Annotated in this window: 51 protein-coding genes and 1 riboswitch (1 of these 52 running past the window's edge); of the genes, 15 read left to right on the top strand and 36 right to left on the bottom strand. The window is 72.0% G+C overall.

Translation table 11 applies throughout. The features are described 5' to 3' along the window. From pknB to ACZ5NJ_RS33080, 3 genes are all read left to right on the top strand, one after another. Positions 1 to 820, top strand: the 3' end of a protein-coding gene (gene pknB / locus ACZ5NJ_RS33090) for a Stk1 family PASTA domain-containing Ser/Thr kinase (protein ID WP_468769839.1). It extends 1,094 nt beyond the left edge of the window; the window shows 820 of its 1,914 coding nt (coding positions 1,095-1,914); the start codon falls outside the window, past its left edge; its stop codon occupies positions 818 to 820. Positions 821 to 826: 6 nt separating this feature from the next. Further along, positions 827 to 1,687, top strand: a complete 861-nt coding sequence (locus ACZ5NJ_RS33085; protein WP_468769837.1) for a deoxyribonuclease IV — start codon at positions 827 to 829, stop codon at positions 1,685 to 1,687. Positions 1,688 to 1,788: 101 nt separating this feature from the next. After that, the gene (locus ACZ5NJ_RS33080; protein ID WP_468769834.1) at positions 1,789 to 2,349 is read left to right on the top strand and encodes a DUF4396 domain-containing protein; all 561 of its coding nucleotides are present in this window, start codon (positions 1,789 to 1,791) and stop codon (positions 2,347 to 2,349) included. Between the two features lie 7 nt (positions 2,350 to 2,356). Here the strand turns inward: ACZ5NJ_RS33080 and ACZ5NJ_RS33075 are convergent, their stop codons facing one another. After that, a complete protein-coding gene (locus tag ACZ5NJ_RS33075) occupies positions 2,357 to 2,989 on the bottom strand; it encodes a sulfite oxidase-like oxidoreductase (protein WP_468769832.1) in 633 nt (210 codons plus the stop codon). A 172-nt stretch (positions 2,990 to 3,161) separates the two neighbouring features. On the opposite strand from ACZ5NJ_RS33075, the gene bfr reads away from it, so the two are divergent. Beyond that, complete coding sequence (gene bfr, locus ACZ5NJ_RS33070) at positions 3,162 to 3,638, top strand: bacterioferritin (RefSeq protein WP_468769831.1); 477 nt, start codon at positions 3,162 to 3,164, stop codon at positions 3,636 to 3,638. A gap of 17 nt (positions 3,639 to 3,655) precedes the next feature. On the opposite strand, the gene ACZ5NJ_RS33065 is transcribed toward bfr, so the two are convergent. After that, positions 3,656 to 3,910, bottom strand: a complete 255-nt coding sequence (locus ACZ5NJ_RS33065) for a (2Fe-2S)-binding protein (protein WP_468769830.1) — start codon at positions 3,908 to 3,910, stop codon at positions 3,656 to 3,658. Positions 3,911 to 4,063: 153 nt separating this feature from the next. After that, positions 4,064 to 5,419 (bottom strand): class II 3-deoxy-7-phosphoheptulonate synthase, encoded by a 1,356-nt coding sequence (locus tag ACZ5NJ_RS33060; RefSeq protein ID WP_468769828.1) that lies wholly within the window; start codon positions 5,417 to 5,419, stop codon positions 4,064 to 4,066. A 340-nt stretch (positions 5,420 to 5,759) separates the two neighbouring features. Between ACZ5NJ_RS33060 and ACZ5NJ_RS33055 the strand changes: the two genes are divergently transcribed. Further along, positions 5,760 to 7,721 carry an anthranilate synthase family protein gene (locus tag ACZ5NJ_RS33055; protein WP_468769826.1) on the top strand — a complete coding sequence of 654 codons (1,962 nt, stop codon included), beginning with the start codon at positions 5,760 to 5,762 and terminating at the stop codon, positions 7,719 to 7,721. 103 nt (positions 7,722 to 7,824) lie between these two features. On the opposite strand, the gene ACZ5NJ_RS33050 is transcribed toward ACZ5NJ_RS33055, so the two are convergent. From ACZ5NJ_RS33050 to ACZ5NJ_RS33035, 4 genes are all read right to left on the bottom strand, one after another. Then, complete coding sequence (locus ACZ5NJ_RS33050; RefSeq protein ID WP_468769851.1) at positions 7,825 to 8,856, bottom strand: 6-phosphofructokinase; 1,032 nt, start codon at positions 8,854 to 8,856, stop codon at positions 7,825 to 7,827. A 156-nt stretch (positions 8,857 to 9,012) separates the two neighbouring features. Beyond that, on the bottom strand, positions 9,013 to 9,657 hold the full coding sequence (locus ACZ5NJ_RS33045) for a response regulator (RefSeq protein ID WP_468769850.1): 645 nt from the start codon (positions 9,655 to 9,657) through the stop codon (positions 9,013 to 9,015). 77 nt (positions 9,658 to 9,734) lie between these two features. Next, the gene (gene macS, locus ACZ5NJ_RS33040; protein ID WP_468769824.1) at positions 9,735 to 10,949 is read right to left on the bottom strand and encodes a MacS family sensor histidine kinase; all 1,215 of its coding nucleotides are present in this window, start codon (positions 10,947 to 10,949) and stop codon (positions 9,735 to 9,737) included. Positions 10,950 to 10,997: 48 nt separating this feature from the next. Further along, complete coding sequence (locus ACZ5NJ_RS33035) at positions 10,998 to 11,756, bottom strand: lysophospholipid acyltransferase family protein (RefSeq protein WP_468769823.1); 759 nt, start codon at positions 11,754 to 11,756, stop codon at positions 10,998 to 11,000. A 201-nt stretch (positions 11,757 to 11,957) separates the two neighbouring features. Here ACZ5NJ_RS33035 and ACZ5NJ_RS33030 point away from each other — a divergent pair, with 201 nt between their 5' ends. Next, a complete protein-coding gene (locus tag ACZ5NJ_RS33030; RefSeq protein WP_468769821.1) occupies positions 11,958 to 12,737 on the top strand; it encodes an alpha/beta hydrolase in 780 nt (259 codons plus the stop codon). Next, entirely contained in the window at positions 12,730 to 13,299 is a 570-nt protein-coding gene (locus tag ACZ5NJ_RS33025) for a hypothetical protein (protein ID WP_468769819.1), read from the top strand. The genes ACZ5NJ_RS33030 and ACZ5NJ_RS33025 overlap by 8 nt, the downstream gene beginning before the upstream one ends. Before the next feature lie 1,274 nt (positions 13,300 to 14,573). On the opposite strand, the gene ACZ5NJ_RS33020 is transcribed toward ACZ5NJ_RS33025, so the two are convergent. The 6 genes from ACZ5NJ_RS33020 to ACZ5NJ_RS32995 form a co-directional block, all read right to left on the bottom strand. Next, a complete protein-coding gene (locus tag ACZ5NJ_RS33020) occupies positions 14,574 to 15,362 on the bottom strand; it encodes an endonuclease/exonuclease/phosphatase family protein (RefSeq protein ID WP_468769817.1) in 789 nt (262 codons plus the stop codon). 75 nt (positions 15,363 to 15,437) lie between these two features. After that, entirely contained in the window at positions 15,438 to 16,379 is a 942-nt protein-coding gene (locus ACZ5NJ_RS33015) for an ROK family glucokinase (protein WP_468769816.1), read from the bottom strand. A gap of 61 nt (positions 16,380 to 16,440) precedes the next feature. Continuing rightward, positions 16,441 to 16,905 carry a DUF5304 family protein gene (locus ACZ5NJ_RS33010; RefSeq protein ID WP_468769815.1) on the bottom strand — a complete coding sequence of 155 codons (465 nt, stop codon included), beginning with the start codon at positions 16,903 to 16,905 and terminating at the stop codon, positions 16,441 to 16,443. A 79-nt stretch (positions 16,906 to 16,984) separates the two neighbouring features. After that, a complete protein-coding gene (locus ACZ5NJ_RS33005; protein WP_468769814.1) occupies positions 16,985 to 18,136 on the bottom strand; it encodes an ArsA family ATPase in 1,152 nt (383 codons plus the stop codon). A gap of 214 nt (positions 18,137 to 18,350) precedes the next feature. Continuing rightward, the gene (locus ACZ5NJ_RS33000) at positions 18,351 to 18,794 is read right to left on the bottom strand and encodes an SRPBCC family protein (protein WP_468769813.1); all 444 of its coding nucleotides are present in this window, start codon (positions 18,792 to 18,794) and stop codon (positions 18,351 to 18,353) included. A gap of 119 nt (positions 18,795 to 18,913) precedes the next feature. Then, a complete protein-coding gene (locus ACZ5NJ_RS32995; RefSeq protein ID WP_468769811.1) occupies positions 18,914 to 19,696 on the bottom strand; it encodes a metallophosphoesterase family protein in 783 nt (260 codons plus the stop codon). A 253-nt stretch (positions 19,697 to 19,949) separates the two neighbouring features. On the opposite strand from ACZ5NJ_RS32995, the gene ACZ5NJ_RS32990 reads away from it, so the two are divergent. Further along, positions 19,950 to 21,746: an AMP-dependent synthetase/ligase gene (locus ACZ5NJ_RS32990; RefSeq protein WP_468769809.1), complete on the top strand. Its 1,797-nt coding sequence runs from the start codon at positions 19,950 to 19,952 to the stop codon at positions 21,744 to 21,746. A 6-nt stretch (positions 21,747 to 21,752) separates the two neighbouring features. On the opposite strand, the gene ACZ5NJ_RS32985 is transcribed toward ACZ5NJ_RS32990, so the two are convergent. The 7 genes from ACZ5NJ_RS32985 to ACZ5NJ_RS32955 form a co-directional block, all read right to left on the bottom strand. Continuing rightward, entirely contained in the window at positions 21,753 to 23,369 is a 1,617-nt protein-coding gene (locus ACZ5NJ_RS32985; protein ID WP_468769807.1) for a GMC oxidoreductase, read from the bottom strand. 89 nt (positions 23,370 to 23,458) lie between these two features. Continuing rightward, positions 23,459 to 24,601: a glycosyltransferase family 4 protein gene (locus ACZ5NJ_RS32980; RefSeq protein ID WP_468769806.1), complete on the bottom strand. Its 1,143-nt coding sequence runs from the start codon at positions 24,599 to 24,601 to the stop codon at positions 23,459 to 23,461. 21 nt (positions 24,602 to 24,622) lie between these two features. Beyond that, positions 24,623 to 25,756, bottom strand: a complete 1,134-nt coding sequence (locus ACZ5NJ_RS32975; protein ID WP_468769805.1) for a hypothetical protein — start codon at positions 25,754 to 25,756, stop codon at positions 24,623 to 24,625. A gap of 25 nt (positions 25,757 to 25,781) precedes the next feature. Continuing rightward, the gene (locus ACZ5NJ_RS32970; RefSeq protein WP_468769804.1) at positions 25,782 to 26,837 is read right to left on the bottom strand and encodes a C40 family peptidase; all 1,056 of its coding nucleotides are present in this window, start codon (positions 26,835 to 26,837) and stop codon (positions 25,782 to 25,784) included. Between the two features lie 239 nt (positions 26,838 to 27,076). Then, positions 27,077 to 28,129, bottom strand: coding sequence for a C40 family peptidase (locus ACZ5NJ_RS32965; RefSeq protein WP_468769803.1), 1,053 nt, complete (start codon positions 28,127 to 28,129; stop codon positions 27,077 to 27,079). 254 nt (positions 28,130 to 28,383) lie between these two features. Next, a complete protein-coding gene (locus ACZ5NJ_RS32960) occupies positions 28,384 to 29,748 on the bottom strand; it encodes an NYN domain-containing protein (RefSeq protein WP_468769848.1) in 1,365 nt (454 codons plus the stop codon). A 39-nt stretch (positions 29,749 to 29,787) separates the two neighbouring features. After that, positions 29,788 to 30,030 carry a hypothetical protein gene (locus ACZ5NJ_RS32955; protein WP_042813634.1) on the bottom strand — a complete coding sequence of 81 codons (243 nt, stop codon included), beginning with the start codon at positions 30,028 to 30,030 and terminating at the stop codon, positions 29,788 to 29,790. A gap of 113 nt (positions 30,031 to 30,143) precedes the next feature. Here ACZ5NJ_RS32955 and ACZ5NJ_RS32950 point away from each other — a divergent pair, with 113 nt between their 5' ends. Continuing rightward, positions 30,144 to 30,878, top strand: a complete 735-nt coding sequence (locus ACZ5NJ_RS32950; RefSeq protein ID WP_468769801.1) for a rhomboid family intramembrane serine protease — start codon at positions 30,144 to 30,146, stop codon at positions 30,876 to 30,878. Then, positions 30,875 to 31,156, top strand: coding sequence for an Lrp/AsnC family transcriptional regulator (locus ACZ5NJ_RS32945; RefSeq protein WP_344153804.1), 282 nt, complete (start codon positions 30,875 to 30,877; stop codon positions 31,154 to 31,156). Before ACZ5NJ_RS32950 ends, ACZ5NJ_RS32945 begins: the two co-directional genes overlap by 4 nt. A 45-nt stretch (positions 31,157 to 31,201) precedes the next feature. Here ACZ5NJ_RS32945 and ACZ5NJ_RS32940 read toward each other — a convergent pair whose 3' ends face one another. The 6 genes from ACZ5NJ_RS32940 to ctaE form a co-directional block, all read right to left on the bottom strand. Beyond that, positions 31,202 to 32,635 carry an aminotransferase class V-fold PLP-dependent enzyme gene (locus tag ACZ5NJ_RS32940; RefSeq protein ID WP_468769799.1) on the bottom strand — a complete coding sequence of 478 codons (1,434 nt, stop codon included), beginning with the start codon at positions 32,633 to 32,635 and terminating at the stop codon, positions 31,202 to 31,204. A 231-nt stretch (positions 32,636 to 32,866) separates the two neighbouring features. Next, a riboswitch (SAM riboswitch) is annotated at positions 32,867 to 32,983 on the bottom strand. A gap of 78 nt (positions 32,984 to 33,061) precedes the next feature. Further along, on the bottom strand, positions 33,062 to 34,126 hold the full coding sequence (gene trpD / locus ACZ5NJ_RS32935; RefSeq protein ID WP_468769797.1) for an anthranilate phosphoribosyltransferase: 1,065 nt from the start codon (positions 34,124 to 34,126) through the stop codon (positions 33,062 to 33,064). Positions 34,127 to 34,294: 168 nt separating this feature from the next. Beyond that, positions 34,295 to 35,920 carry a cytochrome bc1 complex cytochrome b subunit gene (qcrB, locus tag ACZ5NJ_RS32930; RefSeq protein WP_468769796.1) on the bottom strand — a complete coding sequence of 542 codons (1,626 nt, stop codon included), beginning with the start codon at positions 35,918 to 35,920 and terminating at the stop codon, positions 34,295 to 34,297. Beyond that, a complete protein-coding gene (gene qcrA, locus ACZ5NJ_RS32925; RefSeq protein WP_468769794.1) occupies positions 35,917 to 36,975 on the bottom strand; it encodes a cytochrome bc1 complex Rieske iron-sulfur subunit in 1,059 nt (352 codons plus the stop codon). The genes qcrB and qcrA overlap by 4 nt, the downstream gene beginning before the upstream one ends. Continuing rightward, positions 36,972 to 37,781, bottom strand: a complete 810-nt coding sequence (qcrC, locus tag ACZ5NJ_RS32920; protein ID WP_468769793.1) for a cytochrome bc1 complex diheme cytochrome c subunit — start codon at positions 37,779 to 37,781, stop codon at positions 36,972 to 36,974. The genes qcrA and qcrC overlap by 4 nt, the downstream gene beginning before the upstream one ends. 74 nt (positions 37,782 to 37,855) lie before the next feature. Next, positions 37,856 to 38,476, bottom strand: a complete 621-nt coding sequence (ctaE, locus tag ACZ5NJ_RS32915; RefSeq protein ID WP_079426271.1) for an aa3-type cytochrome oxidase subunit III — start codon at positions 38,474 to 38,476, stop codon at positions 37,856 to 37,858. Between the two features lie 200 nt (positions 38,477 to 38,676). On the opposite strand from ctaE, the gene ACZ5NJ_RS32910 reads away from it, so the two are divergent. Beyond that, positions 38,677 to 39,081: a hypothetical protein gene (locus tag ACZ5NJ_RS32910; protein ID WP_468769792.1), complete on the top strand. Its 405-nt coding sequence runs from the start codon at positions 38,677 to 38,679 to the stop codon at positions 39,079 to 39,081. A gap of 72 nt (positions 39,082 to 39,153) precedes the next feature. Here the strand turns inward: ACZ5NJ_RS32910 and ACZ5NJ_RS32905 are convergent, their stop codons facing one another. The 4 genes from ACZ5NJ_RS32905 to ctaC all read right to left on the bottom strand — a co-directional run bounded on the left by ACZ5NJ_RS32905 (position 39,154) and on the right by ctaC (position 43,623). Next, entirely contained in the window at positions 39,154 to 40,404 is a 1,251-nt protein-coding gene (locus tag ACZ5NJ_RS32905; protein ID WP_468769790.1) for a L,D-transpeptidase, read from the bottom strand. A 125-nt stretch (positions 40,405 to 40,529) separates the two neighbouring features. Continuing rightward, positions 40,530 to 40,928, bottom strand: a complete 399-nt coding sequence (locus ACZ5NJ_RS32900; protein WP_344153779.1) for a cytochrome c oxidase subunit 4 — start codon at positions 40,926 to 40,928, stop codon at positions 40,530 to 40,532. Then, positions 40,925 to 42,652 (bottom strand): aa3-type cytochrome oxidase subunit I, encoded by a 1,728-nt coding sequence (gene ctaD / locus ACZ5NJ_RS32895; protein ID WP_042813652.1) that lies wholly within the window; start codon positions 42,650 to 42,652, stop codon positions 40,925 to 40,927. Before ctaD ends, ACZ5NJ_RS32900 begins: the two co-directional genes overlap by 4 nt. Further along, positions 42,649 to 43,623 carry an aa3-type cytochrome oxidase subunit II gene (gene ctaC, locus ACZ5NJ_RS32890; protein ID WP_468769788.1) on the bottom strand — a complete coding sequence of 325 codons (975 nt, stop codon included), beginning with the start codon at positions 43,621 to 43,623 and terminating at the stop codon, positions 42,649 to 42,651. Before ctaC ends, ctaD begins: the two co-directional genes overlap by 4 nt. 350 nt (positions 43,624 to 43,973) lie before the next feature. Between ctaC and ACZ5NJ_RS32885 the strand changes: the two genes are divergently transcribed. Beyond that, entirely contained in the window at positions 43,974 to 45,356 is a 1,383-nt protein-coding gene (locus tag ACZ5NJ_RS32885) for an aminotransferase class V-fold PLP-dependent enzyme (RefSeq protein WP_468769786.1), read from the top strand. Positions 45,357 to 45,550: 194 nt separating this feature from the next. On the opposite strand, the gene ACZ5NJ_RS32880 is transcribed toward ACZ5NJ_RS32885, so the two are convergent. Then, the gene (locus tag ACZ5NJ_RS32880; protein WP_468769784.1) at positions 45,551 to 46,528 is read right to left on the bottom strand and encodes a carbohydrate kinase family protein; all 978 of its coding nucleotides are present in this window, start codon (positions 46,526 to 46,528) and stop codon (positions 45,551 to 45,553) included. A 140-nt stretch (positions 46,529 to 46,668) separates the two neighbouring features. Next, entirely contained in the window at positions 46,669 to 47,016 is a 348-nt protein-coding gene (locus ACZ5NJ_RS32875; RefSeq protein WP_468769783.1) for a hypothetical protein, read from the bottom strand. A 215-nt stretch (positions 47,017 to 47,231) separates the two neighbouring features. Here ACZ5NJ_RS32875 and ACZ5NJ_RS32870 point away from each other — a divergent pair, with 215 nt between their 5' ends. Beyond that, positions 47,232 to 47,447 carry a hypothetical protein gene (locus ACZ5NJ_RS32870; protein ID WP_468769781.1) on the top strand — a complete coding sequence of 72 codons (216 nt, stop codon included), beginning with the start codon at positions 47,232 to 47,234 and terminating at the stop codon, positions 47,445 to 47,447. An 85-nt stretch (positions 47,448 to 47,532) separates the two neighbouring features. Further along, positions 47,533 to 49,002 carry a hypothetical protein gene (locus ACZ5NJ_RS32865; RefSeq protein WP_468769780.1) on the top strand — a complete coding sequence of 490 codons (1,470 nt, stop codon included), beginning with the start codon at positions 47,533 to 47,535 and terminating at the stop codon, positions 49,000 to 49,002. 75 nt (positions 49,003 to 49,077) lie between these two features. Here the strand turns inward: ACZ5NJ_RS32865 and ACZ5NJ_RS32860 are convergent, their stop codons facing one another. Further along, positions 49,078 to 49,434: a HesB/IscA family protein gene (locus ACZ5NJ_RS32860; protein ID WP_030029080.1), complete on the bottom strand. Its 357-nt coding sequence runs from the start codon at positions 49,432 to 49,434 to the stop codon at positions 49,078 to 49,080. Between the two features lie 336 nt (positions 49,435 to 49,770). Between ACZ5NJ_RS32860 and nadA the strand changes: the two genes are divergently transcribed. Then, positions 49,771 to 50,958, top strand: a complete 1,188-nt coding sequence (gene nadA / locus ACZ5NJ_RS32855; RefSeq protein WP_468769778.1) for a quinolinate synthase NadA — start codon at positions 49,771 to 49,773, stop codon at positions 50,956 to 50,958. 62 nt (positions 50,959 to 51,020) lie between these two features. Here the strand turns inward: nadA and ACZ5NJ_RS32850 are convergent, their stop codons facing one another. From ACZ5NJ_RS32850 to ACZ5NJ_RS32840, 3 genes are all read right to left on the bottom strand, one after another. Next, on the bottom strand, positions 51,021 to 54,152 hold the full coding sequence (locus ACZ5NJ_RS32850) for an efflux RND transporter permease subunit (RefSeq protein WP_468769777.1): 3,132 nt from the start codon (positions 54,150 to 54,152) through the stop codon (positions 51,021 to 51,023). Between the two features lie 157 nt (positions 54,153 to 54,309). Beyond that, positions 54,310 to 55,029 carry a response regulator gene (locus ACZ5NJ_RS32845; RefSeq protein WP_468769775.1) on the bottom strand — a complete coding sequence of 240 codons (720 nt, stop codon included), beginning with the start codon at positions 55,027 to 55,029 and terminating at the stop codon, positions 54,310 to 54,312. Positions 55,030 to 55,062: 33 nt separating this feature from the next. Next, a complete protein-coding gene (locus tag ACZ5NJ_RS32840; protein ID WP_468769774.1) occupies positions 55,063 to 55,884 on the bottom strand; it encodes an adenosylcobinamide-GDP ribazoletransferase in 822 nt (273 codons plus the stop codon). Positions 55,885 to 55,954 lie beyond the last annotated feature (70 nt).

Genomic DNA, 55,954 nt, shown 5'->3' with positions numbered 1-55,954 from the left:
GTACGTCAACTCCGGGCAGTTCACCAAGGTCCCCAACCTCCTCGGCAAGACGGAGGAGCAGGCCAGGGCGGAGCTGTCCGCCGCCGGGCTCGGCGTCAAGAAGGTCGACCGGAAGTTCAGCGAGGCCTTCGACCGCGGGACGGTGATGAACTCCGACCCCGTCGGCGGCAAGAGGATCAAGGGCAACGGCGCGGTGACCCTCACCGTCTCCCGCGGCCCCGAGCTGGTCAGCGTGCCCGACCTCAAGGGCCGTCCGCTGGAGGAGGCCAAGGCCGAGCTGACCAGGGCCGGGCTGGCGCCCGGGATCGTCAACCAGGCCTTCAGCCAGGACGTGGCCCAGGGCTCGGTGATCTCCACCGACCCGGCCGGCGGCCAGAAGCGGGCCCCCGACACGGCCGTCGCCCTCCAGGTCAGCAAGGGCCGCCCGGTCCAGGTCCCCACCGTCACCGGCCAGCCCGCCGACCAGGCGCGCGCCGCGCTGGAGGCCCTCGGCCTGAAGGTGGAGACGGCTCCCGACCAGGTCAACTCCCCCACCCCCGCCGGTACGGTCGCCAACCAGTCGATCGGCGCGGGCACCCAGGCGGCCGCCGGGGACACCGTCACGCTGACCCTCTCCAAGGGGCCGCGTCCGGTCCAGGTCCCGAACGTGGCAGGCCAGGAGGTGGAGACGGCCCGCAAGACGCTGGAGGCCCTGGGGTTCAAGGTGAAGGTGGAACGCCCCTTCCTCTCCTTCAGCAGCACGGTGGACACCCAGTCGGTGCCCGCCGGGCAGACCGCCCCCGAGGGCAGCACGATCACCATCAAGACCAAGGGGCTCTGAGCAGCGTTGCTTCGCAATCCCGTGGGCGGGCACGTGCCCGTCGCCGGCGGGCTCGCCTCCGTGGGCCTGGCCTACGCCCGTGAGATGGGTGCCGAGGCCGTCCAGGTCTTCGTCGCCAACCCGCGCGGCTGGGCCACCCCGACCGGGAACCCGGCGCAGGACGAGTCGTTCCGCGCCCGGTGCGCCGAGGAGTCGGTCCCGGCGTACGTGCACGCCCCGTACCTGATCAACTTCGGCTCCCACACCGAGGCCACCGTCGAGAAGTCGGTGGAGTCGCTGCGGCACTCCCTGCGCCGGGCACGGGAGATCGGCGCGCTCGGGGTGGTCGTGCACACCGGGTCGGCGACCGGGGGCCGCCCGCGCGAGGCGGCGTACGCGCAGGTCAGGGAGCACATGCTGCCGCTGCTGGACGAGCTGACGCACGAGGACGACCCGTTCCTGCTGCTGGAGTCCACGGCGGGCCAGGGCTCCTCGCTCTGCTCGCGGACCTGGGACTTCGGCCCGTACTTCGAGGCCCTCGACCACCACGAGAAGCTCGGCATCTGCCTGGACACCTGCCACATCTTCGCGGCGGGCCACGACCTGGCCGAGCCGGGCGGCACCAAGCAGACGCTGGACCTGCTGGTGGACACGGTCGGCGCGGGCCGGCTGAAGCTGATCCACGCCAACGACTCCAAGGAGGGCGTGGGCGCGCACAAGGACCGGCACGCCAACATCGGGCAGGGCCACATCGGCCGGGACGCCTTCGCCGAGCTGTTCTCGCACCCGGAGACGGACGGCGTCCCGCTGATCATCGAGACTCCGGGCGGCAAGGAGGGGCACGCGGCGGACGTGGCCCTGCTGAAGGAGCTCCGCGACCTGCACTGACCCCGGCGAAAATCCTTGAGGGAATACCCCTGGGGGGTATACGGTTCCACCAGTCGGCGGGACCGCCACCCGGCGTTCCGCCAGACCTTCAGGGGGTTGTCATGGAAGAGGCGCACGCGCACCACGAGCACCACGAGCACCACGAGCACGAGGGCCACCAGGAGCACGCCGGCCACGAGGGCCACCACGCCCACCACGCCCACGCCCACGCCCACCACGCCGGCCCCGTCGGCTGGGCGATGGCCGCCAAGGCGACCCTGCACTGCCTCACCGGGTGCGCCATCGGCGAGGTCCTCGGCATGATCGTCGGCACCGCCTTCGGCTGGGGGAACCTCCCGACGATGGTCCTGGCGATCGTCCTCGCGTTCTTCTTCGGCTACGCCCTGACCCTGCGCGGGATCCTCGCCGCCGGCGTGGACTTCCGTTCGGCCGTCCGGGTGGCGCTCGCCGCGGACACCCTGTCGATCGCCGTCATGGAGCTGATCGACAACGGCGTCATCGCCGTCTGGCCCGGCGCCATGGACGCCCACCTCTCCGAGGCCCTGTTCTGGAGCGCCCTGGCGATCTCGCTGGCGCTCGCCTTCGTCGTGACCACCCCGGTCAACAAGTGGATGATCGGCCGCGGCAAGGGCCACGCCGTCGTCCACCAGTACCACCACTAGGCGGCGGTCACAGCTCCGGACCGTCGCCCGGCCCCTCCTGGTACGAGTACCGCTGCTCGCGCCAGGGGTCGCCGATGTTGTGGTAGCCGCGCTCCTCCCAGAAGCCGCGGCGGTCGGCCGTCATGTACTCGATGCCCCGGACCCACTTGGGGCCCTTCCAGGCGTACAGGTGCGGGACCACGAGGCGCAGCGGGAAGCCGTGTTCGGCCGTCAGCGGTTCGCCACCCATGTGGGTGGCGAAGACGGTCCGGTCGGAGGCGAAGTCCGCCAGTCTCAGATTGGAGCTGAAGCCGTACTCGGCCCACACCATCACGTGCGTGACCTGCGGGGCCGGCGGCGCCAGGGCGAGGACGTCCCGGGCCAGCACCCCGCCCCACTCGGCGCCCTGCATGCTGAACTTGGTCACGCAGTGGAGGTCGGCCACCACCGAGTTGAACGGCAGGGCCGTGAACTCCTCGTGGCTCCAGCAGCGCTTCTCACCGTCGGCCGTCGCACCGAAGACGCGGAACTCCCAGCGGTCCGGCTTGAACTTGGGCACGGGACCGTAGTGGGTGACGGGCCAGCCCCTCTGCAACCGCTGCCCCGGAGGGAGCTCGACCTGCTCTGCTCCCGGAAATTCCCGGCTGTCCGGCTGACCCATGTCTCCATGGTGACAGACGTGGCGGGGTGGTCACGACCAGGTACGAACCGAAACGGGCAAGTCCTGGTAACTCCCACTAAGGAGGCACTTACTGGACGGTCCCCTACGGCGGTGCAAAGATGCGCGCACTGCCCAGTCACCTAGCTGACATTGCCTGGAAGGAGCCTCTGCGATGCAGGGCGACCCCGAGGTCCTCGAATTCCTGAACGAGCAGCTGACCGGCGAGCTCACGGCCATCAACCAGTACTGGCTGCACTACCGCATCCAGGACAACAAGGGATGGACGAAGCTCGCCAAGTACACGCGTGAAGAGTCCATCGACGAGATGAAGCACGCGGACAAACTCACCGAGCGCATCCTCATGCTCGACGGTCTGCCCAATTACCAGCGCCTCTTCCACGTCCGCGTCGGGCAGACGATCACCGAGATGTTCCAGGCCGACCGGCAGGTCGAGGTGGAGGCGATCGACCGCCTCAAGCGCGGGATCGAGGTCATGCGTGGGAAGGGCGACGTCACCTCCGCCCGCCTCTTCGAGGAGATCCTGGCGGACGAGGAGCACCACATCGACTACCTCGACACCCAGCTGGAGCTGATCGAGTCCCTCGGTGAGGCGCTGTACATCGCGCAGCTGATCGAGCAGCCGAGCTGAGGGGCCGGATGGCGGATCTAGGCGGCTTCGGCCAGCTGCGGAGCCGGGCCGGCGGCGAGGACGGCCGCCGCGTCGCCCTTCTCCAGCAGTTCCCGGCGCGGGCACGCGCCGCGGCCCAGAAGGCCCTGGATGGTCCGCACGCAGGAGCCGCAGTCGGTGCCCGCCTTGGTGGCGGAGGCTATCTGGCGGGGGGTGCAGGCCCCGGCGGCCGCGTGTTCCTTGACCTGCTGGTCGGTGATCCCGAAGCACGAGCAGACGTACACGCGGTTCACCTCCCTGAGCGGAATGGTCCTGCAGCCATCCCCGGTGCGGTGAGGCTTACCTAACCGTACCCAAAGTGAGGGTTGCCTAAAAGGCCCGGAGACGAGGATGGGGCGCGGATCACATCGATCCGCGCCCCGTCCTCACTCAGAGGTCGCAGGACCTCACTGGTCGCGGTACATCTCCGCCACCAGGAACGCCAGGTCCAGGGACTGGCTGCGGTTGAGGCGCGGGTCGCAGGCCGTCTCGTAGCGCTGGTGCAGGTCGTCGACGAAGATCTCGTCGCCGCCGCCCACGCACTCGGTGACGTCGTCACCGGTGAGCTCGACGTGGATGCCGCCCGGGTGGGTGCCCAGCGCCTTGTGGACCTCGAAGAAGCCCTTGACCTCGTCCAGGACGTCGTCGAAGCGGCGCGTCTTGTGGCCGGAGGCCGCCTCGAAGGTGTTGCCGTGCATCGGGTCGGTGACCCAGGCGACGGTCGCACCGGACGCCGTGACCTTCTCGACCAGCTCGGGGAGCTTGTCGCGGACCTTGTCGGCGCCCATGCGGACGACGAAGGTCAGCCGGCCCGGCTCGCGCTCGGGGTCCAGGCGGTCGATGTACGTCAGCGCCTCGTCGACCGTGGTGGTCGGGCCGAGCTTGATGCCGACCGGGTTGGCGATCCGCGAACAGAACTCGATGTGCGCGTGGTCCAGCTGACGGGTGCGCTCACCGATCCAGACCATGTGGCCGGAGGTGTCGTACAGCTTGCCGGTACGGGAGTCCGTGCGCGTGAGGGCGCCCTCGTAGTCCAGCAGCAGGGCCTCGTGCGAGGAGTAGAACTCCACCGCCTTGAACTCGGCCGGGTCGGTGCCGCAGGCCTTCATGAAGTTCAGGGCGTTGTCGATCTCCCGCGCGAGCTGCTCGTAGCGCTGCCCGGACGGGGAGGACTTCACGAAGTCCTGGTTCCAGGCGTGCACCTGGCGCAGGTCGGCGTAACCGCCGGTGGTGAAGGCGCGCACCAGGTTCAGCGTGGAGGCCGACGCGTGGTACATGCGCTTGAGGCGCTCCGGGTCCGGGACGCGGGCCTCTTCGGTGAAGGCGAAGCCGTTGACCGAGTCGCCGCGGTAGGTCGGCAGGGTCACGCCGTCGCGGGTCTCGGTGTCCTTGGAGCGGGGCTTGGAGTACTGGCCCGCGATGCGGCCGACCTTGACGACGGGCACGGAGGCCGCGTACGTCAGGACGGCGCTCATCTGGAGCAGCGTCTTCAGCTTGGCGCGGATGTGGTCGGCGGAGACGGCGTCGAAGGCCTCCGCGCAGTCGCCGCCCTGCAGCAGGAACGCCTCGCCCTTGGCGACGGCTCCCAGGCGGGCGCGCAGCTGGTCGCACTCGCCCGCGAAGACGAGCGGAGGATACGATTCGAGGTCCGCGACGACAGCGCGCAGGGCCTCGGCATCGGGGTACGAAGGCTGCTGCGCCGCGGGAAGGTCTCGCCAGGTCGCCTTGGCGGCGAGGGCGTGGGTTTCAGCGTTCACGGTCACCCCGTACACATTACGGCGTCAAACGCCGTGTTCGGCCGGACGCCCACCAGGTGAGACGATCTCGTTCGAAGGTCCACATGGCCCCAGATGAACGGAATGCAAGGTTCAGTCGACGGAAAAGCCGGGATGCGGCGGTACGGGGGCCCGGTGGGCTAGGGTGCCTCCCATGTACGCGCTCTCCAGCCAGACCTGGTGGTGGTCCGCTCCCGGCGGCCCGCCCCTCGTGCGTACCCACTGACACGAGCGAAACGAAGGCCGCCCCGAGGGGCGGCCTTCTGCGTGCACCCGCAGGTACCGGCCGTCCCTCCTCCCGACACCCCACCGGAAGGACGCCCGCCCCATGCACCAGTCCGACGCCGCCCCGTCCGTCGTCTCCCCCTCCGTCGTCTCCCCGTCCGACGCCGCCCCGTCCGGCTTCTCCCTCTCCCGGCTCCTCGACGACACCGCCCCGCCCTTCGCCCTGCTGCGCCGGCGCACCCCCGGCCGGGACCACGACACCGTCGAGGTGCTCCTCGGCCCCGTCCACCAGGCCGGACTCCTCGCCGACCTGCCGGTCCGCGCGCTGCCCACCCTCGCCCTGGTCCCCTTCCGGCAGATCCGCGAGCGCGGCTTCGACGTGCGGGACGACGGCACGCCGCTGAGCGTGCTCGCCGCCGAGGAGGCGTACGAGATCCCGCTCGCCGAGGCCCTCGCCGCGCTCCCGGACCACGGCGTACGGGTCGAGGGCGGCGACTTCGACGTCGGCGACGAGGAGTACGCCGCCACCGTCGAGCGGGTGATCCGCGACGAGATCGGCCGGGGCGAGGGCGCGAACTTCGTGATCCGGCGGACGTACGGGGGCCGGATCCACGGGTTCGGCCGGGCCGACGCCCTCGCCCTGTTCCGGCGGCTGCTGGAGGGCGAGCGGGGCGCGTACTGGACGTACGTGGTCCACACCCCCGACCGGACCCTGGTCGGGGCCAGCCCCGAGGTCCACGTCCGCATGACGGGCGGCACGGTCGTGATGAACCCCATCAGCGGCACCTACCGCTACCCGGCGGGCGGCCCGACCGCCGAGTCGCTCCTCGCCTTCCTCGGCGACCGCAAGGAGACCGAGGAGCTGTCGATGGTGGTCGACGAGGAACTCAAGATGATGTGCACGGTCGGCGACATGGGCGGCACCGTCGTCGGCCCGCGGCTGAAGGAGATGGCGCACCTCGCGCACACCGAGTACGAGCTGCGGGGCCGCTCCTCCCTGGACGTGCGGGAGGTGCTGCGGGAGACCATGTTCGCGGCGACGGTCACCGGCTCGCCGGTGCAGAACGCCTGCCGTGTGATCGAGCGGTACGAGCACGGGGGCCGCGGCTACTACGCCGGCGCGCTGGCCCTGCTCGGCCTGGACTCCTCGGGCGCGCAGACCCTGGACTCCCCGATCCTGATCCGCACCGCCGACATCGCCCCGGACGGGACGCTGCGGGTGCCGGTCGGGGCCACCCTGGTCCGCCACTCCGACCCGCAGGGGGAGGTCGCGGAGACCCACGCCAAGGCCGCCGGGGTCCTGGCCGCCCTGGGCGTACGGGAGGCCGCGCCCCGGCCGGCCCGCGCCGGCGGCGCACGGCTGGCGGACGACCCCCGGGTGCAGGCGGCGCTGGCCTCGCGGCGGGCGGACCTGGCGCCGTTCTGGCTGCGGATGCAGGAGCGGCTGCCCGCGGTGGCCGGGCACGCACTGGTGGTGGACGGCGAGGACACGTTCACGGCGATGCTGGCGCACGTGCTGCGGGCGGCGGGCCTGGCGGTGACGGTCCGCCGCTACGACGCGCCGGGGCTGCGCGAGACGGCGCTGGCCTGGGACGGCCCGGTCGTCCTGGGCCCGGGCCCGGGCGACCCGGCCGACGGGGCGGACCCCAAGATGCGGATGCTGCGCGGGCTGGCGGGCGAGCTGCTCGCCTCGCATCGGGGCGGGCTGCTCGGGGTCTGCCTGGGGCACGAGCTGCTGGCGGCGGAGATCGGCCTGCCCCTCGTCCGCAAGGTGGAGCCGGCGCAGGGGGCGCAGGTGCGGATCGACCTCTTCGGGCGGCCGGAGGTGGTCGGCTTCTACAACACGTACACCGCCGCCTGTGACGCGGAGGCCGAAGCGGAGCTGGCGGCGCACGGGGTCGAGGTCTCCCGGGACCCCGTCACGGACGAGGTCCACGCCCTGCGCTGCGGGGCGCGCGGTTTCGCGGGCGTCCAGTTCCACCCGGAGTCGGTCCTCACCCTGCGCGGCGCGCGCCTGGTCCGCGACCTGCTCCACTCCCTGACCCCGGCGGGGCGTCGGGCGTAGCCCTGCGGGGCCGGTCACCCGCCGCGCCGGGGCCGGACCACGGGCCGTTCCCTCGCTTTCACGCGATGCGGCCCGTGGTCCGGCCCCCCGCAGGGGCGGCGGCTCAGCCGAAGAAGACCCCGGCCTCCTCGTACAGCTTGGGGTCCACCGTCTTCAGCTTGGCGGTCGCCTCGGCGATCGGGACGCGGACGATGTCCGTCCCCTTGAGCGCGACCATCTTCCCGAAGTCCCCGTCGCGCACCGCGTCGATCGCGTGCAGCCCGAAGCGGGTGGCCAGCCAGCGGTCGAAGGCGCTCGGGGTGCCGCCGCGCTGGATGTGCCCGAGGACCGTCGTACGGGCCTCCTTGCCGGTCCGCGCCTCGATCTCCTTGGCCAGCCACTCGCCCACGCCCGACAGCCGGACGTGTCCGAAGGAGTCCCGGGAGACGGCGTCCTTGAGCACCAGGTCGCCGTCCTTGGGCATGGCCCCCTCGGCCACCACCACGATCGGCGCGTAGCTCGCCGTGAAGCGGGAGGTCACCCAGGCGCAGACCTGGTCCACGTCGAAGCGCTGCTCGGGGATGAGGATGACGTTCGCCCCGCCCGCCAGCCCCGAGTGCAGGGCGATCCAGCCGGCGTGCCGGCCCATCACCTCGCAGACCAGCACCCGCATGTGGGACTCGGCGGTGGTGTGCAGCCGGTCGATGGCCTCGGTGGCGATGCCGACGGCCGTGTCGAAGCCGAAGGTGTAGTCGGTGGCCGACAGGTCGTTGTCGATGGTCTTGGGCACGCCCACGCAGGGGATGCCGTACTCCTCGTACAGCCGGGCGGCCACGCCCAGGGTGTCCTCGCCGCCGATCGCGATGAGCGCGTCGACCTCGGCCTTTGCGAGGTTCTCCTTGATGGAGCGGACGCCGTTGTCCGTCTTGAACGGGTTGGTGCGCGAGGAGCCGAGGATGGTGCCGCCGCGGGGCAGGATCCCGCGGACGGCGGGGATGTCCAGCGGGACGGTGTCGCCCTCGACCGGTCCGCGCCAGCCGTCCTTGAAGCCGACGAACCCGTATCCGTACTCCTGGACGCCCTTGCGGACGACGCCCCTGATCACCGCGTTGAGCCCGGGGCAGTCGCCGCCGCCCGTGAGCACTCCGACCTTCATGGAATCTCCCTTCGCCATGACGGTCACGCTAGTGGTGACGCAGGTCACAGCGAGGGCTCTGGAGGGGGTAATTCCGGTGGAATTACGGGGCGTTGCGTACGCGTGTTCACTCGTAAGGGGAAGTAAGTACGACCGGTGCGGCCTTGCGCGTCCCCCTTACGCGTCGTCGAGCCCGCGTTCTATCGCGTACCGGACGAGTTCCACCCGGTTGTGCAGCTGGAGCTTGCCCAGGGTGTTCTGGACGTGGTTCTGCACCGTGCGGTGGGAGATCACCAGCCGCTCCGCGATCTGCTTGTACGACAGCCCCTTGGCCACCAGCCGCAGCACCTCCGTCTCCCGGTCGGTCAGCTGCGGGGCCTTCGGCTCGTCGGCGGCGGCCGGCGCCGGGTCGGTGGCCAGGCGCCGGTACTCGCCGAGGACCAGCCCGGCCAGGCCCGGGGTGAACACCGGGTCGCCCACGGCGGTGCGGCGGACCGCGTCGATCAGCTCCTGGGCCCCGGCGGACTTCATCAGGTAGCCGGTCGCCCCGGACTTCACCGCCTCCAGCACGTCCGCGTGCTCCCCGCTCGCCGACAGGACCAGCACGCGCAGCGCGGGGTCGGTGCCGACCAGCTCCTTGCAGACCTGGACGCCGGGCATACCGGGCAGGTTGAGGTCCAGGACCAGCACCCCGGGGGCGACGGCGCGGGCACGGCGCACCGCCTCCGGGCCGTCCCCGGCGGTCGCGACGACGTCGAACCCCGCGGCGGACAGGTCGCGGGCCACCGCGTCCCGCCACATGGGGTGGTCGTCGACGACCATCACCCTGATGCCGCCGAGCCCGCCCTCGGCGACGCCGCTGCCGCCGGCTCCGTTCCCGGCGCCGCTCTCGCTGTCGTTCACTGGGTCCTCCCCCTCGGTACTTTCAGTTCCACTTCGGTGCCCTGCCCGGGGACGGACACCAGCTCGGCGCTGCCGCCGAGGTCGCGCAGCCGGCCCCGGATGGACAGGGCCACGCCCATCCGCCCCTCGCCCTCCGCCTGGTCGAGCCGGCCGGCCGGGATGCCCGGGCCGTCGTCCCGTACGGTCACGATCACCTCGTCGCCCCAGTCCTCGACCAGGATCCAGGCGCCGGCCCCCTCCCCGGCGTGCTTGCGCACGTTGTCCAGGGCGGCGCCCACGGCCGCGGCCAGCTCCCGCGCCGCGGGCACCGGCAGCGGCACCGGGGCGCCCGGTTCCGCGAAGCTCACCCGGGAGCCGGCGTGCGGGGCCAGCAGGGAGCGCAGGTCCACCTCGCCCTCGTCGGCGCCCGGCTCGTCCACCTCGTACGTGTCCACCAGCGCGCCGAGCGACTCGTCGCGCGAGACCCGGGAGGGGCGGACCAGCCCGCTGGAGACCAGCGTGCGCAGCGCCACCTCCTGCTCCCCGGCCATCCGGCCGAGCTCGGCCGCCTCGCCGCCCAGCTCGGTGCCCCGCCGCTGGACCATGGCGAGGACCTGGAGGACCCCGTCGTGGATGTCACGGGCGAGGCGTTCCCGCTCACGGGTGGCGGCCTCGATCTCCAGGGCGCGGGCGAGGGTCGCCTCACTGGCCCGGGCGACCTCGACGACGTAGCCGAGGGCTATGGAGGCGACCCAGACCAGCAGGACGTTGTGCAGGGTGTCTCGGGTGGGGTCGCCGCCGTGGATGGCGATGTTGGCGACGGCCACGAAGGTGGAGGCGATGCCGGCCCAGCGCCACCCGCCCTTGAGGGCGAAGGCGAGGACCGAGCCGGCCGTCCAGATGCTGGGGAGGGTGGGGCCGCCCGCCTGGATGCGGGCGTGGGTGTCGGCGAGCGGGGTCAGGGCGATCCCCACGAGGGCGACCGTGAGGTCGGCGGCGAGGAACCCCCGGGTGCAGCGCACCGCCCCGGCCACCCGGCGCAGGGTGGCCGGCGTCCAGACGGCGAGGACGGCGAGGTAGCCGACCGCCACCCAGGGGCGGACGAAGTCCTTGTACGCGAAGGCGAACAGCAGGACCGCGTAGACCATGGTGAGCAGCCGGTACGCGGTCAGCGCCCGCCACAGCGGCTGCTCGACCGACATCCGTACGACGCGCTCGCGCTTCGGCGCCATCTCCCCCACCCCCGCCGCGCGGACGGCGGCAACGGCCGCCCGCGGGAACTACTCCGAGCCCTTGTCGGCCTTGTCGGCCCTGTCGCCCTTGTCCGCCTTGGCGGCGTCCTTGGCGGCCTTCTCCGCGTCCGCGATCTGCCGCTTGGCGGCGGTCGCGTAGATGTCGACGTACTCCTGGCCGGAGAGCTTCATGATCTCGTACATGACCTCGTCGGTCACCGAGCGGAGGATGAAGCGGTCCCCGTCCATGCCCTGGTAGCGGCTGAAGTCCAGCGGCTTGCCGATCCGGATGCCCGGGCGCATCAGCTTCGGGACCACCTTGCCGGGCGGCTGGATCTTCTCGGTGTCGATCATCGCCACCGGGATCACGGGAGCGCCGGTGGCCAGGGCCACCCGGGCCAGACCGCCGGGCTTGCCCCGGTAGAGGCGGCCGTCGGGTGAACGGGTCCCCTCGGGGTAGATACCGAACAGCTCGCCGCGCTCGATGACCTCGATGCCGCTCTTGATGGCCGCCTCACCCGCGCCGCGCGCGCCGGAGCGGTCCACGGGGAGCTGGCCGACGCCCTTGAAGAAGGCCGCGGTCAGCTTGCCCTTGACCCCGGGGGAGGTGAAGTACTCCGCCTTCGCGATGAAGGTCACCTTCCGGTCCAGCACGGCCGGCAGGAAGAAGGAGTCGGAGAAGGACAGGTGATTGCTCGCGAGGATCGCCGGCCCCTCGGCGGGAATGTTTTCGAGGCCCTCCACCCACGGCCTGAAGGCGAGCTTCAGCGAACCGCCGATGGAGAACTTCATTGCGCCGTAGATCAACTCGAAAGCCTTCCTGTGTCTGTCGATCAGACCATAACCCCTGGCTCCGCCGAGAGCCCCCGACGACCCTGGTCGGTGTCATCCCGGTCGCGTACGGTGAAGTCACACAGCGCGACGCACCCGTACGTACCCGTACCCCGCACGCGTCATGGTCATCGTCGAGTCGTTACGTCATCGTCCTCACCCATCAAGGAGACTGTGGTGCCCGTCCTCCCTGGAGCAGAGCCGTTCCGCCACGAGGGCGGAGAGGTGGGCGTGCTCCTCTGCCACGGCTTCACCGGTTCCCCGCAGTCGCTGCGCCCCTGGGCCGAGTACCTGGCCGAGCGCGGACTGACGGTCTCGCTGCCGCTGCTCCCGGGGCACGGCACGCGCTGGCAGGACATGCAGCTCACCGGCTGGCAGGACTGGTACGCCGAGGTGGACCGGGCGCTGCGGGAGCTGCGGGAGCGTTGCTCGCAGGTGTTCGTGTTCGGGCTCTCGATGGGCGGCGCGCTGACCCTGCGGCTGGCCGCCAAGCACGGGGACGCGATCAGCGGCCTCGTCCTCGTCAACCCGGCCAACAAGGTCCACGACCCGCTGGCCGTCGCCCTTCCGGTGGCCAAGCACTTCATCCGGTCGACGGCGGGGATCGCCAGCGACATCGCCAAGCCGGGCTCGGCGGAGGTCGGCTACGACCGGGTCCCGACGAAGGCGGCGCACTCGCTGCGCAAGTTCTTCCAGCTGGTGGACACCGAGCTGCCGCAGGTCACGCAGCCGGTGCTGCTGCTCCACAGCCCCCAGGACCACGTGGTCCCGCCGGTGGACTCGGAGCGGATCCTGGCGCGGATCTCGTCGACGGACGTCACCGAGACCCTGCTGGAACAGAGTTACCACGTCGCGACGTTGGACCATGACGCGGAGCGGATCTTCGCGGACAGCTATGCGTTCGTCGGGCGGCTCGCGGAGAGCGTCGGCAGGGAGGGGGCGGCCAGCGGTGGCTGAGCATGAGGAATCCTCCGGGGGTGTGCCCCCACTGGACGAGGAAGCGGCGTGGGCCGCGATCGTCGCCGGGTACGGGCAGGAGCCGCCGGACCCGCCGGGAACGCGTCCGTTCCGTCCGATCGAGAACCTGATGCTGCCGGAGGAGGACGTCCAGCCGGAGCCGCCGGCCGCCGCGCCGACGCCGCCGGCGGCTCCGACGGCACCGACGGCCCTGGGCAGCTCGGTGGTCTTCGCCCCGGGCGTCGGCGTCGGCCCCCGCGACCACTCCCCGGCCGAGCCGAAGGACGAGGACGCGTCGGGTGACACCGCCGACGAGGGCCACTTCGTCCCCCCGGAGCCCCCGGAACTCCCGCCGGCGGACACGACGGCGAAGTTCGCCTGGCTGGCGGTGGTCGGCGGCCCGGTCCTGCTGCTGCTGGCGGTCCTGCTCCAGTGGGACATGACCTGGTGGCTCACCACCCTGGGCGTCGGCGGCTTCCTGGGCGGCTTCGCCACCCTGGTCGCCCGCATGTCGGGCGACACCGATGACGACGACGACCCGGGCCGCGGGGCGGTGGTGTAGCGGGCGCCGTCGAGGACGGCGGGGCCTGCCCGGGACGGCGCTGGACGGCGGGGCGGGGCCGGGGGTGGGCGGGGTCCCCTTGAGCGGTCTCAGAGATGGGCTGGGGCTTTCCCGTCAGTCTCATCGTCCTTCCGTGTCGGGCCGGCCTGTCAAGGGCGCTCCTTCGTCGCGTCGCTACGCGATGGCCTTCGGCCACCCTTGACAGACCGTCCCGCCACGGAAAAACGAAGACTGCCGGGAAACCCCCAAAGAAACGGGACGGATGTTCATGGCAGATGCGGCCGTGTCAGGGAGCAGGCGAGGTCGTCGGGGGCCGGCAGACCGGGCATCCGGCCCCGTCGCAAGCGCAATCGGGGACGACCTACGCGTCAGATCGCTACGCGCTCCTCCCGGCCTAGCGTCCGCCGCCCGTCTGGGGTCGCTGCCGTCGCCCGGGGACGACGGAGTCGTCATCCGGGGCCGGTGGGCGCCCCAAATCGCTACGCGCTCCTCATGTCCCAGCGTCCGGCGGCCGTCTGGGGCTGATACCCGCACCAAAGGACGATCAGGACGACATCCGGGCCCTCCGGCGCCCCAAATCGCTACGCGCTTCGCTCATCTCAGCGTCCGGCGGCCGTCTTGGCTCTCTGACCGCACCAGACGACAAGTGGCAGGGCATCCCAGCCCACGACCACCCCTGGACGCCGAGACAAGAGGAGCGCGTAGCGATCTGACGCGCAGGGCAGCCCCGGATGTCGTCCTGATCGTCCTTGGGTGCAGGCAGCGACCCCAGACGGACGCCAGACGCTAAGCCGGGAGAAGCGCGTAGCGATCTGACGCGTAGGTCGTCCCCGAATGCGACTGTCGGGGCCGAATGGGATGTCTGCCGGCCCCCGACCACCCCGCCTGCTCCCTGATCCGGCCGGATGTCCTATGTACATCCGTCCCGTTTCTTTGGGGGTTTCCCGGCAGTCTTCGTTTTTCCGTGGCGGGACGGTCTGTCAAGGGTGGCCGAAGGCCATCGCGAAGCGACGCGACCGAAGGGAGCGCCCTTGACAGGCCGGCCCGACACGGAAGGACGATGAGACTGACGGGAAAGCCCCAACCCCTCCCTGAGACCGCCCCGCCGGGACCCCGCCCGCCCCGACCCGGGTCTGCTGCCCTGCTCCGCCCAGCGGGGTGCCGCCGGCCGCCCACCCAGCCGCACCCGGGGAGGGGGGTGGGCAGCCACCGGCCCGCCCCCACCCCTCGCGGGGGCGATGGCGGGCCCGCGCCGTGAGAGCCGTGGCCGGGCGTCAGCCGGCCGCCCCCAGGCGGAGCGCCGCCAGGACCGGGAGGTGGTCCGTTGCCGTGCGGAGGTCGGGGGCCGGGAGGCCCGTCGGGACGCCGCAGGCGAGGACCTCCACGCCCGGGGTCGCGAACACCGCGTCGATGCGGCGGGTCGGGGCGGCGGAGGGGAAGGTGTGGGCGCCGCCCCACGGGGCGGTCGTCCAGCAGTCCTGGAGGGTGTCCGACAGGCGGGTGAAGGCGGGGCCGCCCGGGGTTTCGTTGACGTCGGCGGCGGCGATCACGTGCGGGGCGTCCAGGGACGCGACCCGGTCCAGGAGGAGCTCGGCCTGGGCGGCGCGTTCGGTCGGGTCCAGGGAGAGGTGGGCGCTGACCACCCCGACCCGCGCCGAGCCGAAGCGGACCACGGCGGTGGCGAAGCCGCGCCGGTGCAGTCCGGGGGTGAGCGGGAGCAGGACGTCCTCGGTGCGCTCCACGAAGGCCCGTAGCGAGCACAGCAGCAGCGGCCCCGCCGCCGTCGCTCCGCCGCCCAGGACCACCAGGTCGGTCTTGGCGGCCAGCCGGGCGGCGTGTTTGCGCCAGCGGAAGAAGCGCGGGGCCTCCTGGACGAGGACCAGGTCCGGGGCGCAGGCGCGGATCACCCGGGCCAGCGCTTCCTCGTCGTCGCGCAGCGAGCGCACGTTGTAGCTGAGGACGCGGATGACGGCGGAGCCGTCCGGTTCGGTGAGGGAGGCGGGCAGGGCGTCGGGGACGGCGTCGGGCAGCGGCTGGGGCAGGGGCAACGTGTCGGGCACCATGTCCGCAAGATACGCAGCCGCCCGCCGCTCCCACAGGGGGCGCGGCGGGCGGCTCCGGAGGTGTCCGAGCGGGGCTCAGCCCTGGCGGGCCAGGTCCGCGGCGCCGACCAGGCCGGCCTTGCCGCCGAGCTGTGCGGCGAGCACCTGGGCGTGCGGGCGCCAGGCTCCGCCGATGAGCCAGCGCTTGAAGGACTTGCGGATCGGGTCGAGGACGAGGTCCCCCTCGTCGGAGACGCCGCCGCCGACGATGAACGCCGACGGGTCGAAGAGGGAGGCGAGGTCGGCGAGGCCGGCGCCGGCCCAGCGGGCCAGTTCGCGGAAGGAGTCGACGGCGACGGGGTCGCCCTGGCGGGCGGCCTGGCTGATGTGCCTGCCCTCGATGCCGTCGGGGGTGCCGTCGCCGAGGCCCAGCAGGACCGTGGCGTTCTCGGGGGTGGCGTTGGCGCGCTGCTTGGCGTAGCGGACGAGGGCGCGGCCGGAGGCGTACTGCTCCCAGCAGCCCTGGCTGCCGCAGCCGCACAGCAGGCCGTCGGGGACGACGCGGATGTGCCCGAACTCGGCGGCGACGCCGAAGCGGCCGCGGCGCAGCTTGTTGCCCATGATGATGCCGCCGCCGAGGCCCGTGCCGAGGGTGATGCAGATGACGTCCTCGTGGCCCTGGCCGGCGCCGAAGCGGTATTCGCCCCAGGCGGCGCAGTTAGCGTCGTTCTCGACGACGACGGGGAGGCCGATGCGCTGCTCGACCTTGTCCTTGAGCGGTTCGTGGCGCCAGTTGATGTTCGGGGCGAAGAGCACGGTCGCGCGCTTGTCGTCCACGTATCCGGCGGCGCCGATGCCGACGGCCTCGATGGTGTGGTTGCTGCTGACCTCGGAGACGGCGGCGCAGATGGCCTCCGTCACACCGTCCGCGGTCGGCGGGGTGGGCACCTTGTACGTCTCTAGGATGGTGCCCTCTTCGTCGACCACGCCGGCCGCGATCTTCGTGCCGCCGATGTCGACGCCGATGGTGAGTCCCATTAGTCCCTCGGTTTCCGGTCAAGCCCCGCCACGGCCAACCGTACCCGAGCCCGGCGGAGTCTCAGTCGAGATCGATCCGCTGGGCCGGGCCCTCGTCGGGTCCGCCGTCGTCGCCGTCGGCGGGCTTGCGGGGGGCGGGGGGCTCGTCGTGGACCCAGCGGCGTTCGTGGCTTTCGACGGCCGAGCGGTAGGCGGCGAGCAGTTCCGATCCGGCGGCCGCGAGGTGGCCGAAGACCTCGGGATTGCGCTCGATGACGGGCTTGGCGGCGCTCTTGGCCTGGTTGACGAACTGGCGTACGGCGCCTTGGGCGGCCGCGGCGAGTTCCGGGTTGTTGAGGGCGGAGACCTTGTCGGCGACGGCTCCGAAGAGCTTGAACAGTTCCTCGGCGGCGGTGCCGGTGGCCGCGCCCGTCCCGGTGTCCCGCTCGCGCTCGGCCCGGCGGCGCTCCCGTTCGGCGGCGAGGTCCTCGGCGCAGGCCTTCGCCCAGGCGTCGTCGTCGGTGGGGCGGTCGGTGGCCTCGCTCATGGCGGACTCTCCTGCGGCGGCTGCGGTAGGGGCTACTTCCGACGGTACCCGAACGGGGGTGCGTGCCCGCGTACGCGTCTCAGCGCGAGCGGGGCCACAGCTGCGGGTCGGGGGTGAAGCGGACGCGGAGCACCCCGTCGGTGAGGGCGGCGCCGGAGACGGTGCAGCGGCGCAGGGCGGAGGGGAGGGAAACGGTCCTGCGGTAGGGGCCCACCGCGAGGAGCAGCTCGTCGCCGCGCCGGATCAGGTCGAGCTCGCTCTTGCGGGCGCCGGGCAGGGGAACGGCCCAGACGAGCACCCCGTCCTCGGCGAGCCGGTCCTCGACGGGCCAGCCGGGGCGGGCGGCGGCGGCCGGGGTGGGGGCGGGGGCGATGCCGTCGGCGGTGGCGAGCTCGTCGGGGCCCTCGGGGTCCCGGCCGAGGTGGGCCAGGGGGACGACGGCGAGGTCCCGCTCCCACCGGGTCAGGTGCTCGGCCTGCCGGGCGGCGAGCCCGGCCAGCCAGGGGTCGGCGGAGTGCCGCGGGACGAGCCGGTTGGCCACCAGGTCCTGGACGGGCAGCTCGTACAGGGCGAGGCCGAGCAGGCCGGTGCGCAGGGCGGCGTCGGCGGCGGGTCCGGGCTCGGCGACGAGGCGGACGCGGGTGGTGGGTGCCTCGACGACGGCCTGGACGGCGGCGAGCTCCTGGTCCCAGCGGGCGGCGGTCTCGTAGAGCCACTGGGCGGGCATGGGGACCCCGGCGAGCTGGGCCAGTACGGGGCGCAGGGCGCGGGCCGCCTGGCGTTCGGCGGGCAGCAGGCGGGCGAGGTGGCGGCGCAGCTGGGCGGGGAGGGCGAGGGTGGTCAGGGTGTGGTGCAGCGGGGGCATGTCGACGACGACGAGGTCGGTGCCGGGCGCGGCGGCGGCGCGGCGCAGGCCGCGCAGGAGGGCGAACGGTTCTGCGCCGGGGAGCTCGGTGAGTTCCTCGGCGCCGAGGGGGCTGCCGCCGAGCATGCCGAGGAGGGTGGCGCCGCGTTCCTGGAGGGCGGCGAGCTCGGTGCGGAACTCCTCGCCGGAGTCGATGCGGGCGAGGCGGAGCCGTTCGGGGGCGGGGGTGGGGGCGCCGGCCCAGGGGTCGTCGGCGCACAGCAGGAGCACGCGCTGCCCGGCGCGGGCCGCGGCGAGCGCGGTGGCGGCGGCGACGGTGGTGCGGCCGGCGCCGCCGGGGCCGGTGACGAGCAGGGTGTGCGGCATGCGGTGCTCCGGGTGGTAGATCGTCCTCCCCCGCACGCTACGCCGCGCCGCGGCGGCCCCGGGCCCGGGGTCGCCGCCTTGCGGTGGCCTCGCCGGGGCCCCGGGCCGGTGGGCGCGCGGGCCGCTGCGCGGGGCGGAGTCCCCTACCCGCCCTTCCACCGTTCCCTGGGGGCTCCGCCCCCAGACCCCGGCGCCTCGAACGCCGGCGGGGAGGTCAGGCCGTCGACTCCACGCGCTTCTTCAGGCCGGCCAGGGCGCGGTCGATGATGACCTTCTCCGCCTTGCGCTTGATCATGCCGAGCATCGGGATCTTGACGTCGACGGTCAGCTGGTAGGTGACCTCCGTGCGGCGCCCGCCGTCCAGCGGGGCGAGGCGGTAGGAGCCGTCCAGCTGGCGCAGCATCTGGGACTTGTGGAGGGTCCAGGAGACCTCGTCCTGGCCCTTCCAGCTGTAGGACAGCGTGTGGTCGTCCTTGATCGCGCCGGCGTCGAGCAGCAGCCGTACCTTCTCGGCGCGGCCCTCGGCGTCGGTGGACAGCACCTCGGCCTCCTTCACCTCGCCGGTCCACTCGGGGTAGCGGGCGAAGTCGGCGATGACGGCCATGACCGCGGCCGGCGAGGCCTCGATCGTGATGCTAGAGCTGGTGTGTTCCGCCATCGCGGTCGCTCCTCCGGGGGAGAGTGTTCGGCAAGGGTGCGGGGGCCTCCCGCCGCCGCGTGAAGGCTACCGCGCGTGGGGGTGCGGATACTGCGGGGCCCCGGCGTGGAGGCGTGTGGTCACCACTCCAGGGCCCAGGGCGTCCCCGTCGCCGCGAAGTGGCCCACGTTCACGCACTCCGTGGCGCCGATCCGCATCCGCCGTGCCAGCGGCTGGTGGACGTGGCCGAAGAGGGCGTAGCGCGGCCGGGTGCGGCGGATCGCCGCCAGCAGGGCTCCGCTGCCGCGCTCGAAGCGGCGCGCGACCGTGTCGTAGCAGAGCTCGGGGACCTCCGGCGGGATGTGGGAGCAGAGGACGTCGACTTCGCCGAGGGCCTCGACCTTCGCCGCGTATTCGTCCTCGTCCACCTCGTAGGGGGTGCGCATCGGGGACGGGAGGCCGCCGCCGACGAAGCCGAAGACGCGGCCGCCGATCTCCACGCGCTGCCCGTCGAGGACGGTGGTGCCCGGTCCGGCGTACTCGTGCCACAGGCCGGGGACGTCGACATTGCCGTAGGTGGCGTACGTCGGGGTGGGGAAGGCCGCGAACATCTGCGCGTACTGGCGCCGGACGGCGTCCTCGATCATCCGGTCCCTGTCCAGCCCGTCCCACAGCCGGCGGCCGAATTCGCGCGCTTCGGCGAAGCGGCGCGCCGTGCGCAGCTCGACGATGCGGTGGGCGTTCTCGACCCCGAAGAGGTCGGGGAAGATGCCGCGGGAGTGGTCGGCGTAGTCCAGGAAGAGGACCAGGTCACCGAGGCAGACGAGGGCGTCGGCGCCGTCGCCGGCCCGTGCGAGGGCCTCGGTGTTGCCGTGGACGTCGCTGACGACGTGGACCCGTGTACGCCTCTTGCTGGCACCCATGCCGCCACCCTAGGGGTGCCGCCGCCCGCCGGGTAGAGGGGGGCTCGCAGGCGGCCGGACCTGCGGTTACTTCCGAGTCCTGGAGCCGGTCGACTACTGTCGGCAGCGCTGTGGCGACGTTTGCGATGCACGGCGAAGTCCAGAATGTGACGCACGGAACATCTGGCCGGTTCCCTCTATCGGGAACCCACTACCGGTGGGTAACGTCCGGTCGGTCCACACGGTGGCGATGGCGCCCAGAGGAGCAGCAGTCTTGCGCGAGTTCAGCCTTCCGGCCCTGTACGAGGTCCCGTCGGACGGGAACCTGACGGATCTCATCCGCCGCAACGCCGCCCAGCACCCAGACACCGCCGTCATGAGCCGCAAGGTCGACGGGCAGTGGCGCGACGTGACCGCGACGGAGTTCCTCGCGGAGGTCCGGGCCGCCGCCAAGGGTCTGATCGCGTCCGGCATCCGGCCCGGCGACCGGGTGGCGCTGATCTCCCGCACCCGCTACGAGTGGGTCCTGTTCGACTTCGCGATCTGGAGCGCGGGCGCGGTCACCGTGCCCGTGTACGAGACCAGCTCCCCGGAGCAGATCCAGTGGATCCTCGGGGACTCCGGCGCCGTCGCGGCCATCGTGGAGAGCCCGGGGCACAGCGCGAACGTGGCGGCCCTGCGCGACCGGCTGCCGGAGCTGCGCGAGGTCTGGGAGATCGAGCAGGACGCCTTCGGCGCGCTGAAGGCGGCCGGGGCCGGCGTCCCGGACGCGGACGTGGACGCCCGCAGCTCGCTGGCCAACGCCGACGACCCGGCCACCATCGTCTACACCTCGGGCACCACCGGCCGCCCCAAGGGCTGCGTGCTGACCCACCGCAACTTCTTCGCCGAGTGCGGCAACGTCGTCGAGCGGCTGAAGCCGCTGTTCCGTACCGGCGAGTGCTCGGTGCTGCTGTTCCTGCCGGCCGCGCACGTCTTCGGCCGCCTGGTGGAGGTGGCGGCGGTCCTGGCGCCGATCCGGCTGGGCTGCGTACCGGACATCAAGAACCTCACCGAAGAGCTCCAGTCCTTCCGGCCCACGCTGATCCTCGGCGTGCCGCGCGTCTTCGAGAAGGTCTACAACTCGGCGCGCGCCAAGGCCCAGGCCGATGGCAAGGGCAAGATCTTCGACGCCGCCGCCGAGACGGCCATCGCCTACAGCCGGGCCCTGGACCTGCCCTCGGGCCCGTCCTTCGGCCTGAAGCTCAAGCACAAGATCTTCTCCAAGCTGGTCTACAGCAAGCTGCACGCCGTCCTCGGCGGCCGCGGCGAGTACGCGATCTCCGGCGGCGCCCCGCTGGGTGAGCGCCTCGGCCACTTCTTCCGCGGCATCGGCTTCACGGTGCTGGAGGGCTACGGCCTGACGGAGACCTGCGCGGCCACGGCGTTCCTCCCCTGGGACAAGCAGAAGATCGGCACGGTCGGCCAGCCGCTGCCGGGCTCGGTGCTGCGCATCGCCGACGACGGCGAGGTGCTGGTGCACGGCGAGCACGTCTTCAAGGAGTACTGGAAGAACGAGGCGGCCACCGCCGAGGCGATGTCCGACGGCTGGTTCCACACCGGTGACGTCGGCACCCTCGACGAGGACGGCTACCTGAGGATCACCGGCCGGAAGAAGGAGCTCATCGTCACGGCGGGCGGCAAGAACGTCGCCCCCGCCGTGATCGAGGACCGGATCCGGGCCCACGCGCTGGTCGCCGAGTGCATGGTGGTCGGCGACGGCAAGCCGTTCGTGGCGGCGCTGGTCACCATCGACGAGGAGTTCCTCGGCCGGTGGGCCGCGGAGAACGGCAAGCCGGCCGGCGCCACGGCGGCGGACCTGCGCGAGGACGCGGACCTGATGGCCGCCGTCCAGAAGGCCGTGGACGACGGCAACGCGGCGGTCTCCAAGGCGGAGTCGGTGCGGAAGTTCCGTATCCTGCCCTCGCAGTTCACGGAGGAGTCGGGCCACATCACGCCGTCGCTGAAGCTCAAGCGCAATGTGGTGGCGAAGGACTTCGCGGACGAGATCGAGGCCCTGTACCGGTCCTGACCCCGGTCAGTGCGGGTCCTCGGCCAGGATCCGCTCCATGTTCCGCTCGGCGAGGGCCGTGATCGTCACGAACGGGTTCACGCCGAGCGAGCCGGGGACGAGCGAGCCGTCGGTGACGTAGAGCCCCTGGTAGCCCTTGACCCGGCCGTAGGTGTCGGTCGCCTCGCCGAGGACGCAGCCGCCGAGCGGGTGGTAGGTGAAGGTGTCGGCGAAGGCCTTGTTCTCGCCGAAGAGGTCGTAGCGGTACATGGTGAAGTTCCTGAGGTTGACGCGGTCGAAGAGGTTCTTGGCCGCGGCCACCGAGGGGGCGTTCTGGTCGCGGGTCCACCGCAGCCGCGCCGAGTCGGTGGCGGCGTCGTAGGTGAAGTGGCCGCGTTCCGGGTTCTTGGTGATCGCCAGGTACATCGAGATCCAGTGCTCGATGCCCATGGGGAGCGGGGCGATCTCCGCGAAGACCGGGTTGGCCGCGTTGTCCCAGTCGTCGATGCCGAGGGCGGGCATGGTGGCCTGGTTGGCGCCGACGGTGTCCCAGAGGTGGTTGGCGCGGGCGGTCATGACGTTGCCGTTGGTGCCCCAGTTCTGTCCGACCCGGTCGCTCAGGGCGGGCAGGGTGCCGGTCTCGCGGGCGCGCAGCAGGATCTCGGTGGTGCCGAGGCTGCCGGCGCCGAGGAAGAGCCGGGCGCAGCCGAGTTCGCGGACCTGGGTGACCTTGCCGGTGACGTCGCTGGTCCGGACGGTGAGGACGTAGCCGCCGGCCGGGTCCTGGCGGACGCCGACGACGCGCTGCATGGTCTCGATGGTGACGTTGCCGGTGCCGAGGGCGGCCGCGAGGTAGGTCTTGTCGACGCTCTTCTTGCCGTGGTTGTTGCCGTAGATGACCTCGCCGGCGAGCGCGGACTTCGTGGCCGTCCCGGCGGCTTCGCGCCGCATGTAGCCGAAGTCGTAGACGTTGGGCACGAAGGTGGTCTTCAGGCCGGTGTTCTGGGCGTGTTTGCGGGAGATCCGGGCGAAGCGGTACCACTCGGTGGACTCGAACCAGTCGGGGTCGATGCTGTTGACGCCGAGCATGGCGCGGGCGCGGGGGTAGTAGGTGCCGTACATCTCGTCGGCGTCGACCTGGGGCAGCACCTCGGAGAAGTAGGAGCGGCGGGGCGTGGGGGCCATGCCGCCGTTGACGAGGGATCCGCCGCCGACGCCGCGGCCGACGTAGACGGACATGTCGCCGTAGTTCACGCGGTCGAGGACGCCGGGGTAGGGGCTGATGTCGCGGTTGACGACGTCCAGCCAGAGGAAGGTGGCGAGGGGGGCCTCGGTGCGGGTGCGGTACCACATGGAGCGCTGGTCGGGGGCGCTGGTGGACGGGAAGACCTTGCCGTCGGGGCCGGGGGTGTCCCACAGCCGTCCCATTTCGAGGACGACGGTGCGGACGCCGGCCTGCCCGAGGCGGAGCGCGGCGACGGCGGAGCCGTAGCCGGACCCGACGACGATGGCGGGGGCGTAGCGGGCGGCGGCCGGGGCCTCGGCGGCGGTCGCGGTGGTCAGGCCGATGCGGGTGAGGCCGAGGGCCGCGGCGGTGCGGAGGGCGGCGAGGCCGAGTTGACGACGTGTCAGTTCGGGTGTCATGGGCGCATGATGAGCGGATTCCGCCGAAGCGGCCATAACGCGGCGTGCCATGTTTCCGAGTGACAGTCAGCCGTGTCTCCCCGGCCCGGCTACAGGAGCTCGCGGAGGCGGGACGCCAGGAGGTCCCAGCGCCACTTCTCCTCGACCCAGGCGCGGCCCGCCGCACCCATGCGGGCCCGCAGGGCCGGGTCCTGGAGGAGGGGCACGATGCGGTCCGCCGCCGCGGCGGGCTCGCCGCCGCGGACCACCCACCCCGTCTCCCCCGGCAGCACCGCGTCCGGCGCGCCGCCCGAGTCCCCGGCGACGACCGGCAGGCCGGTCGCCGAGGCCTCCAGGTAGACGATGCCGAGGCCCTCCACGTCCAGCCCGCCCCGCCGGGTCCGGCAGGGCATCGCGAAGACGTCGCCCGCACCGTAGTGGGCCGGCAGCTCCGACCAGGGGACGGCGCCGGTGAAGACCACCGAGTCCGCGACCCCCTTCGTACCGGCCAGCGCCCGCAGGTCCGCCTCGTACGGGCCGCCGCCCACGATCAGCAGGACCGCGTCCGGCACCTGCGCCAGGATCCTCGGCATCGCCTCGATGAGCGTGTCCTGGCCCTTGCGCGGCACCAGCCGCGAGACGCAGACGACGACCGGGCGGTCGCTGAGCCCGAGCCGGGCGCGGACCTCGGCACCGCCGGAGCCGGGGTGGAAGGTTTTCTCGTCGACGCCCGGCGGCAGTTGCACCATCCGCGCCGCCGCCGACGCGGTCAGCGCCGAGGCGATCCGCGAGCGCGTGTACTCGCCGAGGTAGGTGAGGGTGTCGGTGCCCTCGCCGATCCGCCGCAGCAGCTGCCGCGCGGCCGGCAGCTGCGCCCAGCCCGCCTCGTGCCCGTGGGTGGTGGCGACCAGCCGCCGCGCGCCCGCCCGGCGCAGCGCGGGGCCCATCAGGCCGAGCGGGGCGGCCGCCCCGAACCACACCGACTCGCAGCCGTGTTCGCGCAGCAGGGACACCGCCCGCCGGGTCACGCGGGGCGTCGGCAGCAGCATCGTGGTGCGGTCGCGCACGACGGTGAAGGGCTGCTCGGCGTCGAAGGCGGCGGTGGCCGCGCGGCCCTCGGCGCTGTGCTTCCAGGTGGAGGCGTAGACGACGACCCGCTCGGGGTCGAGCCGCAGGGCCATGTTGTGCAGGAAGGCCTGGATGCCGCCCGGGCGCGGGGGGAAGTCGTTGGTCACGATCAGCGTCTTGTGCATCCCCGCCAACGTACCGGACGGCTAGCCGAGATCGTCGCGCAGCGCCTGCTGCCAGGCCCGGGTCAGGGCGGGCAGGTCGGTGTCCAGGGCCTGGCCGAGGGCGGTGGGCAGGGGTTCGCGGCCGGCGCGTTCGTAGAGGCGGACCAGCGCCGCGTCCCCCCAGCGGGCGGCGATGAGCCGGCAGGCCAGCCAGGCGCCCTCGTAGGCCCGGGCCATGGCGTCCTGGTCGCCGCCGAAGGCGAAGGCCGCGTCCGCCGGGAGGGCGGCGGGCAGGTCGCCGAGCCGGACGGCCCGCGCGAGGGTGGGCGCGGCCTCGGCCGGGCCCAGGGGGCCCTGCCGGTAGGCGGCCCAGTCCGCGAAGCCCTCGGAGAGCCACTGCGGGGTGCGGGCGGTGGTGGCGGCGCGGGTGGCGACGTGGGTGGTCTCGTGGGTGAGGACGACCTGCCGGCCGGCCTGCGACAGCTGCGCGTAGCCCTCCGGGTTGACCACGACCCGGTCCGCCGGGGCGGGGCCGCCGCCGGTGGCCCCCGTGGTGACGGCCCCCAGGCCCCGGTAGGCGTCGGCGGGGCGTCCCAGCAGGGCGGCCATCGCGTCGAGCGTGCGGGGGACCAGGACCACCACCCGGCCCGCCCACGGCCGGGGCCAGGCGGCGCTCACCGCGGGAACGGCCAGGTCCGCCTCGGCGGCGATCCCCGACAGGGTCTGCGGGCTCTGGCCGACGCCGAGGACGAGGGAGTGGGCGCCCCGTACGACGGCGACCGGGTCCGGCTGGTCCCACAGCTGCTGCGGTGCCCCCGGGGAGGGCCGTTCGGCGGCGACCCGCCAGGCCCCGCCACCGCCGCCGCCACGGGTCAGCACCAGCTCGCGGGCCGATCCGGCAGGGGCGCTGTCGTAGCCGGCGAGCCGGTAGCGCAGTTCGGCGTGCGCGTAGGCCCGTGCGCCGTCGCCCCGGACCGAGGTGACCTCGTAGGACCAGCCCTCCAGCGGGATCGCGGAGAGCCGCTGCGGCGGGGCGGAAGCCCAGTCGGCGACGGCCCGCCGTACCGCCGCGTCGACGGGCGGGGCGGGCGCCGCGCACCCGGCCGCGGCCGCGGCCGCGGGCGCGCACAGGGCCGCCGCGAGCAGGCGTACGAGGGCGCGGCGGTCGGGATCCATCCGCCGATCGTACGCACGTCGGGTGTCAGGGCCGGGTCACCGAGGACACCGGCATCATCCCGACGGGGTCGTAGCGGACCCGGGCGCCGGGGTAGGGGGCGTGGATCACCTGGCCGTTGCCGACGTACATGCCGACGTGGCTGGCGTCCGAGCGGTAGGTGACCAGGTCCCCCGGCTGGGCCTGCGAGAGCGGCACCCGCCGGCCCGCGTACCGCTGCGCCTGCGAGGTGCGCGGCAGGGAGACGCCCGCCTGCCGGTACGACCACACCATCAGCCCGGAGCAGTCGAAGCCGGAGGGCCCGGTGGACCCCCACACGTACGGTTTGCCGACCGCGGCCCGGGCCGCCATCACGGCGGCCATGGCCCGGCCCGAGGCCTGGCCGCCGCCGGCGGGCAGGTCGGGCAGGTCCGGGAGGGCGTCGGCGCGGCCGCCGGAGCGCGAGGCCCGTTCGAAGTCGGCGCGCTCCGCGGAGGGCATGTCGTTCAGGAGCCTGCGGGCGGCGGCGAGCTTCGCGGTGACGGCTCGCTTCTGGGTGGCGACCTCGGTGCGCAGGGTCTCCAGTTCGGCGAGTTTGCGCGAGGCGTCCTGGCGCTGCCGGCCGATCCGCCGCTGTTCCTCGCGCAGTTCGGCGAGCTGCTTGGCCTGGCGGCCGCTCAGCCGGTCGAGGACGGCGGCCTTGTCGAGGTAGGCGCCGGGGTCCTCGGAGAGCATCAGCTCGACGGTGGGGTCGAGGCCGCCGGAGCGGTACTGGGCGCCGGCGAAGGTGCCGAGGACGCCGCGCATGGTGTTGACGCGGTCCTGGGCGCGGGCGACGGCGTCCTGGGCGCGGGCGATCTCGGCGCGCAGCGCGTCGGCCTTCTCCCCGGCCCGGTTGAACCTCTCGGTGGCCTGCTCGGCCTCCTCGAAGAGCTGGTCGACCTGGGCGCGGGAGCTCGTGGCGGGGTCCTGCGGGAGGCCTGGGGCCGCGCCGGCGGGTGCCCCCGTCACGGCCACGGCGGCGGTGGCCGCGGCGGCGGTGAGGACGGTGACCTTGGCGTTCCGGTCGAGGCCGCCGTTCCCGGGCCGGCGATGGGACCCCACGTGGCACCGCTCCCTTGCGCTGTGCGGGCCCGGGCCCGCCCCCGTGGACGGCCGTGTGCCGGGTTCCGCGCTGGCAGACAGTAGCCGCGCGGCCACGCACCGGCCAACGACCGTCGCGGGCCCGGGACACCGGCGCCCCGCCTCTGACACAGGTCAGGGGCGGGGCGCGGGGTCAGGGCGGGTCCGTGCAATTCGCCCGGATGGGCGGTGTGCGGCGCGTCTGCGGGGCGGGGTCCGGGTCAGCCGACGCGGACGCCGAACTGGAAGGGCATGTTGTCCATCGACTCGAACTTGACTCCGCCGCCCGGGGCGGGGTGGGAGGCGTGGAAGACCTGGCCGTTGCCCGCGTAGAGGCCCACGTGGTGCAGGTCGCCGTAGAAGAAGACGAGGTCCCCGGGCTGGAGTTCGCTGCGGCCGATGCGCGTGCCATCGTTGGCCTGGGTGTAGGTGGTGCGGCTGATGCTGACGCCGGCCTGGGCGTAGGCCCACTGGGTCAGGCCGGAGCAGTCCCAGGAGTCGGGGCCGGTGTCGCCCATGTGGTAGGCGTCGCCCTCCTGGGTGATGGCGGCGGCGAGGGCGGCTCCGGCCCGGCCGGAGCCCTTGCCGGCGCCGGGCTTGGCTCCGCCGCCGGCGGCCTTCGCGGAGGCCGCGCCGTCCTTGGCCGCGTCGCTGTTGAGTTCGCCGCGCTGTTCGGCGGTCAGGGAGTTGAGGAGCGCCTGGGCGTCGGCGAGCTTCTTCTGGGCGGCCGCCTTGTTGTCGGCGAGCTCCTTGCGGACGGCGGCCAGGTCGTTGAGCTTGGCGGTGGCGTCCGCGCGCTGCTGCGCCAGTTCCCGCTGCTTGGCCTGGATCCTGGCGATCGCCTCGACCTGCCGGCCGCTCAGCTGCTGGAGGGTGGAGGAGTTGTCGAGGTACTTCTGCGGGTCTCCGGAGAGCAGCAGTTCGACGGAGGGGTCGATGCCGCCGCCGCGGTACTGGGCGGTGGCCATGGAACCGAGCGTGTTGCGCAGGTCGTTGAGGTCGGCCTGGCCGCGGGCCACCTGGTCCTGGAGGTAGCCGATCTCCTTCTCCAGCTTGTCCTGGCGGTCCTTGGCGCCGTCGAACTTCTCGGTGGCCTGCTCGGCCTCCTCGTAGAGGGCGTCGACCTTGGTCTTGACCTCGTCCTTGTTCGGCTTGTCCGGCGCGGGAGCGGCCAGGGCCGACTGGGAGGAGAGGGCGACGGCCGCGGTGGCGAGGGCGGTGAGGACGCTCACGCGGGTGCGGGTCGGCGGCTTGGGTCGACGGTGGGACGCCACGGACGCGAACTCCTTCGGCAGCACACCTCCGTCGGCACCCCGAATGAGTGACCTACCGAACGAAGGTTTGAGCAGACCCTAGTGACCCGTCCGTGATCACTTCAAATCCCGGAACGTAAAAATCCGCTCGCCTTCCGCCTTCTTTACCCGGGGCCCACGCTGCGTGCCGGACCCTTGACGGTACGTCTCCCCTACGCACCGTCAATCCGGGCATCCCGCACAGTGGTTACATCAGACGCACAAGCCGCCAAGTGCTACGAAACGCGCGCGAGCCGCTTGAGCAGCAGCGCCGACGCCACCGGCCGGGCGCCCGCCTTCGCCACCCCGTCGGCCACCTCACGGTCGGTGGAGACCACGACCACGGGACGGCCCGACGGCTCGGCCCGCACCAGCTGGCGGATCAACTCGTCCGCCGTGACGCCCGCCTTGGAGAACAGCACCCGCACCCCGCGCGGCGGCGCGAGCAGCACCGGCGCCGCCAGCTCCGCCCCGTCGAAGACGCACGTCATCTCGGCGCCCGTCTGCGCGGCCAGCATCGACAGGCCGCCCAGCAGCCGCAGCCGCTGCTTCTCCAGCGGCATCGTGGGATAGCCGGTCTTCGTCACGTTGTACCCGTCGACCACCAGATGTGCCTGCGGCAGCGCCAACAGCTGGTCCAGCAGCGCCGGATCGGTCTCCGACAGGGCCCGCGCCGCGATGTCCTTCGGGGTCATCCGGCCCGGCTCCACGGCGTCCACGGTGTCCGCGGGCCGCGTCGACACCGGCGGCAGCGCCAGCTCGCGGCGCAGCCCCGCCGCCGCGTCCAGCACGGTGTCCAGCAGCAGCCGCAGCCGCATGTCCTCGACGCTGCGCCCCTCGCGGGTGGCCCGGCGGGCCGTCTCCAGCGCCGACTCCGCCTCCGCCAGACGGGACTTCAGCCGCCGCGACTCGCTCTCGGCGGCGGCCACCTGCGCGGCCGCCTCACCGCGGATCCCGTCGATCTCGCCGCCGAGCTTGCGCAGGGCCGCCTCGCCCCGCTTGACGTCGCTCAGGGCGCTGCGCAGCTTGCGCTGAAGCGATTCCGCTTCCTTGCGGGCGGCGTCCAGCTCGGCCCGCACCTGCTCGCCGCCGTTGCGCTGGGACTCGCGCAGCTGGGCCAGTTCCGCGCGCAGCCGCTCCAGCTCGCGCCGCGTCTCGTCGCCCACCCGCTCGGCGTCGGCGCGCTGCGCCTCCTCGCCCGCGGCGGCCACCAGCTTGACCCAGCCGGCCGGACGCAGCACGTACGCGGCGGCCGCCACGTCCAGGGGGTCCGCGGCGGCCGGCGGGGCACCGGACTCCAGTGCCCCGGCCAGTTCCGGCTGCGCCTCGCGCACCTTCTCCGCGACCCGGCTGCGGAAGACGCCGTCGCTCTCCACGGCCGCGGCCATGGCGTTGCCGGCGAACTTGGCACGCCGGGTCGGGGTGAACCGGGCGTACTGGCGCAGCTGCGCCGGGAGGTCACCGACGGTCAGGCCGCCGAAGGCGTCCGAGACGAGCGAGACGACCCGGCGCCGCACGCCCTCCGGCAGCGGGCGGTCGAGGACCTCCGCGGCGTCGCGGGCAGCGTCGGCCGGCCCGGCGCCGCTTGCTGGCTCCACAATCCGTCACCCCTACCGTGATCTCCTGCGGGCCCGGCTCCCTCAGGAGTCGGTGCCCGGCCTGTCGACGAGCTCGATCTGGTCCACCGCGTTGCACCAGCGGCAGCGGACCGACTCGATGGTCTCACTGACCACCTCGCGCTCCTCGACCTTGGGCTCCCCGGCGAGGTCGAGGTGGACGTACTCGACCACCTTCGACGATCGGGTGACATCGAACCGCGTGAGGTTGCCGCACAGGGTGCAGCGCCACCGGGTGGTGTCGGTCGGCAGGGGAACCGTCGTCATCAGGCCGCTCTCTCCTTCGTAGCTCATTCAATTAAAGCCTTCCGCGGCGGTCGGCGGACCGCAGCACGTAACCCTACGGCCTGGCACCACCCTCAGGGGGGTCCGCCTGCGTCATGCTCTGTCGCATGATCGTAAAGTGGCGGGCCGTGCGCGAGGCCGCCCGGGGCCCCGTGGTCACGTACGCGCTGATCGCCGGCTGCTGCGCGGTGTTCCTGACGAGCCCGGCCTCCGGCCTGAACCCGTCCTTCGGTACGGGCGAGCGGCTGCTGGCGACGGGTACGGCCTATTTCCGGCACTGGGGCGTGGTCCCCGACGAACTGTTCTCGGGGGCCGCGCGCCCGCTGCTGACCCCGCTGACGGCCCTCTTCGTCCACGGCAGCTGGCTGCACCTGCTCGGGAACATGCTCTTCCTCTACGTCTTCGGCGCCATGACGGAGGAGCGGATGGGGCGGCCGGCGTTCCTCGTCTTCTACCTCTGCACCGGCTACGTGGCCCTGGCGGCCTACGCGGCGGCCAACGCCTCCTCGGACCAGACCCTGGTCGGGGCGTCCGGCGCGATCTCGGCGGCGCTGGGGGCGTTCCTGTGCCTCTTCCCGCGGGCGCGGGTGACGTCCCTGTTCCCGTTCCTGCTCTTCCTGCCGCTGCGGTTCCCGGCCTGGATCGTGCTGATGTTCTGGTTCGGGCTCCAGTGGCTGGCCGCGCACCGCGCGGGGAGCGGGCCGGGGGTGGCCTACCTGGCCCACGTCGTGGGCTTCTCGGTGGGGTTCTGCTACGCGTGGGCGCGATATCGCCGTACGACTAGAGTGAGGCGACCAGTGACTGCCGGCGAGGGAGACAGCCAACCGTGATCACCGCGATCGTGCTCATCAAGACCAGCGTGGACCGGATCCCCGAGATCGCCGAGTCCATCGCGCAGCTGGACAGCGTCAGCGAGGTCTACTCCGTCACCGGTACGTACGACCTGATCGCGCTGGTCCGCGTCGCCCGCCACGAGAACCTGGCGGACGTCATCCCCGGCCGGATCAGCAAGATCCCCGGCGTCGAGGCGACGGACACGCACGTCGCGTTCCGCACGTACTCCCAGCACGACCTGGAAGCCGCCTTCGCCATCGGCCTCGACGCGTAGCACCGGCGGGGCCGTCCGTCAGCCCCGCCGGCGGCCGGCTCCCCGCTACACCGCCGGGACGCAGCGGCCGTCCTCCGTGCGGTACTGCCACTTCGCGCCGTCCGCGACGAGTTCCTTCACCGCGCGGACGAAGCGCTCCACGTGCTCGTCCGGGGTCCCCGCCCCGAAGCTGACGCGGATCGCGTTCAGGGACCGCTCCCCGGGCGCCGCCTCCGGCGCCCCGCACTCGCCCTGGGCCTGCGGCTCGCTGCCCAGCAGCGTCCGTACCAGCGGGTGGGCGCAGAACAGCCCGTCGCGCACGCCGATCCCGTACTCCGCGGACAGCGCCGCCGCGAAGTGGGAGCTGTTCCAGCCGTCGACCACGAACGAGATGACGCCGACGCGCGGGGCGTCGTCCCCGAACAGGGACAGCACCCGCACCGCCGGGACCTCGGCCAGGCCCGCGCGGACCTTCGCGATGAGGTGCCGCTCCCGGGCGACGAGGTTCTCGAAGCCGGCCTCCTCCAGCGCCCGGCAGGCGGAGGCGATGGAGTAGACGCCGATCACGTTCGGGGAGCCGGCCTCGTGGCGGGCGGCGGTGGTGTGCCATTCGACGTCGACGCCGCCGTCCTCGCGGCGGGCCACCTTGCGGGAGGCGCCGCCCCCGGCGAGGTACGGCTCGGCCTCCTGGAGCCAGTCCGCGCGGCCGGCGAGCACGCCCGAGCCGAAGGGCGCGTACAGCTTGTGGCCGGAGAAGGCGACCCAGTCCACGTTCAGTTCCCGTACCGAGACGGGGTGGTGGGGCGCCAGCTGGGCGGCGTCCAGGACGATCCGCGCGCCGTGCGCGTGCGCGGCGGCGGCGAGCTCCTTGACCGGCCACAGTTCACCGGTGACGTTGGAGGCGCCGGTCACGCAGACCAGGGCCGGACCATTGGGGCCTCCCCTGCTCGAGCGAAGCCGAGAGCTTGGGGAAGGGTCGCGGTCGGCCAGCGCCCGCTCCAGGGTGGCGACGGCCTCGCCCGGGGTGCGCGGGGCGTTGAGGTACGTGACCTGCGCGTCGCCCCAGGGCAGCAGCGAGGCGTGGTGCTCGGTCTCGAAGACGAAGACCTGGCAGTCGGCCGGGAGCACGGCGGCGAGCAGGTTGAGGGAGTCGGTGGTGGAGCGGGTGAAGACCACCTGGTCGGCGGGGCGGCAGTCGAGGAACGCGGCGACGGTGGCCCGGCTCTGCTCGAAGAGGTCGGTGGAGAGCTGCGAGAGGTACCCGGCGCCGCGGTGGACGCTGCCGTAGTAGGGGGCGTACGCGGCGACGTCGTCCCAGACCCGCTGGAGTGCGGGCGCGCTGGCCGCGTAGTCCAGGGCCGCGTAGGTGACCTCGCCGCCGGTGACGAGCGGGACCGTGACGTCCCGGCCGAGCACGGGCAGCGGCTCGGCACAGGCCGGGTCGGCGGCGGTGCGGGCGGTGGCGGCGGTGCGGGCGGCGGCGTTCAGGGATGCGGACATGGCTGTATCTCCCGGCAGGCAGGGCGGAATGGCTTCGGTGGTGCCCGTACGCGGGTACGGCGGCGCGCGGCGCGGCGGCGGCCGTCAGGGGTACGGGAAGTGCCTCGGACGGGATGCGGGTACGCGGAAGGGACCCTGTTCCGAGGGGTGAAGAAGGGGCGGAGCCGCCCTATCGCATTCGCTTGCTCACGGAAAACGCTCCTCGGAAGACCAGGATCCCTGGTGTCGAGGGATCCGCGCTTGCCGTAGACCTCGCTGCCTACGGCCTGGTCATCACCCGGGGCACCCCGCCACGGAAGGAGGGTTGCCGGACAGCGAGCCGGGGCCAAAACGCTGTCACTCGTGACCTTGGAGAGCATCCTGCCACACGGACCGCCGAAGACAAGGCCCCGGTCCACCATGTGGACCGGGGTCTCGTCGGAAGCCTCAGGCGTTGCTGGCGGCCACCCACCGCTCCAGCGCGGCCCGGGCGGCGCCCGAGTCGATGGACCCGGCCGCGCGGGCGATGCCCGCGGAGAGCTGCTCCTCCAGCGAGCCCGTGCCCGGGTCCAGGGCGACCAGGGCGGACGCCGCGTTCAGCAGGACGGCGTCGCGCACGGGGCCGGTCTCCCCCGCCAGCAGGCGGCGGGCCACGTCGGCGTTGTAGGAGGGGTCACCGCCGCGCAGGGCGGAGATGTCGACGGTCTCGATGCCCACGTCGCGCGGGTCGAAGGCGTGCTCGGTGACCCGGCCGTCGCGGACCCACCACACCCGGGAGGTGCCGGTGGTGGTCAGCTCGTCCAGGCCGTCGTCGCCGCGGAAGACGAGGGCGGAGGTGTTCCGCTCGGCGAGCACCCCGGCCATGATCGGGGCCAGCCGGCCGTCCGCGACGCCGACGGCCTGGGCCGTGACCCGGGCGGGGTTGGTGAGCGGGCCGAGGCCGTTGAACGCGGTGCGCACGCCGAGGTCCCGGCGGGCCGAGGCCGCGTACCGCAGGGCGGGGTGGAAGACCACGGCCGCGCAGAAGGTGATGCCGGCCTCCTCGGCGACCTCCGCCACCCGTCGGGGGGTGAGGGAGAGGTTGACGCCGAGCTTCTCCAGGACGTCGGAGGAGCCGCTGGCGGAGGACGCGGCCCGGTTGCCGTGCTTGACGACCTTCGCACCGGCGCCGGCGGCCACGATGGCGGACATGGTGGAGATGTTGACGGTCTTGGCGCCGTCGCCTCCGGTGCCGACGATGTCCACGGTCCGGCCCGGCACCTCGATCAGGTTGGCGTGGGCGTACATCGTCCGGACCAGGCCGGTGTACTCCTGCACGGTCTCGCCCTTTGCCCGCAGGGCCACCGCGAAGCCCGCGATCTGCGCGTCGGTGGCCTCGCCGCGCATGATCCGCTCCATCGCCCACGCGGTGTCGTCGGAGGCGAGGTCGTGGCCGCTGAGCAGGGCTTCCAGGATGCCCGGCCAGCCGCGGGCCGCCACGCTGTCGCCGCCTGCCGGGGTCGCAACGTTCATGGTCAGCTCCTGCTGCTCGTCGGGGGTTCGCACGTCGGACGGGAAGGATCTCAGCCTATCCAGCCCCGGAGACGGCAATGAGCCCCCGTCCAGACCCTGGACGGGGGCTCTTGCCGTGGCGACACCAGGATCGACCTGGGTCGATCCCTCAAGCGGTCCTGCCGGAGATCAGTGGTGGCCGTGGCCCGACTGGATCTCCTTGTACTCCTCGGCGGTGGGCTTCGGAATCTGGTTGCCCTCCGCGTAGAAGCCCTTGCTGAGCTTCGCGCGCAGCTTCTCGCCGCGCGTCACCTTGCGCTCGACACCGTTCTCGTCGACCGTCGGGCCGATCTCGACCGGCTTGTACTGCTCGTGCGAGGTGAGCGTGTGCAGCTTGCCCTGCGGGAGCGGCTCGTGGACCTCGACGAACTCACCGTGCGGCAGACGCTTGATGATGCCGGTCTCGCGACCGTGCAGCACCTTGTCGTGGTCCCGGCGCTGGAGGCCGAGGCAGATCCGCTTGGTGGCGATGAAGGCCAGGACCGGGACGACGAAGAAGCCGATCCGGACGAACCAGGTGATCGAGTTGATCGACAGGTGGAAGTACTGGGCGAACATGTCGTTGCCACCGCCGATGAGGAGCACGATGTACTCCGCGATCCAGGCGACACCGAAGGCCGTACGGGTCGGGACGTTGCGCGGGCGGTCCAGGATGTGGTGCTCGCGCTTGTCGCCGGTGACCCAGGACTCGATGAACGGCCAGACGGCGATCGCGCCGAGGACCAGCGGGAAGAGCAGCAGCGGGATGAACACGCCCAGGACGAGCGTGTGGCCCCACAGGTTGATCTCCCAGCCGGGCATGGCACGGATCAGGCCTTCCGGCATGCCCATGTACCAGTCGGGCTGCGCGCCGGTGGACACGTGGTCCGGGCGGTACGGGCCGAGCGCCCAGATCGGGTTGATCGAGGCGAGGGCCGCGATGGCCGCGATGACACCGAAGACCAGGAAGAAGAAGCCTCCGGCCTTGGCCATGTAGACCGGCAGCAGCGGCATGCCGACGACGTTGTTGTTCGTCTTGCCGGGACCCGCGAACTGGGTGTGCTTGTGGTAGAAGACCAGGATCAGGTGGGCCACCAGCAGGCCCATCATGATGCCGGGCAGCAGCAGGATGTGGATCGAGTAGAACCGCGCGACGAAGTCGCCGCCGGGGAACTCGCCGCCGAAGAGGAAGAACGACAGGTACGTGCCGACGATCGGCACGGACAGGATCGCGCCCTCCATGAAGCGGACACCGGTGCCTGAGAGCAGGTCGTCCGGCAGGGAGTAACCGGTGAAGCCGGTGAACATGCCGAGGACCAGCAGCAGGAAGCCGAAGATCCAGTTGACCTCGCGCGGCTTGCGGAACGCGCCGGTGAAGAAGACGCGCATCATGTGCACGACCATCGCGGCGACGAAGATCAGCGCCGACCAGTGGTGGATCTGCCGGATGAGCAGACCGCCGCGGACATCGAAGCTGATGTCCAGCGTCGAGGCGAAGGCCTCGGACATCTGGACGCCCTGCATCGGCACGTACGAGCCGTGGTACACGACCTCGTTCATGCTCGGGTGGAAGAACAGCGTCAGGTACACACCCGTGAGGATGATGATGATGAAGCTGTAGAGGCAGATCTCACCCAGCATGAAGGACCAGTGGTCCGGGAAGATCTTGCGCATGTTCGCCTTGGCGAGGCTGTAGATGCCCAGGCGTGCGTCCGCCCAGTCGGCTACGCGCTCGCCGGCCGGCGCTTTGCGCTCGGTGGTGGTGGCAGTGCTCATCCGCGCTCCCAGAATGCAGGACCGACGGGCTCTTCGAAGTCGCCGAGCGCTTCGAGGAAGCCTTCGTCATTCACGCCGATCCGCAGCTGCGGAAGCGCGTGACCGGCCGGGCCGAAGATGACACGGGCGCCGTCGGAGAGGTCGAAGGTGGACTGGTGGCACGGGCAGAGCACGTGGTGCGTCTGCTGCTCGTACAGGCTGATCGGGCAGCCGACGTGGGTGCAGATCTTGGAGTAGGCCACGATGCCCTCGTGGGACCACTCCAGCTCCTGCTTGTCCTTGATGTCCTCCGGCTTGATCCGGACGAGCATCAGGGCGGCCTTGGCGATCTGGTTCTGGAAGTCGTGCTGGTCCTCTTCCAGGCCCTCGGGCATGGCGAAGGTCAGCGAACCGACCTGAACGTCCTCGGGGCGCAGGGGCTCCATGGTGTTCTGGTTGATGATCAGCTTGCCCTTGGCCCACATGGTCTTGCGGAGCTTGTCCTCGGGCAGCGTGCCCAGGTCGCGCAGCAGGACCACGCCGGAGAGCGGCACCAGGGCCAGCGCGCCGAGCAGGGTGTTGCGGATCAGCGGGCGGCGGGCGATGCCGGACTCGTTCGCACCGTCGGCGAAGTCCTGCATGACCTTGGCCTTGACGTCCGCCGGCGCCGCGATCTCGTGGCGGTCGTCGGCGACCTCGACGTCGGACATCAGGGTGCGGGCCCAGTGGACCGCGCCCGCGCCGATGCAGAAGAGGGCCACGCCCAGGGTCAGGCCCAGGGCGAAGTTGAGCGCGCTGACCTTGCCGATCGGGAAGACGTAAATGATCTTCTCGACGGGGATGGACACGTACGAGGCGATGAAGCCGACGGTGGCCAGCATCGACAGCGTGAACAGCATCGCGACCGTGCGCTCGGACCGCTTGGCGGCCCGCTCGTCGATGTCCTGGATGCGCGGCTTGTGGACCGGCAGGCCCGGGTCGGCGAACGGGTCGTCCGCGACCGCTACGGCACCGTGGTGCGCGTCGCCCTGCTCGCTCGGCAGGTGCTTGTCTTCGGGAATGTCTTGGCTACTCATGACTTCTTGGCCTTAGCGGTGTGGGCCGCGACCCAGACGGCGACAGCGATCAGCGCACCCAGACCGAAGATCCAGCCGAACAGACCCTCGGAGACGGGGCCGAGGCCACCGAGCTTCAGGCCGCCAGGGCTGACCGACTTCTCGCCGTTCACGTTCTGGAGGTACGCGATGATGTCCTTCTTCTGCTTCTCCGGCATCGTGCTGTCGGGGAAGGAGGGCATGTTCTGCGGGCCGGTGAGCATGGCCTCGTAGATGTGCTTCGGCTCGACGCCCTCGAGGTTCGGGGCGTACTTGCCGTTCGTCAGCGCGCCGCCCTCGCCGGTGAAGTTGTGGCACTGCGCGCAGTTGTTGCGGAACAGTTCGCCACCGGCGGCGATGTCGGCACCGGCCGGGTCGTACTGCTTCTCGGCCGGCGTGATCGGGCCGGCGCCGAGGGAGGCGATGTAGGCCGCGAGCTGGTCGATCTGGGCCTGCGAATAGATGTTCCGCTTCTTCGGCACCTGGGCGCCGGGCTGCTGGGCGGGCATGCGGCCCGTGCTCACCTGGAAGTCGACGGCCGCGGAGCCGACGCCGACCAGGCTCGGGCCGTCAGAGGAACCCTGACCGCCGGTTCCGTGGCAGCTTGCGCAGCCCACGGCGTAGAGCTTCTTGCCCTCCTCGATGGCGAGGGACTGGGCGGTTTCATCGGCCTGCGCCTTGCCCGCGGGCGCGAAGGCGGCGTACAGCCCCCCCGTGACCGCCAGCGCGAAGAGTAGAACGACGACCGCCGCCAGCGGATGGCGTCGTCGTACGGAGAGCTTTTTCACGGATTACCCCGGTGTCAGGATCTTCTGCGTCGGTGTTTCTGGATGGTGTGCCGGACGGTGCCGGCGACGTTTCGCTACTTGATCAGGTAGATCGTGGCGAAGAGGCCGATCCAGACGACATCGACGAAGTGCCAGTAGTAGGACACGACGATGGCCGACGTGGCCTGTTCGTGGGTGAACCTCTTGGCCGCGTACGTCCGGCCGAGGACCAGCAGGAAGGCGATGAGTCCGCCCGTCACGTGCAGACCGTGGAAGCCGGTGGTCAGGTAGAACACCGTGCCGTACGGGTCGGACGAGAGGCTCAGGCCCTCGTGCTTGACCAGCTCGGTGTACTCGAACACCTGGCCGCCAATGAAGATCGCACCCATGACGAACGTGATGATGAACCACGTCCGGAGCTTCTTCACGTCACCGCGCTCGGCGGCGAAGACGCCGAGCTGGCAGGTGAGGGAGGAGAGCACCAGGATCGTGGTGTTCGTCGCCGAGAAGGGCAGGTTCAAGGCCTTGGCCTGTTCTGCCCAGTGCTCGGCGCCCATCACGGATCGCAGGGTGAAGTACATCGCGAAGAGGGCCGCGAAGAACATCAGCTCGGAACTCAACCAGATGATGGTTCCGACGCTGACGAGGTTCGGCCGGTTGACCGTCGGGTGCGCGTGCCCGGTATCTACTGTCGTTGCTGTCGCCACGACCGACATTATGTCGGTCGCTTATCCCGCCCTCACCCCGGGGGGTGCCGTTCGGAGTGTCAGGGGGGTGTGCAAGGCCCGAACGGCCCATCAGATCACCCCCGTGCGGGCTCTCCCGCCAGGCTGGCGGAACCGATGTTGACACGGGATCGGACGGAGTAGCATCCCGCGCATCATCAGCGTGATTCACGGACACGTGGAGGAACGAAATGCGGGCGACTGCGCGGGTTCTGCTCTACAGCGACGACGCGAGCACCCGGGAGCAGGTGCGGCTGGCGGCCGGGCGCAGGCCGGCCGCCGACCTGCCGCCGGTGGAGTTCGTGGAATGTGCCACCCTTCCGGCGGTCCTCAAGGAACTGGACGCCGGCGGCATCGACGCGTGCGTGCTGGACGGGGAGGCGGTCCCGGCCGGGGGCATGGGCGTGTGCCGGCAGATCAAGGACGAGATCTTCCGGTGTCCCCCGGTGCTGCTGCTGATGGGGCGTCCCCAGGACGCGTGGCTGGCCACCTGGAGCCGCGCGGACGCGGCCGTCACCCTTCCGGTGGACCCGGTGGAGTTCCCCGAGGCCCTGGCGGGCGTCCTGCGCGCCCGGCTGGCCCCCAACGCGGCCTGAGACGCGGGCGAGGGCCCGCGGGCGGCTCTGTGGCCGTCCGCGGGCCCTCGCGTGCTTCCTGGGGCCTGCGGGTCAGACGGTGGGGCGCAGGCGGGCCTGGTCGACGCGGCTGCGGCCCTCCTGGGTGCCCTTGAGGAGGTAGCTGCCGTCGCGCCAGGCCTTCCAGTCCAGGTTCCAGTCGCCGTAGCCGTTGCCGAAGGGCTCCATGTCCTCGCCGATGCTGTTGATCACCCGGACGATGTCGCCCTCGCTGATGTTCTCGTAGAACCAGGCGGCGTTGCCCGTGCTCATGCCGGTGCAGCCGTGGCTGACGTTCTCGTAGCCCTGGGAGCCGACCGACCAGGGCGCGGCGTGGACGTACTCGCCGCTCCAGGTCACGCGGGTGGCGTAGTAGACGGGGAGGTTGTAGTACTCGCTGCCGCCGATGCCGACGGTGTCCCCGCGCATCTGGACGAAGTACTGCTTGCCCAGCACCACCTTGACCCCGTTGCGGGTGGAGAAGCCGGGCTTCCCGGTGGTCACCGGAATGGTGTTGATCACTTCTCCGTTGCGCTCGAACGTGAGGGTGTGCGCGGCGGCGTCGGTGGTGACCTCCACCCGGTCGCCGATCTCCAGCTTGAGCGGCTTGGAGGCGGTTCCGTGGAGGTCGTCCTCGATCTTGACGCCCTCCAGGTTGCTCCGTACGGAGACCCAGGAGTGGGCGGGCCAGTACTCCTTGGGGCGGAAGTGCAGGTTCTTGTCGTCCACCCAGTGCCAGGCGCCCTCGACGGGCTCGGGGGTGTCGATGACCAGGCCCCGTTCGACGAGGGCGCGGGCGGCCTTGTCCTTGACGGGTTCGCTGAGTTCGGCCGTGATGGGCTGTCCGACCCCGTATTTGCCCTCGTCCGGGCCGAATTCCACCTTGAGGACCTTCTTGGCCGGGGTGGTGTCGAAGGCCAGCGTGCGCTGCCCCGGAGCCCCGTGCCGGTCCTCCGTGCTCACGGTGACCGTGTAGTGGACGCCCGCGGCCATCGGCGAGGTGCTGTGCCAGCGGTCGCCCTTGGCGGAGAGCTCCCCCGCCAGGCGGCGTCCGTGGGTGTCCACGGCCATCACGTCGGTGATACGGGAGTCCGTGCCCTTGGCGGTGACTTCGAGCGGCTTGTCGGGGTCGGCGGCCCTGCCGCCGCCGGGCGGCTGGTTGAAGGTCACCTGCTGGCCCGCGTCGTACGGGCGGGCTGACAGCGGGTTGTCGGACGACCCCCCGCATGCGGTGGCGCCGGCACCGAGGGACGCGACCAGCAGGGAGCAGCCGAGTACCGTCCGAAGACGCGGTGAGTGCTTCATGCGCTCAACGCTATGAACATATGACTATTACGTCGCGCGGGGTGCCTGCAAACGAGGGGCCCGGACTCCTCCGAAAAGGTGTCCGGGCCCCTCTGTACTGCTCGTGCGGCTCGTACCGCTACCGCCTACTGGTTCTGGTTCTCACCGCGGTAGTACTCGTACACCCAGCCCCACAGGCCGATCAGGATGATCGGGGCCGAGAAGTACATGAGCCACCACCCGAAGATGACGCCCATGAACGCGAGCGCGCCGCCGATGCCCAGCGAGAGCGGCTGCCAGCTGTGCGGGGCGAAGAACCCCAGCTCGCCCGCCTCGTCGGCGACGTCGGCCTCCAGGTTGTCCTGAGCCATCTCGTCCACGCGCCGGGCCGTGAAGGCCAGGTAGTAGCCGATCATGGCGCTCAGGCCGAAGGCCAGCGCGAGAGCGGTGGTTCCGACCGGCTCCTTCGACCAGACGCCGTAGACGACGGTCATGATCAGGATGAAGACGGAGAGCCAGAGGAACATCTTGCCCTGGATCTTCACTTGCCGGCCTCCTTGCCACCGGTGACGGCCTTCGCCGGGGCGTGGTCCTCGAGGTGGTCGAGGGCCGCGATCTCCGGGTGGTGCAGGTCGAACGCCGGCGATTCACTGCGGATGCGCGGCAGGGTGAGGAAGTTGTGCCGCGGCGGCGGGCAGGAGGTCGCCCACTCCAGCGAACGGCCGTAGCCCCACGGGTCGTCGACCTCGATCTTCTTGCCGTACTTGGCGGTCTTCCAGACGTTGTACATGAACGGCAGGAAGGAGAGGCCGAGGACGAAGGAGCTGATCGTCGAGATCGTGTTCAGCGTGGTGAAGCCGTCGGCGGCGAGGTAGTCCGCGTAACGACGCGGCATGCCCTCGGCGCCCAGCCAGTGCTGCACCAGGAAGGTGCCGTGGAAGCCGATGAACAGCGTCCAGAAGGTGATCTTGCCGAGGCGCTCGTCCAGCATCTTGCCCGTGAACTTCGGCCACCAGAAGTGGAAGCCGGCGAACATCGCGAACACCACGGTGCCGAAGACGACGTAGTGGAAGTGCGCGACGACGAAGTACGAGTCGGAGACGTGGAAGTCCATCGGGGGCGAGGCCAGGATGACGCCGGTCAGACCACCGAAGGTGAAGGTGACCAGGAAGCCGATCGTCCAGAGCATCGGGGTCTCGAAGGACAGCGAGCCCTTCCACATGGTGCCGATCCAGTTGAAGAACTTCACACCGGTCGGGACCGCGATCAGGAAGGTCATGAAGGAGAAGAACGGCAGCAGCACACCGCCGGTGACGTACATGTGGTGCGCCCACACGGTCACCGAGAGGCCGGCGATCGCGATCGTCGCGGCGATCAGACCGATGTAGCCGAACATGGGCTTGCGGGAGAACACCGGGATGATCTCGGAGACGATGCCGAAGAACGGTAGCGCGATGATGTACACCTCTGGGTGCCCGAAGAACCAGAAGAGGTGTTGCCACAGCAAGGCGCCGCCGTTGGCCGCGTCGAAGACGTGCGCACCGAACTTGCGGTCGGCCTCCAGCGCGAAGAGCGCGGCGGCCAGGACCGGGAAGGCCAGCAGGACCAGGACACCGGTCAGCAGGACGTTCCAGGTGAAGATCGGCATGCGGAACATCGTCATGCCCGGAGCGCGCATGCAGATGATCGTGGTGATGAAGTTGACCGAGCCCAGGATCGTACCGAAGCCGGAGAAGGCCAGACCCATGATCCACATGTCGGCGCCGATGCCCGGCGAGCGGACGGCGTCCGACAGCGGGGAGTAGGCGAACCAGCCGAAGTCGGCCGCACCCGAGGGGGTGACGAAGCCGGCGACCGCGATGGTCGAACCGAAGAGGTACAGCCAGTACGCGAACATGTTCAGCCGCGGGAACGCCACGTCGGGCGCGCCGATCTGCAGCGGCATGATCCAGTTGGCGAAACCGGCGAACAGCGGGGTCGCGAACATCAGCAGCATGATCGTGCCATGCATGGTGAACGCCTGGTTGAACTGCTCGTTCGACATGATCTGCGTGCCCGGACGGGCCAGCTCGGCGCGCATGAAGAGCGCCAGGATGCCGCCGATCAGGAAGAACACGAACGAGGTGACCAGGTACATCGTGCCGATGGTCTTGTGGTCGGTGGTGGTGAGCCACTTGACGACCACGTTGCCCGGCTGCTTGCGCCGCACCGGCAGCTCGTTTTCATACGAGTCGGCGGCGGCACCCTGGGATTCGTTGAGGATGCTCACAGTTTGTTCACTTCCGCGTTCCGGGCGGGGTCAGTCTGCTTGATGCCGGCCGGCAGGAAGCCGGTCTGACCCTTCTCCGCCAGCTGCTTCAGGTGGGCCTTGTACTCCGCGGGGGAGACGACCTTCACGTTGAAGAGCATGCGGGAGTGGTCGACACCGCAGAGCTCGGCACACTTGCCCACGAAGGTGCCTTCCTGGTTCGGGGTGACCTCGAAGACATTGGTGTGACCGGGGATGACGTCCTGCTTGAACAGGAAGGGCACCACCCAGAAGGAGTGGATGACGTCGTTCGACGACAGGATGAAGCGGACCTTCTCGCCCTTGGGCAGGTAGAGGGTCGGCCCCGGGTTGTTCGTGTCCGCGTTCCGGTCGCCGGGGACGCCCTTCTCGTAGACGCCCTCGGCGCCCGCGGGGAAGTCCTTGGTGAAGCGGTCCGGCAGGGAGGCGAGCTCCTTGGGAACCACACCCGCCTTCGGGGTCGCGGCGTCGCCGTCGACGTTCTCGACGTAGTTGAAGCCCCAGCTCCACTGGAAGCCGATCACGTTGATGGTGTGAGCCGGCTTTTCGGAGAGGGTGAGGAGCTTCGACTCATCACGCGCGGTGAAGTAGAAGAGCACCGAGACGATGATGAGCGGGACCACGGTGTACAGCGCCTCGATGGGCATGTTGTACCGGGTCTGCGCGGGGACCTCGATCTTCGTCCGGCTGCGCCGGTGGAAGATGACGCTCCACATGATCAGGCCCCAGACCAGGATGCCCGTGATGAGAGCGGCGGCCCAGGATCCCTGCCACAGGGAGAGGATGCGAGGCGCCTCCTCCGTGGCCGGGTAGGGCATACCGAGGCGGGGGAAGCTTTTCCAGTTGTACGAGCAACCAGTGGCGGTCGCCAGGACCACGCCCGCAGTCAGCGCCTGCAGCAGCTTCCGCCGCATCGGGCGCCGCGGCGAGCGGTCGGAGCCGTAGGGACTCACGTAGCGCCTTCCCGAGAGTCTCGGCCCGCGCGGCCGGCCGCGGCCGTGTTCGGGTCGGTCGCCGGCCCTGACGCAGGCAGGGGTTTGGATGTTTATGCGGACCAAACCCTACTGGACGCTATTTGAGGCCGCGCGGGGAGGGTGCCCAACGCGCCGCTACTGCCCCCGAAGGGATGGATCCGCCGTACGGGGGACGGGCCGTCCGGCCCTGAACGGCGGGCTCCGGACGGCATCTGACGACCCCTGAACCCCGGCGTGACCTGGGCCGCTCGCCACGTCGGGGCCCGTCCGGCCGGACGCCCGCCCCCTCAACCGCCGTGCCCCCGCCGCCCCTGCCTTACGGTGGCCGGATGCCGTACTTCGACACCGCGTCCGCCGCCCCGCTGCACCCCGTGGCCCGGCAGGCGCTGCTGGCCGCACTGGACGAGGGCTGGGCGGATCCGGCCCGGCTGTACCGGGAGGGGCGGCGGGCCCGGCTGCTGCTGGACGCGGCGCGGGAGGCCGCGGCCGAGGCGGTCGGATGTCGCCCCGACGAGCTCGTGTTCACTCCTTCGGGGACGCACGCGGTTCACGCGGGCGTCGCGGGGGCCCTCGCCGGGCGCCGGCGGGTCGGCGGCCATCTGGTGGTGTCGGCGGTGGAGCACAGCTCCGTCCTGCACGCGGCGCAGACGCACTCGGCCGCGGGGGGCACGGTGACGGAGGTTCCGGTGGACCGCTTCGGAGCGGTCTCCCCCGCCGGTTACGCCTCCTCCCTCACCTCCGCCACCGCTGTGGCGTGCCTCCAGTCGGCCAACCACGAGGTGGGCACCGTCCAGCCGGTGGCCGAGGTGGCCGAGGTCTGCGCGGCGGCGGGGGTGCCGCTGCTGGTGGACGCGGCGCAGTCGTTGGGCTGGGGTCCGGTGGAGGGCGGCTGGTCGGTGCTGACGGCCAGCGCCCACAAGTGGGGCGGCCCGCCCGGAGTCGGCCTGCTGGCCGTCCGCAAGGGGGTCCGCTTCGCCCCCCAAGGCCCCGCCGACGAACGGGAGTCGGGCCGCTCCCCCGGCTTCGGCAACCTTCCGGCCGTGGTGGCGGCGGCGGCCTCCCTGCGGGCGGTACGGGCCGAGGCGGACGCGGAGGCGGCGCGGCTGCGGGTGCTGGTGGACCGGATCCGGCGGCGGGTGGCCCGGCTGGTGCCGGACGTCGAGGTGGTCGGCCACGCGGACCGGCGGCTGCCGCACCTGGTGACGTTCTCCTGCCTGTACGTCGACGGCGAGACCCTGCTGCACGAGCTGGACCGCGCGGGCTGGTCGGTCTCCTCGGGCTCCTCGTGCACCAGCTCCACCCTGACCCCGAGTCACGTGCTGCGGGCGATGGGGGTGCTGTCGGAGGGCAACGTACGGGTGTCGCTGCCGCGGGGCACCACGGCGGAGGAGGTCAACGGCTTCCTGGAGGTGCTGCCGAGGGCGGTGGCCGGGGTGCGGGCGGAGCTCGGCGTCCCGGACCCCTCGGCCGCCGCCGCGCCGGTGGCGGAGTCGGTGGAGGTCGACGCCCTCGGGCTGCGCTGTCCGCAGCCGGTGATCGAGCTGGCCCGGGCGATCGGGACGGTGCCGGTCGGCGGGACGGTGACGGTCCTGTCGGACGACGAGGTCGCGCGGCTGGACATCCCGGCGTGGTGCGGGATGCGGGGGCACGTCTACCTGGGGGAGACCCCGCGCCCCGTCGGCGCGGCCTACCGGGTCCGCCGCGCGGTCTGACGGGGTCGCCTGCGGGGCGGGCCGGGGGCGGGGCCGGGGGTCCGCTGCGCGGAGCCTTCTCCCCGCCCCGCCCTTTCGCCGTATTCCGGGGCCGGCCCCGGACCCCGTTCCGTGCGCTCCGCGCCCGGTGCGCTCAATCGCCGCGCGGGCTGGAATTCCGCTGCGCGAAATCCAGCCGCGGGCGAAGGCGGCGGCTACGCCTCCAGGTGGGCGCGGACCTCGGCGGCGGCTTCGTCGCCGTAGGCCTTCGTGAAGCGCTCCATGAAGTGCGCGCGGGCCAGCGTGTACTCCTGGGTGCCCAGGGTCTCGATGACCAGCGTGGCCAGCATGCAGCCGACCTGCGCCGCCCGCTCCAGGCCGACGCCCCAGCCCAGACCCGTCAGGAACCCGGCCCGGAACGCGTCGCCGACGCCGGTCGGGTCGACCTTCGCCGTCTCCTCCGGGCAGCCGACCAGGATCGGCTCCTCGCCGACCCGCTCGATCCGCACGCCCTTCGCGCCCAGCGTGGTGACGCGGGTGCCGACCTTGGCGAGGATCTCCTCGTCCGTCCAGCCGGACTTCGTCTCGATGAGGCCCTTCTCGTACTCGTTCGAGAACAGGTACGTCGCGCCCTCCATCAGGGTGCGGATGTTGTCGCCGTCCATGCGGGCGATCTGCTGCGAGAAGTCCGCGGCGAAGGGGATCCCGCGGGTGCGGCACTCCTCCGTGTGGCGCAGCATCGCCTCGGGGTCGTCGGCGCCGATGAGGACCAGGTCCAGTCCGCCCACCCGGTCGGCGACGGCCTTCAGCTCGATCTGCCGGGCCTCGCTCATCGCGCCGGTGTAGAAGGAGCCGATCTGGTTGTGGTCGGCGTCCGTGGTGCAGACGAAGCGCGCGGTGTGCAGCACCTCGGAGATCCGCACGGAGGCCGTGTCCACCCCGTGCCGGTCCAGCCAGGCGCGGTACTCGTCGAAGTCCGAGCCGGCCGCGCCGACCAGGATCGGGCGGCTGCCGAGCTGGCCCATGCCGAAGCAGATGTTCGGGCCGACGCCGCCCCGCCGCACGTCGAGGTTGTCGACGAGGAAGGAGAGGGAGACCGTGTGGAGCTGGTCGGCGACGAACTGGTCGGCGAAGCGGCCCGGGAAGGTCATGAGGTGGTCGGTGGCGATGGAGCCGGTGACTGCGATGCGCACGGCGTGGATGCTCCTGCTGATGACGGCGGGGGACAGTCAAAGTTACCGTTCCCCGCGATGCCGGTCACCATCGGCCGGATCACCGCGCACCGGCCTGGCCGGTTGTCCGCCCCCGGGGTTCCGGAGCGGCCCCGTCCCCTTTACTCCCCGAAGCGGACGGAGCGGACCTCCAGGGTGTCCTTGGCCGGGTTGCCCTTGGCCTTCAGCCGCCAGCTGGCGCCCTGGCAGCCCGCGCCGAGGTAGACGGTCACCGGAGTGTCGGTCTGGTTGTGCGGGCCGTAACCGGGCACCTCGTCGTCGTCGCCGACGGCGTAGAGGTTGATGCAGTGGCCGTTCGCCGGGTCGTGCAGCGTGACGACCTGCTCCTGGCCCCAGCCGTCGACGTACTTGTAGTGGAAGTATCCCTCGGCCGCCTGGGCCGAGCCGGTCATCGACAGGACGAGGGTGAGGGCGCCGAGGCAGGCGCCCAGGGTGCTGCGCAGCTTCATGGGGGTATCCGTTCCCTGGATGGTCAAGGGTGGTACGGGCCCGACCCTAGGAGGGGCGGAGGGTGGCGAAACGATCCGTCCGGCCGCGCTCCCCCGCGCGTCCCGGGCCTCCACCCGTTCGGGCCACCGGCCGGATCCCACACCTCGGCCGACCCGCCGAAACTACCCCGTAGTAGGACTTCCTTCGCCCGACCGGCCGTGCCTACCGTGCCTCCATGACCTCTACCGATGGTTTCGGTTACACCGAGTACACCGCCGACGCGCGCCCCGGCTTCGCCCGGCTGCTGGGCGACTGCGCCCGCATGGCCCCGCACTGGGCGGTCCCCCCGGAGCCCTCGCCGGTGCGGGTGGCGCCCTCGCAGATCCACGGGGTCAGCGTCCCGCCGGCCTCCGCCCGGCTGATCGCCGCCACCGCGGAGTACGGGGAGTAGGGGAAGGAAAAGAGGGGGGAACCGGTTGCGCGGTCCGCGCGTCACACCCGCATCACGTACGGCGGGACACGCGAAGGAGCGAGCGGTGACCAGCGAACGACCCGATACATCACGCGCCACACGACGGCGGCCGGCCTGGGCCATCGGCTCCATCGCGGCAGCCGTCCTGCTGGCCGGCGGCGGTACGGCCTACTGGGCGTCGACGGCGTACGGCGACGCCTCGGGCGGCCGCGGCCGTACGGAGGACACCGCGGCGGTCGCCCCGCGCGCCGCCGGGACCCCCTCGCGGCCGGGCATCGCCCCCGGGGAGCCGGACCCGAACGGCGGCGGGGTCACCTACCGGGCGGACGGGCCGCTCCCCCAGGCCCCGGCGTCCGCGCCCTCCTTCGCCGCGTCCGGGGAGGTCACCTCGGAGGAGGTGGCCCGGCTCGCGCAGGCCCTCGGGATCTCCGGCGCGCCCCGCCTCAGCGGTGAGCAGTGGCTGGCCGGCGAATCCGGCGACGGCTCCGGGCCCCGGCTGAGCGTCACCCGCAAGGCCCCCGGCACCTGGAGCTTCTCCCGCTACCAGGGCAGTGGCGCGGGCGACGACTGTGTGCGCGGTAAGGACACCTGCGGCCCCGCCACGCTCCCCGAGGGGACGGGTGCGGCGAAGCCGGCCGCGCCGGCGGACGCGGGTTCCGGCACGCCGGTCTCCGAGCAGGCCGCGAAGGAGGCCGCGGCGCCGGTGCTGGCGGCGGCCGGGCAGGGCGACGCGAAGGTGGACGCCCGTCTGGTGACGGGTTCGGTCCGGGTGGTGGTCGCCGACCCGGTGGTGGGCGGCCTGCCCACGCAGGGTTGGTCCAGCCGGATCAGCGTCGGGGCGGACGGCCGGGCGGTGGCGGGCAGCGGGGAGCTGAAGGCCCCGGCCCGCGGGGCGGAGCAGCCCGTGGTCGGCGCCGCCGAGGCCCTGGACCGGCTCAACGCCGCGAGCAAGGGCGGCGGTGACGGCACCGGCCCCGGCCCCGGCCCCAGCGGCTGCGCGACCTCGGTGCCGCTGACCCCGGACACGGCGACGGGGGCCACGGACACCCTGCCCTGCAACCCGGAGCCGCGCCCGATGAAGCCGCCGCGGACGGAGAGCGTGAAGGGGGCCGTGTTCGGCCTGGTCGCGGGGACGGTCGACGGCGGGCGGGGCCTCGTACCGGCCTGGCTGTTCGACGTGGCGGGTACGGACGGCAAGCCGGGCCGCACGGTGGTGCAGCCCGCGGCCCGTGAGGACGGCGGCTCCACGGCGCCGGTGCCCCCGCAGGGCCGTACCGTGCCGGGGTTCTCGTACGCGCAGGCCGACCGGACGCTGACGGTCAACTTCTGGGGCGGGGTGTGCAGCACGTACGCCCTGGAGGCGCGGGAGGAGGCCGGCTCGGTCCTGGTGAAGATCACGGACACCCCGAACAAGCCGGGTCAGGCCTGCGTCATGCTGGCGAAGGAGATGTCCGTCACGGCGCAGCTGAAGCAGCCGCTGGGCGAGCGCAAGGTGGTCGACGCGACGACCGGGAAGACGCTGGCCCGCCAGTAGGCGCAACGGGCGAGGGCCCGGGCGCCGGTCGGATCGACCGGGGCCCGGGCCCTCGTCGTGCGCGTTCAGCCGGCTTTAGCTGAAGGAGTCGCCGCAGGCGCAGGAGCCGGTGGCGTTCGGGTTGTCGATCGTGAAGCCCTGCTTCTCGATGGTGTCGACGAAGTCGATGGAGGCGCCGCCGAGGTAGGGGGCGCTCATGCGGTCGGTGACGACCTTGACGCCGTCGAAGTCCTTGACGACGTCGCCGTCGAGGGAGCGCTCGTCGAAGAAGAGCTGGTAGCGCAGGCCGGAGCAGCCGCCGGGCTGGACGGCGACGCGCAGCGCCAGGTCATCGCGGCCTTCCTGCTCCAGCAGGGTGCGGACCTTCTCGGCGGCGGCGTCGGACAGGAGGATGCCGTCGCTCACGGTGGTCTTGTCGTCCTGTACGGACATCTGCATTCACTCCCGAAGTGGGCGGCTCCCCGCCGGGCGGCTGGGGAAACGTCGGACTCTTGCCGTCGGTGGCAACCAGCGGGACCGCGGTTTCATTCCGGGTCCGGCGCCTTGTTTCAGATATTCATGCTCGCACACCCGTGGGGAGCGGTGGACCTCTCTCGGAGGGCCACTGGAGTGTGCCGCTCCGGAGCGGGCGAATGCGTCACATCGACATTATCGCCATCGTCAAAGTGACGTGAAGCGGCTACCATAGATAACGTCATATAGACGAGAAGTCGAAGTGACGCCTTCGGAAGCCCTCTTCGGAAGGCACCTAGTCGCAGAACAGAAAGGGTGCGTGTCGTGACCACCGCCCAGCCCTTGGACGTCCAGCCGACGCCCCTTGCCCTGCTGCTGCTCGGCCGCGAGTCCGACCCCAAGAGCGAGCGCGGCGTGGAGTGCCCCGGCGACCTGCCCTCGCCCTCGGACCCGGACCTGGTGGCACGCGCCCGCGCGGCCAAGGAGAAGCTCGGGGACAAGGTCTTCATCCTCGGGCACCACTACCAGCGTGACGAGGTCATCGAGTTCGCCGACGTCACCGGCGACTCCTTCAAGCTGGCCCGCGACGCGGCCGCCAAGCCGGAGGCCGAGTACATCGTCTTCTGCGGTGTGCACTTCATGGCCGAGTCCGCGGACATCCTGACCTCCGACGCCCAGAAGGTCGTCCTGCCCGACCTCGCGGCCGGCTGCTCGATGGCCGACATGGCCACCGCCGAGCAGGTCGCCGAGTGCTGGGACGTGCTGACCGAGGCCGGGATCGCCGGCGCCACCGTGCCCGTCTCGTATATGAACTCCTCCGCCGACATCAAGGCCTTCACCGGCAAGCACGGCGGCACGATCTGTACCTCGTCCAACGCGAAGAAGGCCCTGGAGTGGGCCTTCGAGCAGGGCGAGAAGGTCCTCTTCCTCCCGGACCAGCACCTGGGCCGCAACACCGCCGTCCGCGACATGGGCATGTCCCTGGACGACTGCGTGCTCTACAACCCGCACAAGCCGAACGGCGGGCTGACCGCCGAGCAGCTGCGCGGCGCCAAGATGATCCTGTGGCGCGGCCACTGCTCGGTCCACGGCCGCTTCAGCCTGGACTCGGTCAACGACGTGCGCGAGCGGATCCCGGGCGTCAACGTGCTGGTGCACCCCGAGTGCAAGCACGAGGTCGTCGCGGCCGCGGACTACGTCGGTTCGACGGAGTACATCATCAAGGCGCTGGAGGCGGCCCCGGCCGGCTCCAAGTGGGCCATCGGCACCGAGCTGAACCTCGTCAAGCGGCTGGCGAACCGATTCGCCGCCGAGGACAAGGAAGTCGTCTTCCTCGACAAGACGGTCTGCTTCTGCTCGACGATGAACCGCATCGACCTCCCCCACCTGGTGTGGACCCTGGAGTCCCTGGCCGAGGGCAACCTCGTCAACCAGATCCAGGTCGACAAGGAGACGGAGAGCTTCGCCAAGCTCGCGCTGGAGCGCATGCTCGCCCTCCCGTAGCCGTAGCGCACACGCACGAAGGGGCGCCCCCCGGTGGGGGCGCCCCTTCGGCGTTCACGGGGTCAGACCGTGACCCGGTCCTCGTCCGACGGGGCCGGGACCACCGTCGGCCCGGCCTGGCGCTTGGCCTCGCGCTTGGCCTCGCGCCTGGCCCGGCGGCGCTCCTTGCGCAGCTCGATCGCCGTGTAGAGCGTCGGGACCAGCAGCAGAGTCAGCAGGGTGGAGCTGACCAGGCCGCCGATCACGACCACCGCGAGCGGCTGCGAGATGAAGCCGCCCTCGCCGGTGACGCCCAGCGCCATCGGCAGCAGCGCGAAGATCGTCGCCAGGGCCGTCATCAGGATGGGCCGCAGACGGTGCCGCCCGCCCTCGACGACCGCCTCGACCACGCCCAGGCCCTGCGCCCGGTACTGGTTGACCAGGTCGATGAGGACGATGGCGTTGGTGACCACGATGCCGATGAGCATCAGCATGCCGATCATCGCGGGGACGCCCATGGGGGTGCCGGTGACGATGAGCAGGCCGAGGGCGCCGGTGGCGGCGAAGGGCACGGAGACCAGCAGGATCAGCGGCTGGACCAGCGAGCGGAAGGTCGCGACCAGCAGCATGAAGACGATCGCGATGGCGGCGAGCATCGCCAGGCCCAGCGAGCCGAAGGCCTCGTCCTGGTCCTGGGAGACGCCGCCGATGGAGGCCGTGGCCCCTTCGGGCAGGTCCAGGGCCTTGAGCTTGCTCTGGAGGGCGGTGCTGACGGCGCCGGTGTTGTCGCCGACCGGCTTGGCGGTGATGGTGGCGGCGCGGGCGCCGTCGATCCGGGTCATCGCGACGGGGCCGGGGACCTCCTTGACCTCGGCGATGTCGCCGAGCCTGGCCGGGCCGACGGGCAGGGCCTGGAGTTCGGCCAGGGTGGTGGCCGGGTGGGCGGAGCGGATGACGATGTCCCGCTCGGTGTCGTCCAGTACGGCCTTGCCGGCCGGGTTGCCGCGGACGGCCTGGGCGACGATCGCGCCGAGCGCGGCCTGGTTGAGGCCCGCCTCGGCGGTCTTGGGGGTGGCGGTGACCGAGATCCGGGGCACGGACTGGGCGAGGTCGCTCTGGACGTCGGTGACGTCCTTGAGGGTGGCGACCTCGGCGCGGACCTGCTCGGCGGCCTTGGCGAGGACGGCGCCGTCGCCGGCCTTGACGACCACGCTCAGGTTCTGGGCGCCGAAGCCGCCGCCCGCCGAGAGGGACGTGTCGCCGATGCCCCGGAGCTTGCCGAGGGCGTCCTGGATGCGCCGCTTGACGGCCTCGGAGTGCTTGGCGTCGTCCAGGGTGACCTGGTAGGAGGCCTGGTTGGTGCCCGTTCCGCCGCCGAAGGCCGCGAGGAAGCCGGAGGAACCGACGGTGACCTGGTAGTCCTTGACGCCCTCGACGGAGGCCAGGGCCTGCTCCACCTTCCGGCTCGCCTCGTCGGTGGCGGCCAGGGAAGTGCCGGCGGGCAGTTCCTGCTTGACCGTCAGGACGTCCTGCGCGCCCTGGTCGAAGAAGTTGGTCTTGAGCAGCGGGGTCATCCCGAAGGTGGCGACCAGGACCACGACCGCGAGGGCGATGCTGGTCAGGCGGCGCCGGGTGGCGAAGCCCAGGACCCGCACGTAGAGGCGCTGGAGGCGGCTCTTCGCCTCCTTCTCCTCGGCCTCCCGGCGGGCCTTCTCCGGATCCTCGGAGGTGCCCTTGGGGGCGCGCAGGAACCAGTACGAGAGCACCGGGACCACCGTCAGGGAGACCAGCAGCGAGGCCAGCAGGGAGGCGGTCACGGTGAGCGAGAAGGAGCCGAACAGCTCGCCGATCATGCCGCCGACCAGGCCGATCGGCAGGAAGACGGCGACGGTGGTCAGGGTGGAGGAGGTGACCGCGCCGGCCACCTCCTTGACGGCGGCGATGATCGCGGCCTCGCGCTCCTCGCCGTAGCCGAGGTGGCGCTTGATGTTCTCCAGGACCACGATCGAGTCGTCGACGACCCGGCCGATGGCGATGGTGAGCGCGCCCAGCGTCAGCATGTTGAGCGACAGGTCGCGGGTCCACAGCACGATCAGGGCGAGGACCACGGACAGCGGGATGGACACCGCGGTGACCAGCGTCGAGCGGATCGAGGCGAGGAAGAGCAGGATCACGATCACGGCGAAGGCCAGACCGAGGAGGCCCTCGGTGGTGAGGCCGGAGATGGAGCGGGCCACGGCCGGACCCTGGTCGCTGACGACGGTCAGCGCGGCGCCGGAGCCGAGCTGGGCGCGCAGCCCGGGCAGCTTGTCCTTGACGGCGTCGGAGATGGCGACGGCGCTGCCGTCCTTGTCCATGGTGAGGACGAGGGCGAGGCTCGGCTTGCCGTTGGTACGGGTGATCGAGTCGGCCTTGGCCGGCTCCTGCTTGACGGCGGCCACGTCGCCGAGCCGGACGACCGGCTTGCCGGGGCCCGCGGTCAGCCGGAGGTCCTCCAGCTGGGCGAGGGAGGTGTAGCCGGAGCCGACGCGGACGGTGCGGTTCTTGCCCTGCTCGTCGAAGGAGCCGGCGGGGACGGCCGCGCCACCCGCCCTGAGGCCCTCGGCGAGGGCGGCTCCGTCGAGGCCGGCGGCGGCGAGCTTGGCGTTGTCGGGGGTGACGGTGACCTGGAGGTCGCGGACGCCTTCGACGCTGACCCGGCCGACGCCGTCGAGGTCTTCCAGGACGGGCACGACGGAACGGTTCAGCTGGTCGGCGAGGGCCTGCTGGTCCTTGTCCGAGGTGACGGCGAGGACGACGGTCGGGATGTCGTCGGTGGAGCCGGCCACCACCTGCGGGTCCACCTCGGCGGGCAGCCGGACGCGGGCCCGGTTGACGGCCTGCTGGACGTCGGCGACGAGCTGCTTGGTGCCCTCGTCGCCGTAGTCGAAGGTGGCACGGATGAGGGCGTTGCCCTCGCTGGCGGTGGAGGTGATGCCGGTGATGCCGTCGACGCCCTTGAGGGTGTTCTCGATGGGCTCGATGACCTGCTTCTCGACCACGTCGGGCGAGGCGCCCTGGTAGGGCGCGAGCACGGAGACCATCGGCAGTTCGATGGACGGCAGCAGCTGCTGCTTGAGCTGCGGGATGGCTATGGCGCCGAAGAGCAGTGCGACGATCGACACGAGGCCGATCAGGGCTCTCTGGGCCAGGCTGAAGCGGGACAGCCAGGACATGGATGTGGGATCTCTCTGCTGTGACGTGGGCGAGGGTCCTCCAGACTCACCCGCGCCGGGCCGCGGCTGCGTCGGCCCCAGGTCCCGTCCTTATGCGCGGCATACCGCGCCCGCAGTACACCGTCCTACTGCGGGCGCGCGCCGTCGTCGGCGGATGTCAGTCGGCGCGCGGGCGGACCAGGCCCGATTCGTACGCGATGACCACCAATTGCGCCCGGTCCCGGGCGCCGAGCTTGGCCATGGCACGGTTCACGTGGGTCTTCACGGTCAGCGGGCTGACCTCCAGCCGGCCGGCGATGCCGTCGTTGGACAGGCCGGCGGCCACCTGGACGAGGACCTCCCGCTCGCGGCCGGTCAGCGCGGCCAGCCGTTCGGCGTGGGCCGAGCCGGCGGCGGGGGCGTCGCCGCGGCCGCCCTGGGCGAGGAAGCTGGCGATCAGCCCCTTGGTGGCGGCCGGGGAGAGCAGGGCCTCGCCGGCGGCCGCGACACGGATGGCGTTGAGCAGCTCGTCGGGCTCGGCGCCCTTGCCGAGGAAGCCGGAGGCTCCGGCGCGCAGGGCCTGGACCACGTACTCGTCCACCTCGAAGGTGGTCAGCATGACGACCCGGACCCCGGCGCACTCCGGGTCCCGGCTGATCATGCGGGTGGCGGCGAGGCCGTCGGTGCCGGGCATGCGGATGTCCATGAGGACGACGTCCGCCCCGGACTCGCGGGCCAGGGCGTGGGCCTGGGCCCCGTCGGAGGCCTCCCCGACGACGCGCATGTCGGGCTCGGAGTCGACGAGCACCTTGAACGCGCTGCGCAGCAGCGCCTGGTCGTCGGCGAGCAGCACCTTGATGGGGCCTGCGCCCCGCTCCTGAGCCCGGTTCTCGTCCACGCCCCGAGGGTACGCGGGCGGTGGGGCGCGCGATCAGCCGAGGGCGAGGACGACGAGGACGGCCGTGGCGGCCGTCTCGCAGACGGCGCCGAACACGTCGCCGGTGACCCCGTCGAAGCGGCGTACGCAGCGGCGCAGCAGGAGTTCGGCGGCGAGCAGGCCGGCGAGGACGGCCGCGGCGTGCCGGGCGGCGGCGGCCGGCCCCGCCGGGAGGGCGGCGAGGGCGGCGGCGGCCAGGACCAGGCCGGCCACCGCGGCGGCCGCGCGGTGCGGGACGGCGCCCGCGACGGCCGCGCCGAGCCCGCCGGGCCGGGCGGCGGGGACGCCGCGGCGGGCGGCCAGGGTCATCGCGAGGCGGGCGGTGACGGCGGCGGTGACGGCGGCGAGCGCGCCCCGGCTCCAGGAGTCGGCGTAGGCGTGGGCGAGGGCGGCGACCTGGACCAGGAGGACGAAGAGCAGGGTGATGACGCCGAAGGGGCCGATGTCGGACTGCTTCATGATCCGCAGGGCGTCCTCGGCGGGCTTGGCGCTGCCGAGCCCGTCGGCGGTGTCGGCCAGTCCGTCGAGGTGGAGGCCTCGGGTCAGGGCGGCGGGGACGGCGGCGGTGACGGCCGCGGCGAGCAGGGGGCCACCGCCGAGCAGCAGCAGGAGGACGCCGGGTACGGTGGCGAGGAGGCCGACGACGAGGCCGGCGAGCGGGGCGCAGACCATGCCGGTGCGGGCCGCGGGCCGGTCCCAGCGGGTGATGCGCGCGGGCAGGACGGTCAGCGTGCCGAAGGCGAAGCGGATCCCGTCGGCCAGCGTGGCGCTCTCCGTGGGCGGGAGCGGGGGTCGATCATCGGTCGAATCTGTCATCGGCGCGAACGCTACCCGCATACGGTGGACGGTAAATTGCTCATTACGGGTCATATCGGGAGCGGGTGTC

Source organism: Streptomyces sp. NPDC032091, from assembly GCF_055580265.1.
This window is presented reverse-complemented; position numbering and strand designations above follow the sequence as displayed.

What these genes read in the sequence shown, in the direction of transcription:
- ACZ5NJ_RS33080 (WP_468769834.1), top strand. Translation starts at nt 1,789, where the DNA reads ATGGAAGAGGCGCACGCGCACCACGAGCACCACGAGCACCACGAGCAC.
- ACZ5NJ_RS33075 (WP_468769832.1), bottom strand. Translation starts at nt 2,989, where the DNA reads ATGGGTCAGCCGGACAGCCGGGAATTTCCGGGAGCAGAGCAGGTCGAG.
- bfr (WP_468769831.1), top strand. Translation starts at nt 3,162, where the DNA reads ATGCAGGGCGACCCCGAGGTCCTCGAATTCCTGAACGAGCAGCTGACC.
- ACZ5NJ_RS33055 (WP_468769826.1), top strand. Translation starts at nt 5,760, where the DNA reads ATGCACCAGTCCGACGCCGCCCCGTCCGTCGTCTCCCCCTCCGTCGTC.
- ACZ5NJ_RS33050 (WP_468769851.1), bottom strand. Translation starts at nt 8,856, where the DNA reads ATGAAGGTCGGAGTGCTCACGGGCGGCGGCGACTGCCCCGGGCTCAAC.
- ACZ5NJ_RS33045 (WP_468769850.1), bottom strand. Translation starts at nt 9,657, where the DNA reads ATGGTCGTCGACGACCACCCCATGTGGCGGGACGCGGTGGCCCGCGAC.
- macS (WP_468769824.1), bottom strand. Translation starts at nt 10,949, where the DNA reads ATGGCGCCGAAGCGCGAGCGCGTCGTACGGATGTCGGTCGAGCAGCCG.
- ACZ5NJ_RS33020 (WP_468769817.1), bottom strand. Translation starts at nt 15,362, where the DNA reads ATGGTGCCCGACACGTTGCCCCTGCCCCAGCCGCTGCCCGACGCCGTC.
- ACZ5NJ_RS33015 (WP_468769816.1), bottom strand. Translation starts at nt 16,379, where the DNA reads ATGGGACTCACCATCGGCGTCGACATCGGCGGCACGAAGATCGCGGCC.
- ACZ5NJ_RS33010 (WP_468769815.1), bottom strand. Translation starts at nt 16,905, where the DNA reads ATGAGCGAGGCCACCGACCGCCCCACCGACGACGACGCCTGGGCGAAG.
- ACZ5NJ_RS33005 (WP_468769814.1), bottom strand. Translation starts at nt 18,136, where the DNA reads ATGCCGCACACCCTGCTCGTCACCGGCCCCGGCGGCGCCGGCCGCACC.
- ACZ5NJ_RS33000 (WP_468769813.1), bottom strand. Translation starts at nt 18,794, where the DNA reads ATGGCGGAACACACCAGCTCTAGCATCACGATCGAGGCCTCGCCGGCC.
- ACZ5NJ_RS32995 (WP_468769811.1), bottom strand. Translation starts at nt 19,696, where the DNA reads ATGGGTGCCAGCAAGAGGCGTACACGGGTCCACGTCGTCAGCGACGTC.
- ACZ5NJ_RS32985 (WP_468769807.1), bottom strand. Translation starts at nt 23,369, where the DNA reads ATGACACCCGAACTGACACGTCGTCAACTCGGCCTCGCCGCCCTCCGC.
- ACZ5NJ_RS32980 (WP_468769806.1), bottom strand. Translation starts at nt 24,601, where the DNA reads ATGCACAAGACGCTGATCGTGACCAACGACTTCCCCCCGCGCCCGGGC.
- ACZ5NJ_RS32975 (WP_468769805.1), bottom strand. Translation starts at nt 25,756, where the DNA reads ATGGATCCCGACCGCCGCGCCCTCGTACGCCTGCTCGCGGCGGCCCTG.
- ACZ5NJ_RS32955 (WP_042813634.1), bottom strand. Translation starts at nt 30,030, where the DNA reads ATGACGACGGTTCCCCTGCCGACCGACACCACCCGGTGGCGCTGCACC.
- ACZ5NJ_RS32950 (WP_468769801.1), top strand. Translation starts at nt 30,144, where the DNA reads ATGCTCTGTCGCATGATCGTAAAGTGGCGGGCCGTGCGCGAGGCCGCC.
- ACZ5NJ_RS32940 (WP_468769799.1), bottom strand. Translation starts at nt 32,635, where the DNA reads ATGTCCGCATCCCTGAACGCCGCCGCCCGCACCGCCGCCACCGCCCGC.
- trpD (WP_468769797.1), bottom strand. Translation starts at nt 34,126, where the DNA reads ATGAACGTTGCGACCCCGGCAGGCGGCGACAGCGTGGCGGCCCGCGGC.
- qcrB (WP_468769796.1), bottom strand. Translation starts at nt 35,920, where the DNA reads ATGAGCACTGCCACCACCACCGAGCGCAAAGCGCCGGCCGGCGAGCGC.
- qcrA (WP_468769794.1), bottom strand. Translation starts at nt 36,975, where the DNA reads ATGAGTAGCCAAGACATTCCCGAAGACAAGCACCTGCCGAGCGAGCAG.
- ctaE (WP_079426271.1), bottom strand. Translation starts at nt 38,476, where the DNA reads ATGTCGGTCGTGGCGACAGCAACGACAGTAGATACCGGGCACGCGCAC.
- ACZ5NJ_RS32910 (WP_468769792.1), top strand. Translation starts at nt 38,677, where the DNA reads ATGCGGGCGACTGCGCGGGTTCTGCTCTACAGCGACGACGCGAGCACC.
- ACZ5NJ_RS32905 (WP_468769790.1), bottom strand. Translation starts at nt 40,404, where the DNA reads ATGAAGCACTCACCGCGTCTTCGGACGGTACTCGGCTGCTCCCTGCTG.
- ACZ5NJ_RS32885 (WP_468769786.1), top strand. Translation starts at nt 43,974, where the DNA reads ATGCCGTACTTCGACACCGCGTCCGCCGCCCCGCTGCACCCCGTGGCC.
- ACZ5NJ_RS32875 (WP_468769783.1), bottom strand. Translation starts at nt 47,016, where the DNA reads ATGAAGCTGCGCAGCACCCTGGGCGCCTGCCTCGGCGCCCTCACCCTC.
- ACZ5NJ_RS32870 (WP_468769781.1), top strand. Translation starts at nt 47,232, where the DNA reads ATGACCTCTACCGATGGTTTCGGTTACACCGAGTACACCGCCGACGCG.
- ACZ5NJ_RS32860 (WP_030029080.1), bottom strand. Translation starts at nt 49,434, where the DNA reads ATGTCCGTACAGGACGACAAGACCACCGTGAGCGACGGCATCCTCCTG.
- ACZ5NJ_RS32850 (WP_468769777.1), bottom strand. Translation starts at nt 54,152, where the DNA reads ATGTCCTGGCTGTCCCGCTTCAGCCTGGCCCAGAGAGCCCTGATCGGC.
- ACZ5NJ_RS32840 (WP_468769774.1), bottom strand. Translation starts at nt 55,884, where the DNA reads ATGACAGATTCGACCGATGATCGACCCCCGCTCCCGCCCACGGAGAGC.